Annotated in this window: 53 protein-coding genes (1 of these 53 cut by a window edge); 36 read left to right on the top strand and 17 right to left on the bottom strand. The window is 72.2% G+C overall.

Going from position 1 to position 56,365, the window contains the following annotated elements; all coding sequences use genetic code 11:
* Nucleotides 1–1,534: 1,534 nt before the first annotated feature.
* Nucleotides 1,535–4,507: a hypothetical protein gene (locus ASC54_RS03105; RefSeq protein ID WP_156376706.1), complete on the top strand. Its 2,973-nt coding sequence runs from the start codon at nt 1,535–1,537 to the stop codon at nt 4,505–4,507.
* Nucleotides 4,495–4,911 carry a hypothetical protein gene (locus ASC54_RS03110; protein ID WP_055896598.1) on the top strand — a complete coding sequence of 139 codons (417 nt, stop codon included), beginning with the start codon at nt 4,495–4,497 and terminating at the stop codon, nt 4,909–4,911. The genes ASC54_RS03105 and ASC54_RS03110 overlap by 13 nt, the downstream gene beginning before the upstream one ends.
* Nucleotides 4,912–5,313: 402 nt before the next feature.
* Here the strand turns inward: ASC54_RS03110 and ASC54_RS12750 are convergent, their stop codons facing one another.
* On the bottom strand, nt 5,314–5,457 hold the full coding sequence (locus ASC54_RS12750; protein WP_156376707.1) for a hypothetical protein: 144 nt from the start codon (nt 5,455–5,457) through the stop codon (nt 5,314–5,316).
* Between the two features lie 90 nt (nt 5,458–5,547).
* Nucleotides 5,548–5,790, bottom strand: a complete 243-nt coding sequence (locus ASC54_RS03115; RefSeq protein ID WP_162242488.1) for a hypothetical protein — start codon at nt 5,788–5,790, stop codon at nt 5,548–5,550.
* A gap of 605 nt (nt 5,791–6,395) precedes the next feature.
* On the opposite strand from ASC54_RS03115, the gene ASC54_RS03120 reads away from it, so the two are divergent.
* The gene (locus ASC54_RS03120; protein ID WP_055857605.1) at nt 6,396–6,806 is read left to right on the top strand and encodes a hypothetical protein; all 411 of its coding nucleotides are present in this window, start codon (nt 6,396–6,398) and stop codon (nt 6,804–6,806) included.
* Between the two features lie 21 nt (nt 6,807–6,827).
* On the opposite strand, the gene ASC54_RS03125 is transcribed toward ASC54_RS03120, so the two are convergent.
* Nucleotides 6,828–8,156 carry a glutamyl-tRNA reductase gene (locus ASC54_RS03125; protein ID WP_082514810.1) on the bottom strand — a complete coding sequence of 443 codons (1,329 nt, stop codon included), beginning with the start codon at nt 8,154–8,156 and terminating at the stop codon, nt 6,828–6,830.
* A gap of 116 nt (nt 8,157–8,272) precedes the next feature.
* Between ASC54_RS03125 and hemE the strand changes: the two genes are divergently transcribed.
* The 11 genes from hemE (at nt 8,273) to ASC54_RS03180 (ending at nt 18,356) form a co-directional block, all read left to right on the top strand.
* Complete coding sequence (gene hemE, locus ASC54_RS03130; protein ID WP_055857603.1) at nt 8,273–9,337, top strand: uroporphyrinogen decarboxylase; 1,065 nt, start codon at nt 8,273–8,275, stop codon at nt 9,335–9,337.
* On the top strand, nt 9,337–10,704 hold the full coding sequence (locus ASC54_RS03135; RefSeq protein ID WP_055896603.1) for an NAD(P)/FAD-dependent oxidoreductase: 1,368 nt from the start codon (nt 9,337–9,339) through the stop codon (nt 10,702–10,704). The genes hemE and ASC54_RS03135 overlap by 1 nt, the downstream gene beginning before the upstream one ends.
* On the top strand, nt 10,701–11,366 hold the full coding sequence (gene hemQ, locus ASC54_RS03140) for a hydrogen peroxide-dependent heme synthase (protein ID WP_369813314.1): 666 nt from the start codon (nt 10,701–10,703) through the stop codon (nt 11,364–11,366). Before ASC54_RS03135 ends, hemQ begins: the two co-directional genes overlap by 4 nt.
* Nucleotides 11,363–12,625, top strand: a complete 1,263-nt coding sequence (locus ASC54_RS03145; protein WP_082514811.1) for a ferrochelatase — start codon at nt 11,363–11,365, stop codon at nt 12,623–12,625. Before hemQ ends, ASC54_RS03145 begins: the two co-directional genes overlap by 4 nt.
* A complete protein-coding gene (gene hemC, locus ASC54_RS03150) occupies nt 12,622–13,593 on the top strand; it encodes a hydroxymethylbilane synthase (protein WP_200932264.1) in 972 nt (323 codons plus the stop codon). The genes ASC54_RS03145 and hemC overlap by 4 nt, the downstream gene beginning before the upstream one ends.
* A complete protein-coding gene (hemB, locus tag ASC54_RS03155) occupies nt 13,590–14,576 on the top strand; it encodes a porphobilinogen synthase (protein WP_082514812.1) in 987 nt (328 codons plus the stop codon). The genes hemC and hemB overlap by 4 nt, the downstream gene beginning before the upstream one ends.
* Nucleotides 14,573–15,940, top strand: coding sequence for a glutamate-1-semialdehyde 2,1-aminomutase (locus tag ASC54_RS03160; protein ID WP_055896611.1), 1,368 nt, complete (start codon nt 14,573–14,575; stop codon nt 15,938–15,940). The genes hemB and ASC54_RS03160 overlap by 4 nt, the downstream gene beginning before the upstream one ends.
* Nucleotides 15,941–16,346: 406 nt before the next feature.
* The gene (locus ASC54_RS03165; RefSeq protein ID WP_055857595.1) at nt 16,347–16,703 is read left to right on the top strand and encodes a hypothetical protein; all 357 of its coding nucleotides are present in this window, start codon (nt 16,347–16,349) and stop codon (nt 16,701–16,703) included.
* A gap of 19 nt (nt 16,704–16,722) precedes the next feature.
* On the top strand, nt 16,723–17,139 hold the full coding sequence (locus ASC54_RS03170) for a phage holin family protein (RefSeq protein WP_055857593.1): 417 nt from the start codon (nt 16,723–16,725) through the stop codon (nt 17,137–17,139).
* 9 nt (nt 17,140–17,148) lie between these two features.
* Nucleotides 17,149–17,466 carry a DUF3618 domain-containing protein gene (locus ASC54_RS03175; RefSeq protein ID WP_156376708.1) on the top strand — a complete coding sequence of 106 codons (318 nt, stop codon included), beginning with the start codon at nt 17,149–17,151 and terminating at the stop codon, nt 17,464–17,466.
* Between the two features lie 53 nt (nt 17,467–17,519).
* Nucleotides 17,520–18,356 (top strand): uroporphyrinogen-III synthase, encoded by an 837-nt coding sequence (locus tag ASC54_RS03180; RefSeq protein WP_082514813.1) that lies wholly within the window; start codon nt 17,520–17,522, stop codon nt 18,354–18,356.
* 21 nt (nt 18,357–18,377) lie between these two features.
* On the opposite strand, the gene ASC54_RS03185 is transcribed toward ASC54_RS03180, so the two are convergent.
* The 3 genes from ASC54_RS03185 to ASC54_RS03195 all read right to left on the bottom strand — a co-directional run bounded on the left by ASC54_RS03185 (nt 18,378) and on the right by ASC54_RS03195 (nt 21,533).
* Nucleotides 18,378–18,776 carry a DUF1304 domain-containing protein gene (locus tag ASC54_RS03185; protein WP_055857591.1) on the bottom strand — a complete coding sequence of 133 codons (399 nt, stop codon included), beginning with the start codon at nt 18,774–18,776 and terminating at the stop codon, nt 18,378–18,380.
* 105 nt (nt 18,777–18,881) lie between these two features.
* Nucleotides 18,882–20,390, bottom strand: a complete 1,509-nt coding sequence (gene putP, locus ASC54_RS03190) for a sodium/proline symporter PutP (protein WP_055857589.1) — start codon at nt 20,388–20,390, stop codon at nt 18,882–18,884.
* A 117-nt stretch (nt 20,391–20,507) separates the two neighbouring features.
* Nucleotides 20,508–21,533 (bottom strand): 6-phosphofructokinase, encoded by a 1,026-nt coding sequence (locus ASC54_RS03195; protein WP_055857587.1) that lies wholly within the window; start codon nt 21,531–21,533, stop codon nt 20,508–20,510.
* 148 nt (nt 21,534–21,681) lie between these two features.
* On the opposite strand from ASC54_RS03195, the gene ASC54_RS03200 reads away from it, so the two are divergent.
* From ASC54_RS03200 to ASC54_RS03225, 6 genes are all read left to right on the top strand, one after another.
* The gene (locus tag ASC54_RS03200; RefSeq protein ID WP_055857585.1) at nt 21,682–22,104 is read left to right on the top strand and encodes a DUF4190 domain-containing protein; all 423 of its coding nucleotides are present in this window, start codon (nt 21,682–21,684) and stop codon (nt 22,102–22,104) included.
* A gap of 68 nt (nt 22,105–22,172) precedes the next feature.
* The gene (locus tag ASC54_RS03205; RefSeq protein ID WP_055857583.1) at nt 22,173–22,571 is read left to right on the top strand and encodes a PPOX class F420-dependent oxidoreductase; all 399 of its coding nucleotides are present in this window, start codon (nt 22,173–22,175) and stop codon (nt 22,569–22,571) included.
* Nucleotides 22,568–23,623: a DNA-3-methyladenine glycosylase gene (locus tag ASC54_RS03210; protein WP_055896614.1), complete on the top strand. Its 1,056-nt coding sequence runs from the start codon at nt 22,568–22,570 to the stop codon at nt 23,621–23,623. The genes ASC54_RS03205 and ASC54_RS03210 overlap by 4 nt, the downstream gene beginning before the upstream one ends.
* Nucleotides 23,624–23,700: 77 nt before the next feature.
* Nucleotides 23,701–24,243 carry a thioesterase family protein gene (locus ASC54_RS03215; RefSeq protein ID WP_055897926.1) on the top strand — a complete coding sequence of 181 codons (543 nt, stop codon included), beginning with the start codon at nt 23,701–23,703 and terminating at the stop codon, nt 24,241–24,243.
* Between the two features lie 55 nt (nt 24,244–24,298).
* Nucleotides 24,299–24,715: a YidH family protein gene (locus ASC54_RS03220; protein ID WP_055857579.1), complete on the top strand. Its 417-nt coding sequence runs from the start codon at nt 24,299–24,301 to the stop codon at nt 24,713–24,715.
* Nucleotides 24,715–25,107 carry a hypothetical protein gene (locus tag ASC54_RS03225; protein WP_055857576.1) on the top strand — a complete coding sequence of 131 codons (393 nt, stop codon included), beginning with the start codon at nt 24,715–24,717 and terminating at the stop codon, nt 25,105–25,107. The genes ASC54_RS03220 and ASC54_RS03225 overlap by 1 nt, the downstream gene beginning before the upstream one ends.
* Before the next feature lie 48 nt (nt 25,108–25,155).
* Here the strand turns inward: ASC54_RS03225 and ASC54_RS03230 are convergent, their stop codons facing one another.
* The gene (locus tag ASC54_RS03230; protein WP_055896617.1) at nt 25,156–26,766 is read right to left on the bottom strand and encodes an NAD(P)/FAD-dependent oxidoreductase; all 1,611 of its coding nucleotides are present in this window, start codon (nt 26,764–26,766) and stop codon (nt 25,156–25,158) included.
* A gap of 84 nt (nt 26,767–26,850) precedes the next feature.
* Nucleotides 26,851–27,747, bottom strand: a complete 897-nt coding sequence (locus ASC54_RS03235) for a LysR family transcriptional regulator (RefSeq protein ID WP_055896619.1) — start codon at nt 27,745–27,747, stop codon at nt 26,851–26,853.
* Nucleotides 27,748–27,912: 165 nt separating this feature from the next.
* On the opposite strand from ASC54_RS03235, the gene ASC54_RS03240 reads away from it, so the two are divergent.
* A complete protein-coding gene (locus ASC54_RS03240) occupies nt 27,913–31,557 on the top strand; it encodes a proline dehydrogenase family protein (protein WP_235451370.1) in 3,645 nt (1,214 codons plus the stop codon).
* A gap of 326 nt (nt 31,558–31,883) precedes the next feature.
* Here the strand turns inward: ASC54_RS03240 and ASC54_RS03245 are convergent, their stop codons facing one another.
* Nucleotides 31,884–32,240, bottom strand: coding sequence for a GntR family transcriptional regulator (locus ASC54_RS03245; protein ID WP_055896624.1), 357 nt, complete (start codon nt 32,238–32,240; stop codon nt 31,884–31,886).
* Nucleotides 32,241–32,370: 130 nt separating this feature from the next.
* Nucleotides 32,371–33,837 carry a helix-turn-helix domain-containing protein gene (locus ASC54_RS03250; RefSeq protein ID WP_055896627.1) on the bottom strand — a complete coding sequence of 489 codons (1,467 nt, stop codon included), beginning with the start codon at nt 33,835–33,837 and terminating at the stop codon, nt 32,371–32,373.
* Nucleotides 33,838–34,008: 171 nt separating this feature from the next.
* On the opposite strand from ASC54_RS03250, the gene aceA reads away from it, so the two are divergent.
* Together aceA and aceB are read left to right on the top strand one after the other, a co-directional pair.
* Nucleotides 34,009–35,319 carry an isocitrate lyase gene (gene aceA / locus ASC54_RS03255; RefSeq protein ID WP_055857568.1) on the top strand — a complete coding sequence of 437 codons (1,311 nt, stop codon included), beginning with the start codon at nt 34,009–34,011 and terminating at the stop codon, nt 35,317–35,319.
* A gap of 57 nt (nt 35,320–35,376) precedes the next feature.
* Nucleotides 35,377–37,062 (top strand): malate synthase A, encoded by a 1,686-nt coding sequence (gene aceB / locus ASC54_RS03260; protein WP_055896630.1) that lies wholly within the window; start codon nt 35,377–35,379, stop codon nt 37,060–37,062.
* Nucleotides 37,063–37,085: 23 nt separating this feature from the next.
* Here the strand turns inward: aceB and ASC54_RS03265 are convergent, their stop codons facing one another.
* Nucleotides 37,086–37,523 carry an Lrp/AsnC family transcriptional regulator gene (locus ASC54_RS03265; protein WP_055857564.1) on the bottom strand — a complete coding sequence of 146 codons (438 nt, stop codon included), beginning with the start codon at nt 37,521–37,523 and terminating at the stop codon, nt 37,086–37,088.
* A 173-nt stretch (nt 37,524–37,696) separates the two neighbouring features.
* Here ASC54_RS03265 and ASC54_RS03270 point away from each other — a divergent pair, with 173 nt between their 5' ends.
* The 5 genes from ASC54_RS03270 to ASC54_RS03290 all read left to right on the top strand — a co-directional run bounded on the left by ASC54_RS03270 (nt 37,697) and on the right by ASC54_RS03290 (nt 44,083).
* Nucleotides 37,697–38,716, top strand: coding sequence for an iron ABC transporter substrate-binding protein (locus ASC54_RS03270; RefSeq protein ID WP_055896632.1), 1,020 nt, complete (start codon nt 37,697–37,699; stop codon nt 38,714–38,716).
* A 70-nt stretch (nt 38,717–38,786) separates the two neighbouring features.
* Entirely contained in the window at nt 38,787–40,394 is a 1,608-nt protein-coding gene (locus tag ASC54_RS03275; RefSeq protein WP_200932265.1) for an iron ABC transporter permease, read from the top strand.
* A complete protein-coding gene (locus ASC54_RS03280; RefSeq protein ID WP_055896636.1) occupies nt 40,391–41,470 on the top strand; it encodes an ABC transporter ATP-binding protein in 1,080 nt (359 codons plus the stop codon). The genes ASC54_RS03275 and ASC54_RS03280 overlap by 4 nt, the downstream gene beginning before the upstream one ends.
* Nucleotides 41,471–41,493: 23 nt before the next feature.
* On the top strand, nt 41,494–42,729 hold the full coding sequence (locus tag ASC54_RS03285) for a kynureninase (RefSeq protein WP_055896639.1): 1,236 nt from the start codon (nt 41,494–41,496) through the stop codon (nt 42,727–42,729).
* A 142-nt stretch (nt 42,730–42,871) separates the two neighbouring features.
* Nucleotides 42,872–44,083, top strand: a complete 1,212-nt coding sequence (locus ASC54_RS03290) for a hypothetical protein (protein WP_055896642.1) — start codon at nt 42,872–42,874, stop codon at nt 44,081–44,083.
* 9 nt (nt 44,084–44,092) lie between these two features.
* On the opposite strand, the gene ASC54_RS03295 is transcribed toward ASC54_RS03290, so the two are convergent.
* Nucleotides 44,093–44,980 carry an ABC transporter permease gene (locus ASC54_RS03295; protein WP_082514814.1) on the bottom strand — a complete coding sequence of 296 codons (888 nt, stop codon included), beginning with the start codon at nt 44,978–44,980 and terminating at the stop codon, nt 44,093–44,095.
* Nucleotides 44,977–45,960: an ATP-binding cassette domain-containing protein gene (locus ASC54_RS03300; protein ID WP_055896645.1), complete on the bottom strand. Its 984-nt coding sequence runs from the start codon at nt 45,958–45,960 to the stop codon at nt 44,977–44,979. The genes ASC54_RS03295 and ASC54_RS03300 overlap by 4 nt, the downstream gene beginning before the upstream one ends.
* A 96-nt stretch (nt 45,961–46,056) precedes the next feature.
* Here ASC54_RS03300 and ASC54_RS03305 point away from each other — a divergent pair, with 96 nt between their 5' ends.
* From ASC54_RS03305 to ASC54_RS03325, 5 genes are all read left to right on the top strand, one after another.
* Nucleotides 46,057–47,238, top strand: a complete 1,182-nt coding sequence (locus tag ASC54_RS03305; RefSeq protein ID WP_055896648.1) for an acyl-CoA dehydrogenase family protein — start codon at nt 46,057–46,059, stop codon at nt 47,236–47,238.
* A complete protein-coding gene (locus tag ASC54_RS03310) occupies nt 47,235–47,768 on the top strand; it encodes an NUDIX domain-containing protein (RefSeq protein WP_156376709.1) in 534 nt (177 codons plus the stop codon). The genes ASC54_RS03305 and ASC54_RS03310 overlap by 4 nt, the downstream gene beginning before the upstream one ends.
* Before the next feature lie 14 nt (nt 47,769–47,782).
* Nucleotides 47,783–48,667 carry an alpha/beta fold hydrolase gene (locus tag ASC54_RS03315; RefSeq protein WP_055896651.1) on the top strand — a complete coding sequence of 295 codons (885 nt, stop codon included), beginning with the start codon at nt 47,783–47,785 and terminating at the stop codon, nt 48,665–48,667.
* A gap of 15 nt (nt 48,668–48,682) precedes the next feature.
* Nucleotides 48,683–49,009: a DUF2703 domain-containing protein gene (locus ASC54_RS03320; RefSeq protein WP_235451371.1), complete on the top strand. Its 327-nt coding sequence runs from the start codon at nt 48,683–48,685 to the stop codon at nt 49,007–49,009.
* Nucleotides 49,010–49,166: 157 nt separating this feature from the next.
* The gene (locus ASC54_RS03325) at nt 49,167–50,039 is read left to right on the top strand and encodes a hypothetical protein (protein ID WP_055896654.1); all 873 of its coding nucleotides are present in this window, start codon (nt 49,167–49,169) and stop codon (nt 50,037–50,039) included.
* Here the strand turns inward: ASC54_RS03325 and ASC54_RS03330 are convergent.
* Genes ASC54_RS03330 through ASC54_RS03345 form a run of 4 tightly spaced genes read right to left on the bottom strand, consistent with a single transcriptional unit; the run spans nt 50,036 to nt 53,789 of the window.
* Nucleotides 50,036–50,701 carry an alpha/beta hydrolase gene (locus tag ASC54_RS03330; protein WP_055896656.1) on the bottom strand — a complete coding sequence of 222 codons (666 nt, stop codon included), beginning with the start codon at nt 50,699–50,701 and terminating at the stop codon, nt 50,036–50,038. The genes ASC54_RS03325 and ASC54_RS03330 overlap by 4 nt on opposite strands.
* The gene (locus ASC54_RS03335) at nt 50,698–51,687 is read right to left on the bottom strand and encodes a serine hydrolase (RefSeq protein WP_055896659.1); all 990 of its coding nucleotides are present in this window, start codon (nt 51,685–51,687) and stop codon (nt 50,698–50,700) included. Before ASC54_RS03335 ends, ASC54_RS03330 begins: the two co-directional genes overlap by 4 nt.
* Before the next feature lie 27 nt (nt 51,688–51,714).
* Complete coding sequence (locus ASC54_RS03340; protein WP_055896661.1) at nt 51,715–52,638, bottom strand: LLM class F420-dependent oxidoreductase; 924 nt, start codon at nt 52,636–52,638, stop codon at nt 51,715–51,717.
* A 35-nt stretch (nt 52,639–52,673) separates the two neighbouring features.
* A complete protein-coding gene (locus ASC54_RS03345; RefSeq protein WP_055896665.1) occupies nt 52,674–53,789 on the bottom strand; it encodes a Fic family protein in 1,116 nt (371 codons plus the stop codon).
* 148 nt (nt 53,790–53,937) lie between these two features.
* Here ASC54_RS03345 and ASC54_RS03350 point away from each other — a divergent pair, with 148 nt between their 5' ends.
* The 3 genes in view from ASC54_RS03350 to ASC54_RS03360 are tightly spaced (at most 54 nt apart) and all read left to right on the top strand, a layout consistent with a single transcriptional unit that may run on beyond the window.
* The gene (locus ASC54_RS03350; RefSeq protein ID WP_055896667.1) at nt 53,938–54,630 is read left to right on the top strand and encodes an aspartate/glutamate racemase family protein; all 693 of its coding nucleotides are present in this window, start codon (nt 53,938–53,940) and stop codon (nt 54,628–54,630) included.
* 54 nt (nt 54,631–54,684) lie between these two features.
* Entirely contained in the window at nt 54,685–55,767 is a 1,083-nt protein-coding gene (locus ASC54_RS03355) for an acyl-CoA dehydrogenase (RefSeq protein WP_235451372.1), read from the top strand.
* Nucleotides 55,761–56,365: the 5' portion of a bifunctional PIG-L family deacetylase/class I SAM-dependent methyltransferase gene (locus ASC54_RS03360; RefSeq protein WP_055896671.1), read on the top strand. 781 nt of this gene lie beyond the right edge of the window; only the first 605 of its 1,386 coding nucleotides appear in the window; it begins with the start codon at nt 55,761–55,763; its stop codon lies beyond the right edge, outside the window. Before ASC54_RS03355 ends, ASC54_RS03360 begins: the two co-directional genes overlap by 7 nt.

Consider the following 56,365-nt stretch of genomic DNA (forward strand, 5'->3'; position numbering starts at 1 on the left):
GCGGTGAGACCGAGCTGAGCTTCACCGGAACGCTCGCCGGCCCGAGCGACGACCCGTCCTGCGAGGAGCAGCCCGGTGTCGCGACGGCGTCGATCGCCCTAACCGACCCCGACTGCTTCTTCGGCGAGACCCTCGACGAGGGCGGCTTCGGCGGCGACAACAGCACCTACGTGATCGTCGACGACGGCTCGGAGGACGGCACCTACGAAGTCGTCTTCACGGCGGAGGACGGCTTCGAGTTCGCGGGCGGGGAGACCGAGCTGACCTTCACCGGGACGCTCGACGGCCCCAACGAGGGCGACGAGTGCGTGCTGCCCATCACCGACGCGTTCCTCTCCTTCATCGACCCGACCTGCGACGCCCCCCAGCGGCTCGACCCGGACAACTTCACCTACGACCCGGAGCTCGCGGAGCTGACGATCGTCGAGGTCGAGGAGAACGGTGACTTCCTGGTGGTCTTCGAGGCCCTCGGGGAGGAGACGCAGTTCTTCCAGAGCGGCGAGCCGGTCGAGGGTCGCACCGTGGAGGAGGGCGGCAAGGTCCTCGTATTCGAGGGAATCCTCGCCGGACCGAACACGGAGCTCTGCGAGGACGAGGCCGTCGTCGTGCCTCCGGTCGTCGTGGTCGATGACTGCTTCGAGCAGTCGTACACGATCACCGATGTCGAGGGCGTGACGTACACCCGGACGGTCAACGGGCTGGAGCTCCCCGTGAGCTTCGGCGAGGGCGACTCGGTCACCTACGAGGCCGCGCCGTTCGACGCGATCACGGTCACCGCGACCCCCGATGAGGGTTACCTCCTCGCTGAGGGCTATGAGCCGTTTGAGTACACCTACGTGTACGACGAGGAGTGCCTGCCCACGGCTCCCGTCACGACGGCGTCGGTGACGTGGACGCAGGCCGACTGCCTCGGCAACCCCGGCAGCTACACGCTGACGAACGAGCCCGGAGTGATCTGGACCGTCGATGGTGTGGTTGTCGAGGGCAACACGAAGTACACGGCGGCGATCGGGTCGACTCCGACCATCACGGCGAGCCTGGAGCCCGCCAGCGAGGAGTTCCCGACCGGTTTCGGCTGGAGCGATCCTGAGCAGCAGACCCTGTGGAACCTCGTCTTCGAGGCTGCGGAGGACTGCCTGCCGACCCTGGCGATCACCGGTGCGTCCAACGCGCTGGGTGGTCTGGGGGTCATCGCGATCCTGATCATGATGGCCGGTACCGGTCTCGTGGTCGCTCGTCGCCGGGAGGCTGTGCTAGTACCCGGCCCTGCGGGGCCGGGGCGGCGATGCGACCCGAAAACGCGTCGTCGCCCCGGTCTCGCTCCTTCTCTTTCCATCACACCGACGAACCACCCGAAGAACCCGGATCACCCGAAGAACCCGAACCACCGATCACCCGACGGTCACCGTTTCCCGACGACGACCGAACGCACGTCCGAGATATCCCCGAGCTCGGTCATGCGACCTCTGATTACCCGAACACTGAGCGGTACCAGTCCGCTGGTTCGCTCGGCTCCGACCCCCAGGAGCACACCATGTTGCGCACGCGCATTCTTGCCGCGGCGACCGCCACCCTCCTCGCACTCGGCATGGCCGCGGGCGGGGCGAGCGCGGCCACTGCGGCCCCCCCTCAGGAAGACACCAAGGTCTGGGTCTGCAAGTACTCCGGCACCCCCGGTGTCAACGAGAAGTACAAGGAGGGGAAGAACCCCATCGAGGTGAGTGTCAGCACCATCGACAGCAGCAGCGGGTTCGACCCCGTGACCGGCACCGGGTACTTCGCGGACAGCCAGGGCCGCTCGTACTCTCTCGGCTACACCGCGACCTTCCCGGTCCCTCCGACCCTTCAGGACTGTCCGCGTCCGCAGCTCCCCATCCCGGGGTACACGGTCACGGATCAGACGTGCGAAAGCGGCGGATCCATCACTCTTGCCACCTCGCAGTGGATCATCTACGTCGTCACGAACTCCTCGGGGGTGGTCATCCCGAACGACCAGCTGACCAACCTGCCTCCCGGCACGTACACGGTGACACCGACCGCCGTCTCACCGGCGATCCTCGATGACGAGTTCTACGATCCGGTGGCCGTCATCGACCCCGTCGATCCGGTGCTCTGCGCCGACCTCGCGACCGCATCCATCGCCTTCACCGACGCCACGTGCCTCACGGGCCAGCAGCTGAACACCGACGGATTCGCGGCGACCGGCGCGACACTGACGTCGTCGACCGTCGTCGACGGCGTGTACACCGTGGTCTTCACCGCGGAGTCGGGCTATCTGTTCGCCGCCGGTACCGGCGTCTCGGACGACCGCACGACGCTGACCTTCACCGGCACGCTGGACGGGGTTGATCTGACCAAGTGCGCGGTCGCCACGGCCTCCATCGACTTCACCGCTCCGACCTGCACCACGAGTGAGCAGCTGAACGAAAGCGGCTACCAGATGACCGGTGCGACCCTGACGTCCTCGGGCGTCGTCGACGGCGTCTACACCGTGGTGTTCACGGCGACCCCTGGTTCGCTGTTCGCCGCCGGTGAGAACGTGTCGCTGGATCGCACGACACTGACCTATACAGGAACGCTCGACCCGCCGGACCTGACTCTCTGCCCGGTCGCGACCGCGTCGATCGCGTTCATCGACCCCACCTGCAACGACGACGAGCAGCTCGACGAGGGTGCCTTCCAGACCGTCAACGCGACGCTGACCTCGGCCGACGTCGTGGGCAACGAGTACACGGTCGTCTTCACCGCGGTCGGCGACGCGCTCTTCGCCGTCGGCGACGGCGTCTCGACCGACCGGAAGACGCTGACCTACACCGGCACGCTCGACCCCAACGACGAGCGCCTGTGCCTCGTGGTCACAGCCACCTTCACCCTCCCGCCCGCCACGTGCGAGGTCGGCGAGGACTGGGCCAACCCGATCATCGTCGCCGACGCCGGCGTCGTTCCTGGCGCGCCCATGTACGACGAGGCGACCGGAACGGTCTCGATCACGTTCCTCGCGACCGGCGCGAACATCTTCGTCATCGACGTGGATGGCGAGCCGACCTTCTCGAAGACGCTGACGGTGACGCTGGACGTCGCCGACCGCGACCCGAGCCTCTGCGAGGAGGCGACGGTCGAGGTGCCGATCAACCCCGCCACCTGCGAGCTCGGCGAGAGCCTCGACGAGGGCGGCATCGACGTGATCGGCGCGACCTTCGAGGTCATCGATGATGGCTCCGTCTCGGGCACGTACGAGGTCGAGTTCACGGCGGACGAGGGCTACCGGTTCCCCGGTGACCAGCTGACGCTGACGGTCTCGGGCGAGCTGGCCGATCGTGACCCGCTGCTCTGCGAGGAGGCGACCGGCACGGTTCCGCTGATCGACCCGACGTGCGAGCTCGGTGCGAGCGTGGACCTGGAGAACATCTCCGGCGTCAACGCGACCTTCGAGGTCATCGACGACGGCTCCGTCTCGGGTACGTACGAGGTCGAGTTCACGGCGCTGGAGGGCTTCCGGTTCGCCGGCGACMAGACGACGCTGACGRTCTCGGGCGAGCTCGCTGACCGCGACCCGCTGCTGTGCCTTGAGGCGACGGGCTCGGTCCCGATCATCGACCCGACCTGCGAGCAGGGGGCGAGCGTCGACCTGGAGAACATCGCCGGTACGAACGCCACCTTCGAGGTCATCGACGATGGCTCGACGGACGGCACGTACGAGGTGCTGTTCACGGCGAACGACGGCTACCGGTTCACCGGTGACCAGAAGACGCTGACCGTGACCGGAACGCTCGACCCCAAGGACCAGCGCCTGTGCATCGTCGTCGAGGCCTCCTTCACCCTCCCGCCCGCCACGTGCGAGGTCGGCGAGGACTGGGAGAACCCGATCATCGTCGCCGATGCCGGCGTTCTGTGGGGCGAGCCGATGTTCGACCCGGAGACCCAGACCGTCTCGATCGAGTTCCTCGCGACCGGCGCGACCGTGTTCGTGATCGAGGTCGACGGGGAGATGACGTTCTCCAAGACGCTCACCGTGACGCTCGATGTCGCCGACCGCGACCCCGAGCTGTGCCTCGAGCCGACCTACGTGGTTCCCGTCATCGACCCGACCTGCGAGCTCGGCGCGAGCCTGGATGTCGCGGGTATCGACGCGGAGAACGCCACGTTCGTGGTCGTCGATGACGGCACGGAGTCGGGCAGCTACGAGGTCGAGTTCACGGCGCTGGAGGGTTACCGGTTCCCCGGTGACCAGCTGACGCTGACGGTCTCGGGCGAGCTGGCCGATCGTGACCCGCTGCTCTGCGAGGAGGCGTCGGCGAGCGTTCCGCTCATCGACCCGACCTGCGAGCTGGGGGCGAGCGTGGACCTGGAGAACATCTCCGGCGTCAACGCGACCTTCGAGGTCATCGACGACGGATCTGAGTCGGGCAGCTACGAGGTCGAGTTCACGGCGCTGGAGGGCTTCCGGTTCGCCTCGCTGACCGCGACCCCGAGCTGTGCCTCGAGCCGACCTACGTGGCTCCTCTGATCGACGCCACCTGCGAGCTGGGCGAGAGCCTGGACGTCGAGGGCATCGATGCGGAGAACGCCACCTGGGTCGTTGTCGATGACGGTTCTGAGTCGGGCACGTACGAGGTGCTGTTCACGGCGGATGAGGGTTACCGGTTCGCCGATGACCAGACGACGCTGACGGTCTCGGGCGAGCTGGCCGATCGTGACCCGCTGCTCTGTGAGGAGGCGTCGGGGAGCGTTCCGCTGATCGACCCGACGTGCGAGCTCGGTGCGAGCGTGGACCTGGAGAAGATCTCCGGCGTCAACGCGACCTTCGAGGTCATCGACGACGGATCTGAGTCGGGCAGCTACGAGGTCGAGTTCACGGCGCTGGAGGGCTTCCGGTTCGCTCACGATCTCGGGCGATCTCGCCGACCGTGACCCCGAGCTCTGCCTCGAGGCGACCTACGTCGCACCGGTCATCGACGCCACCTGCGAGCTGGGCGAGAGCCTGGACGTGGAGGGCATCGACGCCGAGAACGCGACGTTCGAGGTCATCGACGATGGCTCGGAGTCGGGCACGTACGAGATCGAGTTCACCGCGAACGAGGGCTACCGGTTCGCCGGTGACCAGCAGTCCCTGACCGTGACCGGCGACCTCGCCGGCCCGAACACGGAGCTGTGCCTCGAGGCTGTCGCGGCGATCGCCGTGACCGACGCGGACTGCTTCTTCGACTCGACGCTCGATGAGGACGGATTCACGTCGGAGAACGCCGAATACGAGATCACGGTCTACAACGCCGAGACCCGCGAGTACGAGGTCGTCTTCACGGCCGACTACGGCTACCGCTTCGACACGTCGCTCGACGGCGTCAGCGAGGACGGCACGACGAGGACGTTCTCCGGAACGCTCGACGCCGCCGACCCCAATGGCGACGGCTGCGTGCTGCCGATCACGGATGCCTCGATCGCGTTCATCGACGCCACGTGCCTCGACCCGCAGTCGCTCGACGAGGAGAGCTTCGTGTTCGACTCCGAGCTCGCGGCGCTCGACAGCGTGACGTACGACGGGCTCGACTACGAGGTCGTGTTCGTCACGATCGGGGAGGACACCAAGTTCTTCCAGACGGACGAGCCGGTCGAGGGCCGCACGGTATCCGAGGACGGGACAGTGCTGACCTTCACGGGAACGCTCGACGGCCCGAACGAGGCGCTGTGCCCCGAGGTCATCGTGCCGCCGATCGTCGTGGTGGATGACTGCTTCGAGCAGTCGTACACGATCACCGACGTCGAGGGCGTGACGTACACGCGAACGGTCAACGGACTGGAGCTCCCCGTGAGCTTCGGCGAGGGCGACTCAGTCACCTACGAGGCGTCGCCGTTCGACACGATCACGGTCACCGCGACCCCCGACGAGGGATACCTCCTCGATGAGGGCTACGAGCCGTTCGAGTACACCTACGCGTTCGACGAGGACTGCCTGCCCACGGCGCCCGTGACGACCGCGTCGGTGACGTGGACGCAGGCCGACTGCCTCGGCAACCCCGGCAGCTACACGCTGACGAACGAGCCCGGAGTGATCTGGACCGTCGACGGCGTCGTGGTGGCCGGCAACACGAAGTACACGGCGGCCGTCGGGTCGACTCCGAGCATCGTTGCGAGCCTCGAGCCCGCCAGCGAGGAGTTCCCGACCGGCTTCGGCTGGAGCAACCCGGCGCAGCAGACCCTCTGGAACCTCGTCTTCGAGGCTGCGGATGACTGCCTGCCGACCCTGGCTCTGACCGGTGCGTCCAACGCGCTGGGTGGTCTGGGGGTCATCGCGATCCTGATCATGATGGCCGGTACCGGTCTCGTGGTCGCTCGTCGCCGGGAGGCTGTCGGGTGCCGCTCAGGCGGCACCCGGTTCTGCGTGTCAGCATCACCGCGTGATCAGCACCTCCCTCGCCCGCCTGCTGCGCGACGCGGGCCTGCGCTGGAAGCCCGCCTCCGGCGACCGCTTCCAGATCGACCGCTCCGAGTTCGACGCGGAGGTCTTCACCGTCAGCGACCTCACTATCGAGCCCCACGAGTACGCCACCGGCACCGTCCTCGGCTTCAACGGCACGACCGAGTGGGCGCTCGACTCCGTGGCGCTCGACGACGCGCTGTGGCTGCCCCGCGAGGACCAGCTGCGCGACCTGCTCCGCGGAGCGTTCGTGCGCCTCGAGCGCGAGGGCGACGAGTATCGCGTGGTGCTCCGAGACGGGGATGGCGCAGAGTCGGCGTTCGCGAGCGTGTCGGCGCCCGAGGCCTACGGGCTCGCGCTGCTCTCGATGCTCGAGCGCGTCACCGCCTGAACCTCGGCCGATCGGGCCGGGCTACGCCGTCGCGGCCGACCCGAGGTCGTGGTGCTGCGCCGGCGAGGCGATCGGCGCGGCGACCGCGGGCGCGACGGGCGACGCGAGCGAGCCCGCGGCCGTCGCCGGTCGCGCGACCGGGATCCCGAAGAGGGTCTCGATCGCGGCGGCCACATCCACTCCGCGACCCGCGACCGCGTGCCGGCGCGCGAGCGTCGAGGGTGTGTGCAGGAAGACGCTCGTGAGGTGGCGCAGGGCCTCCTCGACGCGGCCGTCGGCATCGCCGCGGCGGCGGGCCCGCTCGATCTCCTCGTCGACGAGCCCGAGGACGTGCTGACGAAGCGCGACGATCGACGGCTCCACGGCGGCGGCGGTGACGAAGGCGTGGGCCGACTCGGCGACGACGCTGCGCGCCTCCTCCTCCGCCGACCAATGCACGAGGGGCGCGTGGAGACGGATCGTCTCGAGGTCGAGGAGCGTGACGCCGTCGATCTCGCCGACCGCGGCGTCGACGTTGCGGGGCAGCCCGAGGTCGACGACGTACGCGGGCGCCTCGGCGGGGACGTCCGCCGCGGAGAGGCTCAGCCGCGTCGTGCACGTGATGACGACATCCGCCCCGCTCATCGCGGTCGTGAGGTCGCTCGTCCAGTCGAGGCCGTGGCGCGTGCCGAACACCTGCGCGCGACCGCTCGGCGAGTAGACGGTGATGCGCTCAGCCCCGCGGTCGCGCAGCGCCGCGACCGTCGTGGCGGCGTAGCGGCCGGTGCCGACGAGCACGACCCGCGCCGAGCTCCAGTCGGCGAGGCGGCTGCCGACGAGGTCGAGTGCGAGGCGGGCGAGGCTGCGGCCCGTGCGGCTCGCATCGCCCTGCGCGCGCGCGGCCCGGGCGGTGCGGATCGCCTCCTGGAAGACGCGATCGAGGCGACCGGTGGATGCTCCGCTCGCGCGCGCCGCCTGAGCGGCTCGACGCACCTGCCCGGCGATCTCCTCCTCGCCCACGGCGACCGACTCGAGCCCGGCCGAGACGGCGAAGAGGTGGTGCACGGCGGCGGGGGAGTCGAGGACCTCGGCGGTCGCGGAGACCTCGTGGGGGGCATCCTCGCCGAGAGAGCGAAGGGCGCGCGAGACGGAGTCGCGGGCGATCGCGTGGGCGTCCTCCGGCGTCGCGTCGGCGGGGGCGTCGACGTCGAGGTAGACCTCGAGGCGGTTGCAGGTCGCGACGGTGATCGCCCCGCGGACGGCGGGGTCGGAACCGCGGACGGCCCCTGTGAGCGCCTGGGCGTCGACCGCGAGCCGCTCGAGGACCTCGAACGGCGTGTTGCGATGGTTGGCGGTGACGCACAGGAGCACGACCCGATTCTACGGCGCGTCGGCTGGGTGAACCGCCGGGGCGGGGGCGCCGCCCGTCGGCGCCGACCGCGCCTCCGCCCGGAGGACTCTCGGATTCCAGCGCCTATCCTTGACGGGTGCCGTTGAGCCCCTCCCATCCTCTTGTCGACGGTCGCACGGCGAACGCTCCGCTCATCCGCGCGTACCGCGGCGACCGCCCCGAGCGCACCCCCGTCTGGTTCATGCGCCAGGCCGGCCGCTCCCTGCCGGAGTACCGCGAGCTGCGGGCCGGCGGCGACATGCTGCAGGCCTGCCTGACGCCCGCGATGGCGAGCGAGATCACCCTGCAGCCGGTGCGGCGCCACGGCGTCGACGCGGGCATCTTCTTCAGCGACATCGTCGTTCCCGTGCTGCTCGCGGGCGTCGACGTGCGCATCGTCGGCGGTCGCGGCCCCGTGATCGACGAGCCCGTCCGCACCGCGAGCGACGTGCTCAAGCTCCGCCCGATCGACCCCGCCTCGCTCGACCCCGTGCGCGAGGCGGTCGCGCTGACGGTCGAGCAGCTCGGCTCGACGCCGCTCATCGGCTTCGCCGGCGCCCCCTTCACGCTCGCGGCCTACCTCGTCGAGGGCGGGCCGTCGAAGGACCAGATGCGGGCGCGGGCCCTCATGCACAGCGACCCGCACACGTGGGCGGCGCTCCTCAACTGGTGCGCCGACGTCACGGGCGAGTTCCTGCGCGCCCAGGTCGAGGCGGGCGCGAGCGCCGCGCAGCTCTTCGACTCGTGGATCGGCTCGGTGTCGCAGAACGACTACCTGCGTCGCGTCGCCCCGCACTCCAAGCGCGCGCTCGACCACCTGCGCGGCCTCGACGTGCCGCAGGTGCACTTCGGCCTCGGCACCGACCGGATCCTCCGCGAGATCCGCGGCCTCGGCGTCGACGCGATCGGCATCGACTGGCGCCTGCCGCTCGACGAGGCCTCCGAGATCCTCGGCGGCGACGTCCCGCTGCAGGGCAACATCGACCCGGCCCTCCTCGGCGCACCCTGGCCGACGCTGCGCGCGCACGTCGACTCCGTCCTCGACCGCGGCCGCTCGGCCCCCGCGCACGTCGTCAACCTCGGCCACGGCGTCCCGCCCGAGACCGACCCCGACGTGCTCACGCGCCTCGTGCGCTACATCCACGGAGAGCAGTCCGACTGATGCGCGAGACCCTCGTCGTCGGCGCCGGCATCGCGGGCCTCGTGGTGGCGCGCGAGCTCGTGCTGCAGGGACACCGCGTGCGCGTGCTCGAGGCGGACGACCGCGCGGGCGGCCAGCTCCTGCGGAAGACGATCGCGGGCATCCCGCTCGACGCGGGGGCCGAGGCGTTCGCGACGCGCGGCGGCACCGTGCGCACCTACCTCGAGCGCCTCGGCATCGCCGATCGAGTCGTCGCTCCGCTCGACGCCCCCGCGTGGCTGCACGCCCGCACGGGCACGACGGTGCCGCTGCCCGCGGTGAGCCTCCTGGGCATCCCGTCGGCGCCGCTCGCCGAGGACGTCGTCGCGGTCGTCGGCCGCCGGGCGGCCTGGCGCGGCATGACGGATGCCCTGCTCCCCGGCCCCGTCGGCGCGAAGTCGGCCACGCTCGGCGAGCTCGTGCGGCGGCGCATGGGCGACGGAATTCTCGAGCAGCTCGTCGCGCCCGTCGTCGAGGGGATCCACTCCAAGCACCCCGACGAGCTCCCCGTGAGCGTCGCCCCCGGGCTCGTGCACCACCTGCTGCGCGAGAACTCGCTCGCCCGCGCCGTCGCGCGACTGCGCACCGACGCCCCCGCCGGATCGCTCGTCGCGGGCCTCGACGGCGGCATGGGGATGCTCGTGGACGCCCTGCTCGCCGAGCTCGACCGCTACGGCGTGACCGTCGAGTACGGCGTCCGCGTTGCCGAGGTCCACCCTGACCGCGTCGTGCTCGCGGTCGACCCGGACGAAGCGGCCGCCGATCCCGACGCCGAGCCGGAGGGCGAGATCCGCGAGGGCCTCGTCGTCGTCGCCGCCCCCGGCCTCGTGACTCCCGCCGACGGCCGCGCCGCGACCCGCACGGCGACGCACCTCATGACCCTCGTGATCGAGGCGGGCACCGACGCCGCGCGCGCCCTCGCCGCGAACCCGCGCGGCACCGGCGTGCTCGTCGCCCGCGGCACCGACGTCACCGCCCGCGCCCTCACGCACGTGAGCGCCAAGTGGGCGTGGGTGCGCGAGGCGGCCGCCGGGCGCGAGGTCGTGCGGCTCAGCTACGAGAGCCCGCCGACGGCCGACCGCGCGCGGCGCGACGCCGAGCTGCTGCTCGGCGTGAGGATCCCCGAGATCGCGGTCGTCGCGGCCGAGGCGACCACCTGGCTGCGCGCCGGCCGCTTCGAGGCCGCGCCGGGCATCCCCATCACCGGCGAGCAGGTGTCGGGCACGGGGCTCGCGAGCGTCATCGACCACGCCCACCGTCTCGCCGAGATCATCGGCCCGCCCGCCCCCGAGGCGGCGGCCGGCAGCAGCACCGACCCCGCAGCATCCACTGAAAGGACCGCATCGTGAGCGATCAGCTCGCCTACACCGTCTACGTCGTGCTGCGGCGCGACCCGCACCGCCCCGCGAGCGGCGGCGGCGTGCAGGAGGCCGTCGCCGCGGTCACCGCGGACGGCGTCACCGTGCGCGGCGTCTACGACGTGAGCGGGCTGCGCTCCGACGCCGACATCATGCTCTGGCTTCACGGGCCCGACCCCGAGCGGATCCAGGCCGCCGTGCGCACCCTGCGTCGCGCCGAGCTGCTGTCGACGCTGCTGCCGACATGGAACGCGATGGGCGTGCACGTGCAGGCCGAGTTCAGCCGCAGCCACGCGCCCGCGTTCATGTACGGCAAGGAGCCCAAGGGCTGGCTCTGCGTCTATCCCTTCGTGCGCTCGTACGAGTGGTACCTGCTGCCGGAGGAGGAGCGCCGCGACATGCTCGCCGAGCACGGGCGCAAGGGCAGCGCGTTCACGGGCGTGCTCGCCAACACGGTCGCGAGCTTCGCGCTCGGCGACTACGAGTGGCTGCTCGGCCTCGAGAGCGACGAGCTGCTCGACCTCGTCGACATGATGCGCGACCTGCGCTACACCGAGGCGCGCCGCCACGTGCGCGAGGAGGTCCCCTTCTACACCGGCCGTCGCCTCGACGACGCCGAGCTCGACGCCCAGATCATGGAGGTAGTGCGATGACCATCACGAACGGACTCGGCCCCGACGGCCTCGCCGTCGTCGTCGACCTGACCGACGGCCGCTACGAGGGCGAGCAGTTCGCCCGCGCGGCGACCGACACCGCGCAGAAGTACGCCGTGCCCGGCCACGTCGAGGAGGGCGTCGCCTACGACGCCGTCATCCTCGCCGGCTTCGGCGGCCCCGAGGGCCAGGACGACGTCATCCCGTTCCTGCGCAACGTCACGCGCGGCCGCGGGATCCCCGACGAGCGCCTCGAGGAGGTCGCGCACCACTACCGCCACTTCGGCGGCGTGAGCCCGATCAACGAGCAGAACCGTCAGCTGCAGGCGGCGCTGCAGGCCGAGGCCGACCGCCGCGGCCTGGGGATCCCGATCTACTGGGGCAACCGCAACTGGGATCCCTACCTCCCCGAGGCCCTCCAGCAGGCCTTCGACGACGGCCACCGCACGATCCTCGGCCTCGCGACGAGCGCCTACTCGAGCTTCTCGAGCTGCCGCCAGTACCGCGAGGACTTCGCGAAGGCCCTCGACGCGACGGGCCTCTGGGGCCAGGTGCGCATCGACAAGGTCGGCCAGTTCTTCGACGCGCCCGGCTTCGTCGCCCCGTTCGTGACCGGTGTCGTGGATGCCCTGCGCACGCTCCTCGCGGAGGGCGCCGACCTCGCGACGACCCGCGTCCTGTTCGCGACCCACAGCATCCCGACCTCCGACGCCGAGCGCAGCGGCCCGCGCGACGTGGACTGGGGCGAGGGCGGAGCCTACGCCGCGCAGCACCTCGCGGTGAGCGAGGTCATCATGCGCAAGGCGCTCGCCGAGCTGCGCGCGGAGGGCGCCGACATCCCCGACGTCGACTGGCAGCTCGTCTACCAGAGCCGATCGGGCCCCCCGACGCAGCCGTGGCTCGAGCCCGACATCAACGACGCGATTCTCCACCACGCCGCCGCCGGCGCGACCGCGATCGTCATGGTGCCGGTCGGGTTCGTGAGCGACCACATGGAGGTCATGTGGGATCTCGACACCGAGGCGATGGAGACGTGCGAGGAGCAGGGGCTGCGCGCCCTCCGCGTGCCGACCCCCGGCGTCGATCCCGTCTACGTGAGTGGACTCATCGACCTCGTCGAGGAGCGCCTGCGCGGCGCCGCGAAGAACGAGCGCGTGCGCGAGACGACCCTCGGCCCCTGGTACGACGTGTGCCGCCCCGGCTGCTGCGAGAACGTGCGCGCGGGCTTCAAGCCCGCCATCTCGGGCCTGCAGCCGTGATCCGGCTCGGCACGCGCGGCAGCGCACTCGCGCTCGCGCAGTCGCAGCGCGTCGCCGACTCGATCGCGGCCCGCACGGGGGAGGAGGTCGAGCTCGTGCGCATCACGACGCACGGCGACGTCTCGACGGCGCCGCTCGCATCGATGGGCGGGGTGGGCGTGTTCGTCGCCGCCGTGCGCGAGTCGCTCCTCGCCGAGGAGTGCGACGTCGTCGTGCACTCGCTCAAGGACCTCCCGACGACACCGCACCCGGGGCTCATGGTCGCGGCGATGCCGAAGCGGGCCGACGCGCGCGACGCGGCGATCGTGCGGGACGGCATCGCACTCGCCGACCTGCCCGCGGGCTCGAAGGTCGGCACGGGCTCGCCCCGCCGCCAGGCCCAGCTGCGCCGCCGGTTCCCCGACCTCGAGGTCGTCGAGCTGCGCGGCAACGTCGACACTCGACTCGCGCGCGTCCTGGGCCGCGAGGCCGGAGCCGCCGCCGACGGCTCGCCGATCGAGGCCATGACGGCCGACCTCGACGCGGTCATCCTCGCCGCCGCGGGGCTCGAGCGCCTCGGGCACCTCGACGTCGTCACCGAATATCTGGGCATCGACGGATGGCCGACCGCGCCCGGTCAGGGAGCCCTCGCTGTCGAGACCCGTCGCGATCTCAGCGGCCCGCTCAAGAAGGCCCTCCTCGCTCTCGATCACCGCTCGACGCGGCTCGCGGTCGAGGCGGAGCGCGCGGTGCTCCGCCGCCTCGAGGCCGGCTGCTCAGCGCCGCTCGGCGCCCACGCGTTCATCGACGGCGACATGATGTTCCTCGCCTCGCGCGTCTACTCGCCCGAGGGCGACCAGGTCTCGAGCGCGCACGCGCTCTACATCGACGACGCCGACGACCCCGCCGAGGATCTCGCCGCGCGCGTCGCCGACGAGCTGCTCGCGAACGGGGCAGCGGAACTCGCCCCTCTCGGAGGCGACAAGTGAGCGATCTCGGCCCGAGCATCCGCCCCCGCCGTCTGCGGCAGAGCGCGGCGATGCGGCGGCTCGTGAGCGAGACCGATCTGCGGCCCCGTCACCTCGTGCTGCCGCTCTTCGTGCGCGAGGGCGCGACGGACGCGCAGCCCATCGCCTCGATGCCCGGCGTCGAGCAGCACTCGCTCGACAGCCTGCGCGCGATCGCCGTGCGCGCGGCAGAGGCCGGGCTCGGCGGCGTCATGCTGTTCGGCGTTCCCGCCGTGCGCGACGCGATCGGGTCGGGCGCGACCGACCCCGACGGCATCCTCAACGTCGCCGCGCGCGCGCTCGCCGCCGAGGTCGGCGACGCCCTCGTCGTGCAGACCGATCTCTGCCTCGACGAGTTCACCGACCACGGTCACTGCGGGGTCCTGGATGCCCGTGGCCGCGTCGACAACGACGCCACGCTCGAGCGCTACGCCGACATGGCCGTCGCGCAGGCGCAGGCGGGCGCTCAGGTGCTGGGCTTGAGCGGCATGATGGACGGCCAGACCGCCGTCGCCCGCGCCGCGCTCGATGAGGCGGGCTTCACCGACGTCGCCCTGCTCGCCTACTCGGCGAAGTACGCCTCGGCGTTCTACGGGCCGTTCCGCGACGCGGTCGAGTCGCAGCTGCAGGGCGACCGCCGCACGTACCAGCTCGACCCCGCCAACGGGCGCGAGGGGCTTCGCGAGGCGCTGCTCGACCTCGACGAGGGCGCCGACATCGTCATGGTGAAGCCCGCCCTCGCCTACCTGGACGTGCTGAGGCAGGTCGCGGACGTCTCGACCGTGCCCGTCTGGGCGTACATGGTGTCGGGCGAGTACGCGATGATCGCCGCCGCCGCGCAGAACGGCTGGATCGAGGGCGACCGCGCGCAGCTCGAGGCACTCACCTCGATCCGCCGGGCGGGCGCCGACGCCGTGCTCAGCTACGCGGCGCTCGATCTCGCCGAGAAGGGACTCATCTCATGACCCACTTCATCTCGGGCCGCACCCCCACCACCAACGCCGAGGCCTTCGAGCGCGCGCTCGTCGTGACGCCGGGCGGCGTGAACTCGCCCGTGCGCGCGTTCCGCTCCGTCGGCGGCACGCCCGTCTTCCTCGCGAGCGGCCACGGGCCCTACGTGACCGATGTGGAGGGCACCGAGTACGTCGACCTCGTGGGGCAGTGGGGTCCGGCGCTGCTCGGCCACGCGCATCCCGACGTCATCGCCGCCGCGCACGCGGCCGTCGACCGGGGTCTCGGATTCGGCGCCGCGTCGACCGGCGAGGTCGAGCTCGCCGAGCTCGTGCTCGACCGGCTGACGCTCACCCCGGCCGACGGCCCCGAGCGCCGCGGCATCGAGAAGCTGCGCCTCGTCTCGACCGGCACCGAGGCGACCATGACGGCGATCCGACTCGCACGCGGAGCGACCGGCCGACCGCTGCTCGTGAAGTTCGCGGGGCACTATCACGGGCACTCCGACTCGCTGCTGTCGGAGGCGGGCTCCGGCATCGCGACGCTCGGCATCCCCGGCTCCGCGGGCATCACCCCCGAGACGGCCGCCCAGACGATCGTCATCCCCTACAACGACGAGGATGCCCTGGCCGAGGTGTTCGCCGCACACGGCGATCGCATCGCCGCGGTCATCACCGAAGCCGCCGCCGCCAACATGGGGGTCGTGCCGCCGAAGCCCGGCTTCAACAGGCTGCTCGCCGACACCGCGCACGCGCACGGCGCGCTGCTCATCGCCGACGAGGTCATGACGGGCTTCCGGTCGACGGCCGCCGGCTGGTGGGGGCTCGAGGAGGCCGAGGGCACGCCCTACGACGCCGACCTCACGACGTTCGGCAAGATCATCGGCGGAGGCCTGCCGCTCGCGGGCCTCGGCGGTCGCGCCGAGATCCTCGACCTGCTCGCGCCGCTCGGGCCCGTGTACCAGGCGGGCACGCTGAGCGGGAACCCGGTCGCTGTCGCGACGGGCGCCGCGATGCTGCGCGGCGCGGGCCCCGAGGTGTACGAGCACCTGCCGCGCGTCGCCCGCACGATCGCCGACGGGCTGTCGAGCGCCCTGTCGGCGGAGGGCGTCGCCCACACCGTCGCCTGGGCGGGCTCGCAGTTCTCGATCTTCTTCCGCGACACCGCCCCCCAGAACTACGCCGAGGCGCAGGCGCAGGACACCTGGCGGTTCGGACCGTTCTTCCACGCGATGCTCGAGCACGGCGTCTCGCTGCCGCCGAGCGTCTACGAGGCATGGTTCGTCTCGGCGGCGCACGACGACGCGGCGGTCGAGCGCGTGCTCGCGGCGGCGACGCCGGCGGCGCGCGCGGCCGCGGCCGCGACGCCCGCGCTGTAGCGCGGCCCGGCCTGCGCTGTCGCGCGCGACCGTGCGACCAGCGGCGCTCGCGTCGCCGATGCGCAACTCAGGAACGGGCGAGGCGGGGGCCGTCAGGCAGCCGGCGATCACGGCGTCGTCGGGCCGACGTTCCTGAGTTGCGCATCGCGCCCGACTGCCCGCGGGCCGCGGCGCGCGCGGCGGCGCCGCCGGCGCGCGCGGCCGCCGCGGCCCGGCCCGCGCTCCAGCGCGCTCGGGCGACCGCGCGACCAGCGTCGGGGGCAGCGTCGGGGGCTGCGGCGCGAGACGGCGTCTGGGAATGGGCTCCATGTCTCCTTCACGCCCCGACCGCGCCCGACTACTCTGGGGAGGTCCCGCGGGCCCCGAATCCGGCCCGCAGGCCCAGTGGAGAAAGAGGAGTACGACTATGCGCGGAAAGATCCTGTTCCTGACCGGCCTCGGTGTCGGCTACGTGTTCGGAACCAAGGCGGGGCGCGAGAAGTACGAGCAGATCTCCCGCACCGCCGCGAAGTTCTGGAACGACCCTCGCGTGCAGGAGCGCGTCGACCAGGTCGAGGACTTCGTCAAGGAGAAGGCCCCCGAGGTCGCCGAGTTCGTCAGCGGCAACGCCAAGAAGGCCGCCTCGACCGTCACCGGCCGCAAGAGCTCCACCGCGAGCAGGAGCGGCGCGACCACGGCGAAGAGCGGCTCGGCCGCCTCGAAGAGCGGCTCGTCGTCGACCGGCTCGACCAGCTCGAGCTCGGGCTCGTCGAGCTCGTCCTGACCCCGGCGGAGGTGCGCCCATGACGACCCCCCGCACGACTCCGTCCCCCGCCGCCGAGCGCCGCGGGCTGTTCGCGCTGATCGCTGACGTCCCCCGGCTCATCGGCGACCTCGTGCGCGCGGAGATCGCGTCGCTCAAGGCCGAGATCGCGGGCAAGCTCAAGGCCGCCGGCATCGGCGCGGGCCTGCTGGTCGGTGCGGGCGTCGTCGCGTTCTTCGCGGCGCTCGTGCTCATCGCCGCCGGAGTGCTCGCGCTCTCGCTCGTGCTGCCCCCGTGGGCCGCGGCCCTCATCATCGGCGTCGTGCTGCTCATCATCGCCGCCATCGTCGCCGCAGCCGGCATCCGCAGTCTCAAACGGGGCATGCCCCCGACCCCCACCGACACCATCGAGAGTGTCAAGGATGACGTCCGCGCGGTGCGCGGACAGAGGAAGTAGAGGAGCATCATGACTGATTCCACGAACCCCACCACCGCCACCCCGTACACCACGCCGGCGAGCGCGGCTCCGGTCGGCTCCGACCCGAGTGCGCTCGAGAATGCGAAGGCAGCCGTGACCGACTCCGTGGAGGCGACCCGCCTCAAGCTCGAGCAGACCCTCGACGCGATCGAGGACAAGTTCGACGTCAAGAAGCGCACGGACGAGGTCGCCGAGCGCGTGCAGCGCTCGTACGAGGAGAACCCCGTGCCGTGGATCATCGGCGCGACCGCGGTCGCCGTCGGCGTCATCGGCCTCGTCGCGTGGGCGATCTTCTCGGACGACTGAGCGTCGCGATGGTCGATTAGGTCGCATCGCGGGTTGGGGTGACAATGAAAGAGATGTCCTCCTCAGCCCGAGATGCGACCATCATCGACCGCACCCCCACCGGTGCGCTGCCGGTGATCAAACCCCTGCTCGGTTGGCGCGTGCTCGTGCCCCGCGGGGGCAAATGGGGCGACGGCATCTCCGCCGGGCTTCGCGCCCTCGGTGCCGCGCCGGTCATCGCGCCGCTCATCAACTTCGCCGGCACCGAGGACCCCGACGAGCTGGCCGCCGAGCTGGACCGCCTCCGCGAGGGCGGCTACGCGTGGCTCGTCGTGACGAGCGCCACGACGGTCGACGTGCTCATGAGCCAGGGAGTCCGTCTGCCCGAGACCACGCGCGTCGCCGCGGTCGGGGAGACGACGGCCAACGCGCTGCAGCTCGCCGGGTACCCCGTGCACTTCGTGCCGAGCGACCACTCGGCGCGCGGTCTCGTCAAGGAGTGGCCGGGCGAGGCGACCGACGGCGAGGTGCTTGTGCCGCAGTCCGAGATCGCCGAGCCGACTCTCGTCAGCGGACTGCGCGAGCGCGGGGTCGTGGCGCGGTTCGTGAGCGCGTACCGCACCGTCGGGGTCTCGGCCCCGGCATCCGTCGTGGAGGACGTCGCCGAGGGGCGCATCCGCGCGCTCCTCGTGAGCTCGGGCAGCGTCGCGCGTCAGATCGCCGACCAGTTCGCCCCGCTGCCGGAGTCGACGGTCGTCGTCTGCATCGGGCCGCGCACCGCGTTCGATGCGCGCGCGGCGGGCCTGCGCGTCGACCGCATCGCCGAGGAGCGCTCCGCGCAGGCGCTCATCCGGGCGCTCGCCGAGTTCGCGATGGACCCGGACGACCGCCGACCGCCCGTCATCCCGTAGCGTCCGCGACGCGGAGCCCGCTCAGGCAGGCAGCAGCGTGAGGATGCCCGCGAGACCCACCGCGGCGGGCGCGCCCTGGATGACGGCCCCGGCCCACAATCGCGGCGCCGAGATCGCGAGCGCGAGAGCCGCGACGACCATGACGGCGAGCGCGCTCGCCGCGATGCCGACGCCGAGCGCGAGGTCGCCGTTCCAGGCGGTGCCGACGCCGACGACCGCCGCCGCCGCGAGCGCGAGGTTGTAGACGCCCTGATTCGCGGCGAAGAGCCGCAACGGGCGGGAGTCGTCCTCGACCCGCACGCCGAACATCCGCCGGACCCTCGGGCGAGAGAACGCGAGCGACTCGAGCACGAAGAATCCGATGTGCAGGGCGGCGGCGAGCACGGCCGCGATGAGGCCGATGGCGCTGAACGGGGTCATGCCCGCGAGGCTAGCCGACGAGGCGCTCGGCCCCTCGTCGCGCGAGACCTCGCGACGAGGGGCCGAGCGCGCGGCGCGCGCCCGGCCCCCGACGCTCGATGCGGCCTACCGCTGGCCGGCCCTGACGGTCGGCACCGACGCGGTCATCGCGACCGCGTCGTCGAACTCCTCGATGACTTCCGCGTTCGAGCGGAAGGTGGCGAGGCTGACGGCGACGGTGACCACGAGGCTCGCGATGAAGCCCGGGATGATCTCGTAGAGCTCGAAGCCCAGGGCGTCCCAGATGAACACCGTGGCGGCGCCGACGATCATGCCGCTCAGCGCACCCCAGTTGGTGAGCTTGCGCCAGAAGAGCGAGAGCAGCACGAGCGGGCCGAACGCGGCGCCGAAGCCGGCCCACGCGAAGCCGACCAGCTCGAGAATCGTCCCCTCCGGGTCGAGCGCGATCACGAGTCCGATGGCCGCGACGAGGAGCACGCACACGCGGCCCATCATGACCAGGAACCGAGACGAGGGCTCGGTCTTCGCGACGACCTTGTAGAGGTCTTCGACGAGCACCGACGAGCACACGATGAGCTGGCTCGACACCGTGCTCATGATCGCGGCGAGCACGGCGGCGAGCACGAGGCCCGCGACGAGGGGGTGCAGCAGGGTCTGGGCCAGGATCAGCACCACCGTCTCGGGATCGTCGATTACGGTTCCGCGGCTCGAGAAGAAGGCGAGGCCCGCGAGACCGCCGGCCACGGCGCCGACCAGGGAGAGGATCATCCAGCTCATGCCGATGCGGCGAGCGGGCGTGACGGCTGCCACGTCCTTCAGCGCCATGAAGCGCACGATGATGTGCGGCTGGCCGAAGTAGCCCAGACCCCAGGACAGCGACGAGACGAGAGCGATCACGGTGGCGCCGGTGAGCGCTGAGCCACCGAGAAGCGACAGGTGATCGGGGGCGACGCGAGTCAGCTCGTCGACGGTCGGCCCGAGCCCGCCCATCGTCACCACCGCCATGACGGGCAGCAGGATCAGCGCGATCAGCATGATCAGGCCCTGCGCGACGTCGGTCAGCGACGCGCCGAGGAACCCGCCGAACAGCGTGTAGGCGAGGGTGACGCCGGCGACGATCATCATGCCGGTGAGGTAGGTCGATCCGAACGACTGCTCGAAGAAGACGCCGCCGGCGACCATCATCGACGCCACGTAGAACGTGAAGAAGACGAGGATCACGAGACCTGACGCGATCCGGAGCACGCGGCTCGTATCGCGCAGGCGGTTCTCGAAGAAGCTCGGCACCGTGATCGAGTTGCGCGAGCGCTCGGTGTAGGCGCGCAGACGCGGGGCGACGAACTTCCAGTTCAGGTACGCGCCGATCGTGAGGCCCACGGCGATCCAGCCCTCGATGAGACCGACGGCGAAGATCGCGCCGGGGAGGCCGAGCATGATCCACCCCGACATGTCGGAAGCGCCCGCGCTGAGCGCCGCGGCCCAGGGCGGAAGCTTCCGACCGGCCAGCAGGTAATCCTCGTGGGATTCGGTCTTCCTGTACGCGTAGTAACCGATAGCAAGCATCACCGCGAAATAGATGACGATCGCGCCGATCTGATAAATCTCGTCGGACATGACGTTTCTCCTTGGTTGTTGGCGCACGCACACGATTGCGCACACGAACGATCAGCCTAACAAAGGCCGAGAATGCCGACGGAGGAATTCTCGCTTTCGATACCGCGAGGAGGGCGTCTAGCCGAAGAGCAGCGCGGCCTCGTCGTAGCGCGACTGCGGCACCGTCTTGAGGGTCCCGAGCGCCTCCTCGAACGGCACAGGAACGATCTCGGTGCCGCGGAGGGCGACCATGCGACCCCACTGGTGCTCGTTGACGACCGTGATCGCGGCCATGCCGAGGCGCGTGGCGAGCACGCGGTCGAACGCGCTCGGGGTGCCGCCGCGCTGGATGTGCCCGAGCGTCGTCGCACGCGTCTCGATGCCCGTGCGCTCCTCGATGAGCGGGGCGATGCGCTCGCCGATGCCGCCGAGGCGAGGGCGGCCGAACGCGTCGAGTCCGCGCTCGGAGTGCGGCTCGTCGTCCTCCGGCAGCGTGAAGCCCTCGGCGACGACGACGAGCGGCGCGCGCCCGCGGTCGTAGGCGCTCTGCACCCACTCGGCCACCTGGTCGAGGCTCGTCTTCTGCTCGGGGATGAGGATCGCGTGCGCGCCGGCGGCCATGCCCGAATGCAGGGCGATCCAGCCCACGTGGCGGCCCATGACCTCGGCGACCATGCAGCGGTTGTGGGCGTCGCCCGTGGTGCGCAGGCGGTCCATCGCCTCGGTCGCGATGCCGACGGCCGTGTCGAAGCCGAAGGTGTAGTCGGTGGCGTCGAGGTCGTTGTCGACCGTCTTGGGCACGCCCACGATCCTGACCCCCGCATCCGTCAGCCGCTTGGCGGCCGCGAGGGTCCCCTCGCCGCCGATCGCGATGAGCGCATCGAGGCCGTTCTCGGCCATGACCTCGTTGATGCGCTCGACCCCGCCACGGCCCTCGAAGGGGTTCGTGCGGCTCGTACCGAGGATCGTGCCGCCCTGCTTGCTGATGCCCTTGACCTCGTGGCGCGACAGCGGGAGAGTGTCGTTCTCGACGAGGCCCTTCCAGCCGTCCTTGAAGCCGACGAACTCGTGCGTGTGGACGGTCGTGCCGACGAGCACGGCTCCGCGGATGACGGCGTTGAGGCCGGGAGCGTCGCCGCCGGAGGTGAGCATTCCAATACGCATGAGCTCTATCTAAGTGCGTCAGCGGGCCCGGTGCGAAAACGAGCAGTGACCGACAGTCCCCGTCGCAGGGGGCGGATGCCCGCTAGGGTTCGCGCTGAGGGAGCCTCAGCGCTCCTGCCCGCCACCCCGCCTGCGACAGGAGACGCGCATGACCGACCCCACGACCCCCGGCACCCCCGACTCGACCGGCCCCGGTTCGAGCAATCCCGCGACGTATCCGCCGGCTCCGCCCGCGCCCGCCGCGGCTCCCTACCCGGCGCCCGGCGCCGCGAGCGGCGAGGACCCGGGGCGCACGCTCGGCATCGTCGCGCTCATCCTCGCCTTCTTCGTGTCGATCGCAGGCCTCGTCGTCGGCATCATCGCGCGCAACAAGTCGAAGGCGGCCGGATACTCCAACGGCTTCGCGACCGCCGCGATCTGGCTGAGCATCGTGTTCATGATTCTCGGCATCATCCTCGCGATCGTCCTCATCGCGGGCGGCTTCGCTCTCGTGGGCGGCCTCGCTGAGGCCTGCAACGGGCTCGGCTCCGGCACGTTCGAGGTCGACGGCGTCACCTACGACTGCCCGTAGGCTCCATCGACCCCGCGGGGGCGGCCGTGCGCACCGTGCGCTCAGCCGCCCCCGCTAGTTTTCGCCCCATGACCGACGCCGCGTCCTTCCTCTCCCTCGCCGACGAGCAGTACGTCCTGCTCACGACGACGCGCCGGTCGGGCGTCGACGTCGCCACCCCGGTCTGGGTGGGCCGCGATGGCGACGCGCTCATCGTCACGACGGCGGCGTCCGCCGGGAAGACCAAGCGCATCCGTCACACGCCCCGCGTCACGCTGCAGGCGTGCGACCGCGTCGGCGCGCCGACCCCCGGTGCTCCCGTCGTCGAGGGGCGCGCGATCGTCGACGAGAGCGCGGAGGCCCGCGAGCGGCTCGACCGCGCGTACCGCGAGAAGTACGGCGCCGCGTACGCCGCGATCCGCGCGCTGCAGAAGGTCAGGGGCCGCTCGGCCGGATCCTCGGTCGTGCTGCGCATCACGCAGGGATGACTCTCGCCCCCGACGCGACCGGCCTCTACGCGCCGGGTCGCCCGGTCGACCCGCGGCAGACGCTCTTCCCCCTGCGCCGCGGGCACGCCGACCCGACCCTCCAGTGGACGCCCGACGGCGCCGCGTGGCGCACCCAGCGCACTCCCGAGGGCATCGCCCTGGTGCGGATGCTCGCCCGCCGTTCGGCCGCGCCCGACTCCGGCGCCGGCGGGGCGGGGGCGGCGGCCGCCGGGAGCATCGCGGCCACCGAGGTCGAGCTCGCGGCGTGGGGCCCCGGCGCCGCGTGGTCCCTCCGGCAGGCGCCGGAGCTGCTCGGGGAGGGCGACGACTGGAGCGCGCTCGACGCCCTGCTGGAGCCGGGAGCGCTCGCCGGCCGCGCGGGCGCGGATGCCGGCGCGAGCCCGATCGGTCCCGAGGTCGTGGCCGGGCTCGCGCGCGTGCGGCGTCGTCACCCGGGGCTGCGGCTGCTGCGCACGGGCATCGTGCTCGACTCGGCCGTCGCGGCCGTGCTCGAGCAGAAGGTCACGGGGGTCGAGGCCCGACGCGCGTGGCGCACGCTCATCCGGCAGCACGGCGAGGCGGCGCCGGGGCCCGCGCCGGAGGGCATGCGGGTCATACCGGGCCCCGAGCGGTGGCGGAGCATCCCGGACCACGACTGGCACTCCGCGGGGGTCGGCCCGCAGCGGATGCGCACCATCCGCCGCGTGGCGGCCGTGGCTCCCGCGCTCGAGCGCACCCTCGCCCTCGGCCGCGGCGGGCCCGCGGTCGCCGCGGCGCTCACGTCGATCCCGGGCGTGGGGGAGTGGACCGCCGCCGAGATCACCCAGCGCGCCCACGGCGACGCCGATGCGATCAGCGTCGGCGACTTCCACCTCGCCGGTCTCGTCGGGTACGCGCTCACCGGCGAGCGCACCGACGATGCCGGCATGGTGCGGCTGCTCGCCCCGTTCTCCGGTCACCGGCAGCGGATCGTGCGGCTCATCGCGACGCTCGGCTCGACGGCACCCCGGCAGGGGGCGCGCATGACGATTCAGGACCACCGCCGGCACTGAGCGCGGGCCCGGGCTGTGGAGGTGCCACAGCCCGCGCGACACCCGGCCGCGCGAGGTCTAGCGTCAGCCGGGTGAACATGATCGTCCGCCTGCTCCTGCTGAGCATCCGCTCGCGATTCGGGCCCCGGCTCGCCCCCACCGATGTCGCGCGCACGGCCTTCCGCGTGCTGCCCACCGACCTCGACGTGCTCAACCACATGAACAACGGCGTGTACCTGTCGATCATGGATCTCGGCCGCATCGACCTCATGGCGCGGTCGGGCGTGTGGCCCGAGCTGCGCCGCCGCGGGTATTACCCCGTCGTTGTGAGCTCGACGATCACGTATCGCCGCTCGCTCGAGCCGTGGCAGCGGTTCACGGTCGAGAGCCGCATCGTCGGCCTCGACGACGTCGCCGGCTACGTCGAGCAGCGCTTCGTGCGCGACGGCGAGGTGTGCGCGCGCGGCGTCATCAAGGCGCGCTTCCTCAAGAGGTCCGGCGGCATCGTGCCCATCCCCGAGCTCGCCGAGCTCTTCGGCCTCGACCCCGACGACCACCCGCTGCCCGAGTGGCTCGCGCACTGGAGCGCCGCCGCGAGCCTGCCGCCGCGCCGCGAGCCGACGCCGAGCGTCTGGGACTGAGAGCCCGCCCGGCGAGGGGGTGGCTCGGGCGCCGCCCGATCGCTACGGTTCGAGGGTGAGCCAACCCGAGAAGAGCGCCCCGCGCAGCAGCGAGCCCGACGACCGGAAGCCGCGCTCCGTCTACGGCGTCGGCGCCGAGCCCGACGTGCAGGCGAGCCTCGCCAACGAGCGCACCGCCCTGTCGTGGATCCGCACGGGCCTCGCGCTCGTCGCGGGCGGCGTGGCGCTCGCGACGCTCGCGAGCTTCGGCGACCTGCCCGTCGTCATCGTCGCGATCGCGGGCCTCGCGAGCCTCGGCGGCGGCCTCCTCGCCGTGTGGTCGCTCGTCGGCTGGCGTCGCACCGAGCGAGCGCTGCGGCTCCAGGAGCCGCTTCCGCCGCCCTCCGCGCTGCCGTGGCTCGTCGGCGCCGTCGTCGCGGTCGCGATCTTCCTCGCCGGATTCGCGGCGTACCAGGCGCTCACGGGCGTCTGATGACGGCGGCGGATGCCCGGCGCGAGCCCGATCCCGCCGACGACGCGCAGCGCGCCGTCGCGCGCGAGCCCTCGACGGACACGGGCTTCGTGCGCCGCGCGAGCCCGGCCAATCGCACCTCGCTGTCGTGGCAGCGCACGTCGGCGGCCGCCGCGCTCGTCGCGATGTTCGCGGCCTTCACCGCCTTCCGGCTCGGAGAGCCGGGCGTCGCGATCGCGGCCGGCGTCGTCGCGCTCGTCGGGCTGCTGGTCGGCGCGACGACTCCGCGTGTCTCCCGCCATCGCCCGGGGGACCGCCACCCCTACGCCTACATCGTGCGGGGCGCCATCGTGCTCGGCATGACCGGGCTGCTCGGGGTCGCGCTCGCCGCCTACGCGCTCGTCGACGGGTAGGGCGTCGCAGCCGGCGTCGGCGCGCGGGCCGCGCCGGGCATCCGACCGCTACCGGCTCTCGAGGACCGCCATCGCCGCGTTGTGGCCGCCGATCGCGGAGACCGCGCCGCCGCGCTGGGCGGCCGACCCGCAGAAGAGGATGCCCGGCAGGCCCGTGTCGACGCCCCAGCGCAGCGCCGGGGTCGAGAGGTCGGCGCCGTCCTCCGCGAACGGCCACGACAGGTCGCCGTGGAAGATGCTGCCGGCGGGCAGGCGCAGCGCGTGCTCGAGGTCGCGCGTCGTCTTCGTCTCGAGGCACGGGTTGCCGTCACCGTCGGTCATGAGCAGCGGCTCGATGGGCTCGGCGAGAACCGAGTTCAGCGAGTCGAGCACGCCGCGCTCGAACCGCGAGCGCATGTCGTCGTTCGTGCGCTCGGTCAGGAGCCGGTCGGGGGTGTGCAGGGCGAAGACGGTGAGGGTCTGGGCTCCCGCGGCCTGGAGCTCGGGCGACAGGATCGACGGGTCGGTGAGCGAGTGGCAGTAGATCTCGGCGGGGATTGGGTCGGGTATTGAGCCGCCCGCCGCCGCATCGTAGGCCGCCTGCAGCTGCGACCACGTCTCGTTGATGTGGAAGGTGCCGCCGAACGCCGCCGCCGGGTCGATCCTCGCGTCGCGCAGGCGCGGCAGGCGGGTCAGGAGCATGTTCACCTTGACCTGGGCGCCCTCGGCGTCGGGCGCGGCCGCCCCGAACTCGTCGTCGGCGCCGCCCGCGGCGAGCAGGCGCGCGAGCTCCTGCGGCGAGCAGCCGACGAGGACGTGGTCGGCGGCGATGCTGCGCTCGTGCTGGTCGCCGCCGCTGCCGCCGACCCCGCCCTGCCGCACCGTCACGATGCGATCGGGGCTCAGCGCGGTCACGTCGGCGTTCGTGGTGAGGATGCTCCCGGCCAGTCGCGCGGCCCGGGCGAGCTCGCCGCTCACGGCGCCCATGCCGCCGACGGGGACGTTCCAGTCGCCCGTGCCCCCGCCGATCACGTGGTAGAGGAAGCAGCGGTTGGCGTTGAGGGTGGCATCCACGTTCGGGGCGAAGGTGCCGATGAGCGCGTCGGTGGAGACGACCCCGCGTACGAGATCGTCTGCGAAGGTGCGCTCGATCGTCTCGCCCACGGGGCGCTCGATGAGGGCATCCCATGCCGCTCTGTCGGCGACGGCCGCGCGCGCCTCGCTGCGCGTCAGCAGCGGGTCGGTCACCGTCGGGAAGAGTGCGCGGGCGAGGCGCTGCGTGCCCTCGTAGAAGCGGCCCCACGCCTCGGCGTCGGCGGTCGCCTCGAGGGCGGCGAAGGATGCGGCGGTCGCGGTGGCGTCGTGGTTGTCGACGAGGAGGCCGCGGTCGGTTCCGGGCAGCGGCGTGTAGGACGAGTAGCGACGCGGCGCGAGGCGGATGCTCAGCCCGAGGTCGTCGATGATGCGCTGGGGGAGCATGCTCACGAGGTACGAGTAGCGGCTGAGCCGGGCATCCACGCCGGGGAAGGCCTGGGCCGAGACAGCGGCGCCGCCGAGCACGTCGAGGCGCTCGAGCACCTCGACCTCAAGGCCGGCGCGGCTCAGGTAGGCGGCGGCGGCGAGGGCGTTGTGGCCTCCGCCGATGATGACGACGTCGCGGCGCTCGGTGGGCGGGGTCACGGGCTCGGGCTCCTTCGCGGCGGTGCGGACCCGCGGCGTCGCGGGTCGGGTCTCGTCAGCCTACGACGGCGAGGGCGGGCGCGCTCAGGGCGCGACCGCGCGCGCGAGCACCTCGCGCACCGCGACGATCGCGGGCCGCGAGGCGGCCGAGCGGCGCGCGGCCGTGAACACCTCGCGCGAGGGCGCTCCCGGCAGGTCGACGAGCCGCACGGGCGCGCGGCCGCCCATCCACAGCAGGTCGGGCAGCAGCGCGACCGCGTGCCCGGCCTCGATGAGCCGCACGTGCGCCTGCAGGTCGGCGGTCTCGAAGCGCACGTCGGGCTCGAATCCGGCGAGCCGGCACTGCTGCTCGGCCCAGTGGCGCGACGCGGTGCCGCGCGGCTCCATGACCCAGGCGGCGTCGGCCGCGTCGGCGAGCGACGTGAGCAGAGCATCCGCTCGCACGCCCAGCCGCAGGGCGTCGCGATGCAGCGGCACGCGGTCGAGCTCGCGCCGCAGCGGGGCGGCGTGCGCGGGGTACTGCTCGCCGATGACGAGGTCGAACTCGCGCGCCCACACCTCGTCGAGCGCGCTCTCGGGCTCGCGCTGGGTCACCTCGACCCGCAGCGACGGATGCTCCGCCTCGAGCAGCGACAGCGCCCGGGGCACGATGCCGAGCGCCGCCGACTGGAACACCGCGAGCCGCACGGTGCCCCGCAGCGGCTCGTCCGCGGCGAGGGCGACGGATGCTCCGAGCGCCGATTCGAGGCGCTCCATCTCGTCGAGAACGCGGCCAGCACCCTCGGCGAGCAGCTCGCCCTGCGGCGTCAGCTGCACGCCGCGGCCGACGCGCTCGAGCAGGGGAACCCCCGCCTCGAGCTCGAGCTGCGCGAGCTGCTGCGAGATCGTCGACGGGCTGTACGAGAGGGCGCGCGCGACGGCGTGCAGACTGCCGCGGCGCTGCACCTCGCGCAGCAGGCTCAGGCGGCGCAGATCAAGCAAAGGGCCTCCTGTCAATCGTTCGAGTATGCCGAACAGTACCGTGCGCAAATGCTCGCTTTTCTCGACGCGCCGCCCGGCGCACACTGAGACTCAGCGGGCCCCGCGGCGCCGTGCGGTGTGCGCACGGCCAGGCCCCTCAGCACGGAGGCTGACAGGCTGATGACCATGAGCACCCCGATCGATCACCCGCTCGACAGCTCACGCGACGGCGCCGACGACGGCACCCACAGCGGCACCGACACTGGCGCCGGTATGACGCGGCCCGACGCCCCCGTGCAGAGCGCCGTGCACGACGTCGACCGCGACCTCGACGCCCTCACTCCACTCGCCGACGAGGCCGTCGCGCTCGTGCGCCGCTGGCTCGACGAGGCCGGCGACGCCAAGCCCGACGCCGCGGCCGCGCGCCTCGCCGGCCTGCTGAAAGACCCCGACGGCCTGCACTTCGCGATCGGCTTCGTCGACCGCGTGGCGCGGCCCGAAGACCTGCGTGTCGCAGCCCGCAACCTCGAAGAGCTCAGCGAGCGCATCCCGAAGTTTCTGCCTGCCCCGCTGCGCGGCCTCATCGCCGTCGGCGGCGGGTTCGCGCGCTTCCTGCCGAACCCGATCATCCCGATCTCGCGCCGCGTGCTGCGCAGCATGGTCGGCCACCTCATCGTCGACGCGACGCCCGAGAAGCTCGGCGCGACGCTCGCGAACCTGCGCGAGAACGGCGACCGACTCAACATCAACCTGCTCGGCGAGGCGGTGCTGGGCGACGCCGAGGCAGACAAGCGCCTGGCGGGCATCCACGCCCTCGTCGCTCGCGACGACGTCGACTACGTGTCGGTCAAGGTCTCGTCGATCGTCAGCCAGCTGTCGATGTGGGCGTTCGACGAGACGGTCGCGCGCGTCGTCGAGCGGCTCGTGCCGCTCTACGAGGAGGCGGCCCGCAGCGGCACGTTCCTCAACCTCGACATGGAGGAGTTCCGCGACCTCGACCTCACGATCGCCGTCTTCGAGCGCCTGCTCGACCGGCCCTCGCTGCAGCAGTACGAGGCCGGCATCGTGCTGCAGGCCTACCTGCCCGAGGCGGTGCCGGCGCTCGAGCGGCTCACCGCGTGGGCGCAGCGCCGCCGGGCCCTGGGCGGTGCGGGCATCAAGGTGCGCGTCGTGAAGGGCGCGAACCTCGCGATGGAGCGGGTCGACGCCGCCGTGCACGGCTGGCCCGTCGCGGTGCTGCCGAGCAAGCAGGCGAGCGACGCCAACTACAAGCGCGTGCTCGAGCTCGCCCTGCGCCCCGACCGCGTCGACGCCGTGCGCATCGGCGTCGCGGGCCACAACCTCTTCGACATCGCCTGGGCGCACCTGCTCGCCGGCTCGCGCGGCGTCTCGAATCGCGTCGAGTTCGAGATGCTGCTTGGCATGGCGCCCGACCAGACCGAGGCGGTGCGCCGCACGGTCGGCTCGCTGCTGCTCTACACGCCTGTGGTGCACACCGAGGACTTCGAGTCGGCCATCAGCTACCTGATCCGCCGCCTGGAGGAGAACGCGAGCACCGAGAACTTCCTCTCCGGAGCCTTCGAGCTCGCGAACTCGCACCAGATCTTCGCGCGCGAGCAGAGCCGCTTCCTCGCCTCGCTCGCCGACCTCATCGACCACCCGGGCGCGCCCGAACCGCACCGCGTGCAGAACCGGCTGACGGGGGCGGATGCTGCGCGCGAGCTGCCCCTCGGCGCAACTGCTGCCAGCGTGGGTGTGCGCGACAACTTCGACAACGAGCCCGACACCGACCCGGCGCTGCCCGCCAACCGGGAGTGGGGCCGCGCGATCCTCGCGCGCGCCGCCGACTCGCAGCTGGGTGCCGACGCCGTGGCCGCCGCCGCGATCGCGACGCCCTCGGCCCTCGAGCGCGAGATCGCGGATGCCCGCACCGCAGCATCCGCCTGGGCCTCTCGCTCGGCCGACGACCGCGCCGACGTGCTGCACGCCGCGGGCCGCATGATGGCCGCGCGTCGCGCCGAGCTGCTTGAGGTCATGGTCGCCGAGGCCGGCAAGACGCTCGCCGAGGGCGACCCCGAGATCAGCGAGGCGATCGACTTCGCCCACTACTACGCCGAGAGCGCGCGCGAGCTGGCGCGCGTCGACGGGGCGCGGTTCGAGCCGGTGCGGCTGACGGTCGTCGTGCCGCCGTGGAACTTCCCCGTCGCGATCCCGGCCGGGGGAGTGCTCGCGGCGCTCGCCGCGGGCAGCGCCGTCATCATCAAGCCCGCGCCGCAGGTGCGCCGCTGCGCCGCGGTCATGGTGCAGGCGCTGTGGGATGCGGGCGTGCCGCACTCGGTTCTCAGGCTCGTCGACGTGCCCGAGAACGCGCTCGGCCAGCAGCTCATGAGCCACCCGGCCGTTGACCGCGTCGTGCTCACGGGAGCCTTCGAGACGGCGGCGCTGTTCCGCTCGTGGAGGGCCGACCTGCCGCTGCTCGCCGAGACGAGCGGCAAGAACGCGATCATCGTGACGCCCTCGGCCGATTTCGATCTCGCCGCCGCCGACCTCGCGCGCTCGGCGTTCGGCCACGCGGGGCAGAAGTGCTCGGCGGCGTCGCTCGGCATTCTCGTCGGGTCGGTCGCCGATTCGCCGGCGTTCCGCCGTCAGCTGGTGGATGCTGTGCGCACGCTGCGCGTCGGCTCTCCCCTCGACCCCACCACGGTCGTCGGCCCGCTCATCGAGCCCGCGTCGGGCAAGCTGCTGCGCGCCCTGACGGAGCTCGCGCCGGGCGAGGAGTGGCTCATCGAGCCGCAGCGTCTCGACGAGTCGGGTCGGCTCTGGTCGCCGGGGGTGCGGCTGGGCGTCGCGCCGGGCAGCGAGTTCCACACGACCGAGTACTTCGGCCCCGTTCTGGGGCTCATGCGCGCGCGCGACCTCGACGAGGCGCTCGAGCTGCAGAACACGACGCCGTTCGGGCTCACGGCGGGGCTGCACTCGCTCGACGTGTCTGAGGTCGACCACTGGGCCGAGCACGTCGAGGCCGGCAACCTCTACGTCAACCGCGGCATCACGGGCGCGATCGTGCGCCGCCAGCCGTTCGGAGGCTGGAAGCGCTCGAGCGTCGGCGGCTCGACGAAGGCCGGCGGGCCGTCGTACGTCGCGGGCTTCGGCACGTGGATGCCCGTCGCGCGCTCGCCGAAGCAGAACCTGAGCTTCCGAGGGCTGAGCGCGCCCGTGCGCCGCGTGCTCGAGGCGGCGCAGCCGGGGCTCGACTTCGCGGGGTTCGACTTTGCGCGCGCAGGGGCGCTCTCAGACGAGCGCGCGTGGGCCGACGAGTTCGGAGTCTCGCGCGACGTGAGCGACCTCGGGGTCGAGCGCAACGTGCTGCGCTATCGGGTGCCGACCGAGCCGGTCGTCGTACGGCTCGCGGCCGGCGGGTCGTCAGGTTCGCTCGTCCGCGTGCTGCTCGCCGCGGTGCGGGCGGGGGCGCCCGTCGCGGTGTCGACGCCGATCGCGCTGCCGTCGGCGCTGCTGTCGCTCGCGGAGGAGTTCGACTCGCCGCTCGCCGCGGCCTCGTTCGTGATCGAGAGCGATGCGGCGTTCACGGAGCGCGTCGTCGCCGAGCGGCCGGCGCGCATCCGCCTCATCGGTGGTGACGGCGGTGCGGCCGATCAGGCGCGCGAGCTGTTCGCCGCCCTCGACGGAGACCCCGACGTCGCGATCTGGTCGGGCCCCATCACGGCCGCGGGTCGGGTCGAGCTGCTGCCGTTCGTGCGCGAGCAGTCGGTGAGCGTCACGGCGCACCGCTTCGGCAACCCGTACCCCGCGCTCGCCGAGCTGCCGCTGTAGGGCGGTCGCGCGCACGGCCGCGCCGCGGTCGACGACGCCTCGCGTCGTTTGCCGCGCCCGCTTCGTTGCGAGCAGGTCCTTCCGCCCGGTGCGTGTGCACTGACTCCGGCGATCGGGGGCCGCGCCCCCGCCGTTCTGTGGCGGTGCGGGCCTCGCAAGCCGGAACTCCGGAGTTGGTGCACGCGCCCTTCCAGAAGTGCGGATGGGGTGAATCGCGGTCGGCCGCTCCGCACTGTCAGAAGTCTGCAGCGCAGAGGGCCGGCACCCCCGCCGCGAGCGCCTGGGCGCGAGGTCGAGGGCGCTGAGCGAAGCGAAGGCGCGGCGGCTCAGGCTCGCAGCGCGGCGCGCACGAGAGCCAGTGCGGCGTCGTCAGGCAGGCCGAGGCGGCGGATGCGGTCGGCGAACTGGCGCGCAGCATCCTGAGCCTGGCGCTCGGTCGGGTCGCCCTGCAGCGCGACGAACGAGCCGGCGCGACCGCGAGTCTCGATGATGCCGTCGGCCTCGAGCTCGCGGTAGGCGCGCGCGACGGTGTTGACGGCGAGGCCGAGCTCCTCGGCGAGGGCGCGCACCGTCGGCAGCTTCGCGCCGCCCGCCAGCGCCCCCGACGCGACCGCGTCGCGCACCTGCACGCGCAGCTGCTCGAACGGCGGGGTCGCCGAGCGCGGATCGATCGTGACGATCATGAGCCGAGGCTACCCGCGCGGCATTCCGCGGTTGAGCCGAAATGTGGCGAGTGAGCTAGAACATTTCGGCCCAACCGCCACATTCCGGCTCAAGCGCGAGGACGGGAGGACATGGCAGGGCCCGCCGCGCCTACACTCCCGCGTGCCGCTCGAGGAACCCGTACACCTCGGTGCGGTCGACCCCCGGGAAGCTCTCGCGCGGGAGCGCGGCGAGCAGCGACGAGTTGATGCGCGCCTGCGGGCGGGCCGCACCGGCCCAGCGGGCGGCGAGCTCCGGCGGAGCATCCTGGCAGCAGGCGGGGTCGGGGCAGGTCGACTCGCCGCGCCGCGTCGTCTCGCGCCCGCGGAACCACTTCACGTGCGCGAAGGGGGTTCCGACCGAGATCGAGAACTCGCCGGCCGACCCCGACTCGATGCGCGACGTGCACCAGTACGTGCCCGTCGGCTTGTCGGTGTACTGGTGGAACGGGCTGAAGCGGTCCGGCTCCTCGAACACCTGCCGCGCCGACCACTTGCGGCACACCGACTGGCCTTCGACGGCGCCGAGCGCGTCGGTCGGGAAGCGCACCGAGTCGTTCTCGTACGCCTTCGACAGCACGCCCGACGCCGACACCTTCAGGAAGTGGACCGGGATTCCCAGATGCTCGGTCGCGAGGTTCGTGAACCGGTGCGCGGCGGTCTCGTACGACACCGCGAACCGGTCGCGCAGATCCTCCACGGCGAGCTCGCGCTTCGCCTTCGCCGCTTGCAGGAACGCCACCGCGTCGCCCTCGGGCACGAGCAGCGCCGCCGCGAGGTAGTTCGACTCGACGCGCTGCCGCAGGAACTCGGCGTACGACGTCGGCTCGGGCCGCTGCAGCACGTGCGCCGCGAGCGCCTGCAGCAGGTTCGTGCGCGGGTCGCGCCCCGGCGCGTTCTGCACCGGCAGATAGATGCGCCCGTTCTCGAGGTCGGTGACCGACCGCGTCGACGGCGGCAGGTCCGTGACGTAGTGCAGCGTGAAGCCGAGGTGCGCGGCGAGCTCGGCGGCGAGGCGCTGCGAGAGCGGACCGCCCGCGTGCCCAATGGCCTTCAGCAGGTCGGCCGCGGTCTGCTCGAGCTCGCCGAAGTAGTTGCCGCGCGCCCGCATCTCGCCGCGCAGCGCTGCGTTCGCGCGTCGCGCCTCCTCCGGCGTCGCCGCGCGCTCGCGGTGCACCCGCTCGAGCTCGGCATGCAGGGCGAGAATCGTGCGAATCGCATCGTCCGAGAGCGACTTGCGCACCGGCAATGACGGGATGCCCAGGGCCGCGAACAGCGGACCCTCCTGTACCCGGGTCAGCGCGATCTCGAGCGCCGCCCGCCCCGTGGGAGCCTCGGAGCTCAGCAGCCTCTCGAGGCTCACGTCGAGCGCCCGCGCGATCGCCTGCAGCTCGCCGAGCTTCGCCTCGCGCTTGCCGTTCTCGAGCACCGAGACGTGCGAGGTCGCGACGCCGATCCGCTCGCCGAGCTCGGCGAGGGTCAGCCCGGCGTCGGAGCGGAGCTGGCGGATGCGGCGGCCGAGCGTGAGGGGATCGAGCACCTCTTCAGCGTGGCCGGGGGTCTGAGCGCGGTCGAGCATGCGACGAGCATCCCACGCCCCGCTTTTCGGGCCAACCGAAAAAGCAGGAAATTTCAGTCGATCTTTCGGGGCTCGAGGGCCCGTTCTTCGGCGAGCGTGGACTCACGGCGGCAGACAGCCCGCCCCGACCAGCCCCGCACGACACGCGGGCACACCGAAGGAGCAGCCCCGATGAGCACCCAGCACCGCACCGGCGACCAGACGCAGACCGCCGCCGAGCTCGAGACCGCGTGGAAGACCGAGGCCCGCTGGTCGGGCGTGCAGCGCGACTACTCCGCTGAGGACGTCATCGCGCTGCGCGGCACCGTACAGGTCGAGCACACGCTCGCCCGACGCGGCGCCGAGAACCTGTGGAACCTGATCCACACCGAGAACTACGTCAACGCCCTCGGCGCCCTCACCGGCAACCAGGCAGTGCAGCAGATCCGCGCTGGCCTCAAGGCGATCTACCTCAGCGGCTGGCAGGTCGCCGCGGACGCCAACCTCTCGGGCCAGACCTACCCCGACCAGAGCCTCTACCCGGCCAACTCGGTGCCCGCCGTCGTCAAGCGCATCAACAACGCCCTGCGCCGCGCCGACCAGATCGCCGCCGCCGAGGGCACCTCGTCGGGTGCGGATGGCGGCATCGACTGGCTGGCCCCGATCGTGGCGGACGCCGAGGCAGGCTTCGGCGGACCCCTCAACGCCTACGAGCTCATGACCTCGATGATCGAGGCGGGCGCCGCGGGCGTGCACTGGGAGGACCAGCTCGCGAGCGAGAAGAAGTGCGGCCACATGGGCGGCAAGGTGCTCATTCCCACCCAGCAGCACATCCGCACCCTCAACGCCGCGCGCCTCGCGGCCGACGTCGCGGGGGTGCCGAGCATCATCGTCGCGCGCACCGACTCGCTCGCCGCCGACCTCGTCACGAGCGACATCGACGAGCGCGACCGCCCGTTCCTCACGGGCGAGCGCACCGAGGAGGGCTTCTTCCGCACCCGGCCCGGCATCGAGACCGTGCTCGCCCGCGGCCACGCCTACGCCCCCTACGCCGACCTGCTGTGGGTCGAGTCGAGCGAGCCCGACCTCGAGCTCGCGCGCACCTTCGCCGAGAGCATCCACAAGGAGTTCCCCGGCAAGAAGCTCGCGTACAACTGCTCGCCGTCGTTCAACTGGAAGCGCCACCTCGACGACGACACCATCGCCAGGTTCCAGAACGAGCTCGGCGCGATGGGCTACGCGTTCCAGTTCATCACCCTCGCCGGGTTCCACTCGCTCAACCACTCGATGTTCGAGCTCGCGCGCGGCTACAAGGAGCGCCAGATGAGCGCCTACGTCGAGCTGCAGGAGGCCGAGTTCGCCTCCGAGGCAGGCGGCTACACGGCGACCAAGCACCAGCGCGAAGTCGGCACCGGCTACTTCGACCGCATCGCGACGGCGCTCAACCCCGAGAGCGCGACGCTCGCGCTCGTCGGCTCGACAGAGGCGCAGCAGTTCCACTAGGCCTGCGCCGGGCATCCCCTTCTTTCACCGACACGACTCATCTGAGACGAGACGATCATGACCACGTCCACCATCGCCGACCACCAGCTGACCATCGCGGGCCCCATGCGCCCCCGCTACGACGAGATCCTCACCCCCGAGGCGCTCGCGTTCGTCGCCGAGCTGCACCGCCGCTTCGCGGGCACGCGGCACGAGCGGCTCGCCGACCGCATGCGCGCCCGGTACGACCTGGGCAACGGGCGCGACCTGCGCTTCCTGCCTGAGACGGCGGATGTCCGTGAGCACGACTCCTGGCGCGTCGCGGGAGCAGGCCCCGGCCTGGAGGACCGGCGCATCGAGATCACGGGCCCGACCGACCCGAAGATGACGATCAATGCCCTCAACTCGGGCGCGAACGTCTGGCTCGCCGACCTCGAGGACGCCACGAGCCCGACGTGGGGCAACATCGTGGAAGGGCAGCTGTCGCTGTTCGACGCGATCCGCGAGCGGCTCGAGTTCACCGCCCCCGGCGTCGACGGCGCCCCCGGCAAGGAGTACCGCGTCACCGCCGAGCGCACGCCCACGATCGTGATGCGCCCGCGCGGCTGGCACCTCGTCGAGAAGCACATCGAGTACACCGACCGCTCGGGGCTGCGCCTCGCCGCGAGCGCGAGCCTCGTCGACTTCGGGCTCTACGCCTTCCACAACGCGGCCGAGCTCGTCGCCCGCGGCCGAGGCCCGTACTTCTACCTGCCGAAGCTCGAGAACCACCGCGAGGCCCGGCTCTGGAACGACGTCTTCACCTTCACCGAGCAGCGCCTCGGGCTCGACCACGGCACCATCCGCGCGACGGTGCTCATCGAGACCTTCCCCGCGGCGTTCCAGATGGAGGAGATCCTGTTCGAGCTCCGCGACCACTGCGCGGGCCTCAACGCCGGCCGCTGGGACTACGTCTTCTCGATCATCAAGAACTACCGGGGTCGGGGCCAGTGGTTCGTGCTGCCCGACCGCGACCGCATCCTCATGACCCTGCCGTTCATGCGGGCGTACACCGAGCTGCTCGTCAAGACGTGCCACAAGCGCGGCGCTCACGCGATCGGCGGGATGAGCGCGTTCATCCCGAACCGCCGCGACCCGGAGGTCACGGAGCGCGCGCTCGAGCGCGTCGCCGCCGACAAGCGCCGCGAGGCCGGCGACGGCTTCGACGGCTCGTGGGTCGCGCACCCCGACCTCATCCCCGTCGCGCGGGCCGAGTTCGACGCCGTCCTCGGCGACCGCCCGAACCAGCTCGACCGGCAGCGCGACGACGTGCACGTCACGGCGCGCGACCTGCTCGACGTGCGCTCGGCCGGGGGCGAGGTCACCCTCGCTGGCGTGCGCGCGAACATCGCGATCACCATCCGGTACCTCGACTCGTGGCTGCGCGGCATCGGCGCCGCCGCGATCGACAACCTCATGGAGGACGCCGCGACCGCGGAGATCAGCCGCTCGCAGCTGTGGCAGTGGATCCACCAGGATCACGTCACCGTCGAGGGCGAGACGATCACGCGCGGCCTCGTCGAGGGGATGCTCGCCGAGGTGCTCGCCTCGCTGCCGCACGCGCCGGGCAGCCGCCTGGCCGAGGCGGAGGAGCTCTTCCGCACCGTGACCCTCCACGAGGACTTCCCGACCTTCCTCACGGTGCCGGGCTACACGCGGTACCTGGTCGAGCCGGCCGAGGCCGCGCCGGCGAGCCATGAGCAGCAGGAGGCGCGCGCCGCGTAGGACCCCGTCGACCGCGCGTACGACTACTCGTGCGCGCGGTCGACGAGCCGCGAGAACACGATCGCCGACCGCGTGTGGTCGACGTTGGGCGCCGACCGCACGCGCTCGAGCGCTTCCTCCATGCTCGGGATGTCGCGCGACCGCAGCCGCACGATCGCGTCGGCGTCGCCCGTGACGGTGCCGGCCTCCACGACCTCGGGCACGGCGAGCAGGATGCGCCGCAGCTCCTCCGGCGCGACCGTGCCGCGGCAGAACAGCTCGACGTACGCCTCGACGGCGAGGCCCTCGACGGCCGGGTCGACCTGCACGGTGAAACCGCGGATCACGCGCTCGGCGACGAGCTTGTCGACGCGGCGCTTGACGGCCGAGGCGGAGAGTCCGACGACGTCGCCGATGTCGCCGTAGCCGGCGCGGGCGTTCTGACGCAGCTGATCGATGATGCGCGAATCGATGGCGTCCATGGGCTAACGGTAGGCGACTCGGCGGCGCGGCGGGGCATCCGCACGCACGAATGCTGCGCCGCCGTGAGTTCGCCGGCGCGGGTGGCGTTTCCCGATTGGTAAGGCTAGCCTTACCTGTGGCAGCGTCGCCGTGTCCTGCACCTCCTCCCCTCCCTCTCCTCCGGAGTCCTTCCATGCGCTCGTCCCGCCCACTCGCCCTGCTCGCCCTGCCCGTCGCCGGCCTGCTGCTCGCCGGCTGCGCCGCGACCCCCGCCGAGGAGGAGGCGGCGTTCACGCTGTACTCCGGCCGCGATGAGGACCTCGTGCAGCCGCTCATCGACGCGTTCACCGAGGAGACCGGCATCCAGGTGGACGTGCGCTACGGCAACACCCCGGAGATGGCCGCGCTGCTGCTGGAGGAGGGCGACGCGACTCCCGCCGACGTCTTCCTCTCGCAGGACGCCGGCGCGCTCGGCGCCTTGAGCGACGCCGAGCTGTTCGCGACGCTCCCGGACGACATCACGGGCGCCGTGACCCCCGAGTTCAGCTCGACCGACGGCAGCTGGGTGGGCGTCACGGGTCGCGCGCGCGTCGTCGTGTACGACGGCGAGCGCCTGAGCGCCGACGAGCTGCCCGACTCGATCGACGGCTACGTCACCGATGAGTGGCGGGGCCGACTGGGCGTCGCGCCGACGAACGCGAGCTTCCAGTCGTTCATCACCGCGCTGCGCGTCATCGAGGGGGAGGACGCCGCCGAGCAGTGGGCCGAGGCGCTCTCGAACAACGACCCGCAGATCTTCGAGTCGAACGTGCCGATCCTCACCGCGGTCAACGACGGAGCGCTCGAGGCGGGCCTCATCAACCACTACTACTGGTTCCGTCAGGCGGCCGAGGTCGGCGCCGACAACATGCGCGCGCAGCTGAAGTTCCTCACCCCGGGCGATGCGGGCTCGATCGTCAACGTCACGGGCGCTGGCCTCCTGAGCGGCGCGGCCGAGAACGAGGACGCCCGTGCCTTCATCGAGTACCTCGTGTCGCAGGCGGGCCAGGGGTACTTCGTGAACGAGACCTTCGAGTACCCGCTCGTGCCCGGCATCGAGGCCGCCGAGGGTCTGCCCGCTCTCGAGTCGCTCGTCACGCCCGACTTCGACCTCAGCGACCTCGACTCGCTCCAGCAGTCGCAGGAGCTGCTGTCGCGCGTCGGCCTCATCTAGCCCCTCGAACCGGCCGCCGCGGGGCTTTCGACCCTGCCGGCTCCCACCCACCGAATGGTCGAATAGCCCCATGACGCTCGCGCCGCAGACCGCGGCGGCCCCCGATCCGGCGGCCACCGCGGCGCCGCCGCACCCGAGGGCGGATGCCCGAGACGCGTCGAGCGCGACTCGGCCGCCGCTCTGGCTCGAGGTGCTCGCGTCGCTCGCCGCCCTCGCCGCGAGCATCCCCCTCGTCTATCTGGTGGTGCGCGGGGGCGAGTCGGGCTTCGACCGCATCGTCGAGACCCTGACCCGCGGGCGCGTGCTGGAGTACGCCGCGAACTCGCTCGGCCTCGCGGCGGCGACGACGGCGACCGCGCTCGTGCTCGGCACGGCGGTCGCGTTCACGCTGTCGCGGCTGCGGGTGCCGTTCCCGAGGCTGTGGCTGCTGGCCTCGGCGCTGCCGCTCGCGGTGCCGTCGTTCCTCGCCGGCTACGGGTGGCTCGTGCTGGCGCCGAGCATGCAGGGGTTCGTGCCGAGCTGGCTGCTGCTGTCGGCGGTGACGATGCCGTACGTGACGCTGCCGGTCGCTGCCGCCCTGCGCGGGGCATCCGGCGACCTCGAGGGCGTCGCGCGCACGCTCGGCCGCGGGCCGCTCTCGGCGTTCTTCGTCGCGACGTGGCCGCAGGTGCGGCCGGCGGCGATCGCGGGCGGGCTGCTCGTCGCGCTCTACGCGCTGAGCGACTTCGGTCTCGTGGCGATGATGCGCTTCCCGACCCTGACGTGGGGCATCAATGCCGCGTACTCGGCGAGCTTCGACCGGGCGCAGGCGGCCATCCTCGCCCTGCTGCTCGTCGTGCTCGCGCTGCTCGTCGTGCTCGGTGAGCGCACGGCTCGCGGCCGGGTGCCGCGCGCGGCGGCCCGCGCCGTCGCCCCCCGGACGATCGGGCGGGGGATGCTCCTGTCGCTGCTCCCCGTCGTCGCCGCCGCTCCCGTCGTGGGCGTCGCGATCCCGCTCCTGGGTCTCGCGACGCGACTGGTGCAGGCCGAGACGCTACGCGAGCTCGACGTGCCGCGCCTGCTCGCGGCGGTCGGCTCGACGGTGGGGGTCGCGCTCGCGGCTGCCGCGCTCGCGGTCGTCCTCGCGCTGCCCATCGCGGCGCTCGCCGCCCGCTTCCGCGGCCGGCTCGTCTCGGCCATTGAGTCGGTGGGCTATCTCGGCCACGCGCTGCCCGGCATCGTGGTCGGCCTGTCGCTCGTGTTCTTCTCGCTCGCGGTGCTGCCCGCGCTCTACCAGAGCGTCGCGGTGCTCGTCTTCGCGTACGCGGTGCTGTTCATGCCGAAGGCGATCGGCACGATGCGGTCGGGGCTGGCCGACGTGCCGGTGGCGCTCGTGTCGGTGGCGCGCACGCTCGGCGATTCGCCGCTGCGGGCGTGGTGGCGCGTGACGGTGCCGCTCGCGCTGCCGAGCGTGGGCATCGGCGCCCTGCTCGTGGCGATCGCGACCATGAAAGAATTGCCGGCGACGCTGCTGCTGCGGCCGACGGGAATCCAGACGCTCGCCACCGAGTTGTGGAACAGGACGGTCGTGTTCGAGTTCGGCGCCGCCGCCCCCTACGCCGCGGTGCTCGTCCTGATCGCGGCGGTCCCCGCCATGGTGCTCTCGGGCATCCGCAGCACCGCCAAGGAGGAGTTGTGAGCGACCTCGTCGTGTCCGGCGCGAGCGTGACCCACGGGTCGACGCTCGCCGTCGACGACGTGTCGATGACGATCCGCTCGGGCGAGCTCGTCGCCGTGCTCGGCCCGTCGGGCTGCGGCAAGACCTCCCTGCTGCTCGCGATCGCCGGCCTGCTTCCCCTCCGCGACGGGTCGATCGCGATCGGCTCGCGCGAGCTGTCGCGCCCGGGCCGCACGGTGCCGCCCGAGAAGCGCGGCATCGGCTGGGTGCCGCAGGAGGCCTCGCTCTTCCCGCACCTCACGGTCGGCGAGAACATCGGGTTCGCCGTTCCGGGCGGCCGCGGCGGCGCCGGTGCTCGCGGGCGCGCCCGCGCCGAGCGCATCGCCGAGCTCGCGTCGCTCGTCGGCCTCGGCGCCCTCACGAACCGCGCCCCCAACCAGCTCTCGGGCGGGCAGGCGCAGCGCGTCGCCCTCGCCCGCGCCCTCGCCCCGCGGCCCGACGTCCTCCTGCTCGACGAGCCGTTCGCCGCGCTCGACACCCAGCTGCGCACGGTCCTGCGCCGAGAGGTCGCCGAGCTGCTGCGCGCCCAGGGCACGACCTCGATCCTCGTGACGCACGACCAGGAGGAGGCGCTGACCCTCGCCGACCGCGTCGCGGTGCTGCGCGACGGGCACCTGGAGCAGTTCGGCACGCCGGAGGAGATCTACCAGCAGCCGGCGAGCGACTGGGTCGCCCGATTCGTCGGCGACGTCGTCGAGCTCGACGGAGCCTGGCGCGGCGGCCGCGTGACCTGCGCACTCGGCAACGTCGAGGCGGCGGCGGTCGGCTTCACGCCCGCCGACGGCGACACCGTGCGGCTCATGCTGCGCCCCGAGTGGATCGTCCCGCGCCCCGACCTGCTCGCGCACGCCGCTGCGGGGGCGGATGCCCGGGTCGCCTCGATCTCGTACGCCGGCCACGACGCGATGCTGAGCTGCGATCTCACCGCGGGTCTCACGGTGCGCATGCGCATGGCGGCCGTCGACCTGCCGCAGGTGGGGGAGGACCTCCGCCTCGCCGTGCAGCGGCCGGGGCTCGCGTTCCCCGTGCCGGCGTAGTCGCGCGAGCCTAGGCTGACCGGGTGACTGACGCCGCGCCCCTCCCGAACCCGGCCGCGCCCCTGCCCGACCCCGCCGCGCTCGACGCCGCCGACCCGCTCGCCGCGGTCGTCGACCGCTTCGTGCCGGGCGACGACCTCGTCGCCTACCTCGACGGCAACTCGCTCGGGAGGCCGCTGCGGGCGACGCTCGACGCGCTGCCCGACTTCGTGCGCACGCAGTGGGCCGGGCGACTGATCCGCGGCTGGGACGAGGGCTGGCTGTCGCTGGGCGAGCGCCTCGGCGACCGCATCGGCGCCGCGTGCCTGGGCGCCGCATCCGGTCAGACGATCGTCGCCGATTCGACCACGGTGCTCATCTTCAAGCTGCTGCGCGCCGCGATCGCCGCGCGCCCCGGGAGGACGGAGCTCGTGATCGCGCGCGACGAGTTCCCGACCGACCGATTCATCGTCGAGCGTCTCGCCGACGACCACGGGCTCACGGTGCGCTGGGTCGACACCGCGCACGACGGTGGCATCACCCCCGAGCTCGCGGCCGAGGTCGTGAGCGAGCGCACGATCGCGGCCCTCCTCGGCGGCGTCGCCTACCGCAGCGCGTGGTGGGCCGACATGGCCGCCGTCACGGGCGTCGTGCAGGCCCACGGCGCGCTCGTCATCTGGGACTGCTCGCACGCTGTCGGCTCGGTCCCGCTCGAGCTCGACGCGTGGGGCGTCGACATGGCGGTCGGATGCTCGTACAAGTACCTCAACGGAGGCCCGGGCGCCCCCGCCTGGGCCTACGTCGCCGCGCGGCACCAGGCGCAGCTGCGCAACCCGATCCCCGGGTGGCTGGGCGCGGCCGAGCCGTTCAGCATGACGGCCGGGTTCGAGCCCGCGCCGGGCATCCGTCGCCTCGTCAGCGGAACCCCGCCCATCATCGGCATGCAGCCGATCGCCCACATGCTCGACGAGATCGAGGCGGCCGGCATGCCCGCGGTCCGGGCGAAGTCGGTCTCGCTCACCGAGTACGCGATCGCGCTCGTCGACGCTCTGATCCCGGATGCCGTGGTCGCCTCGCCGCGCGATCCCGCGCGTCGCGGGGGCCACATCACGGTCGACCACCCCAACGCTCGGCGGGCCGTCGAGCGGCTCTGGGCCGAGGGCGTCATTCCCGATTTCCGGCACCCGAGCGGGGTGCGCGTCGGGCTGTCGCCGCTGAGTACGAGCTTCGCGGAGGTCGAGCGGGGCATCCGGGCGCTCGCGGCGGCGCTCGCCGACTGAGCCGCCCCGCGGGGTTGGAAATACAAGAAGTCCTCGTGCCGACTGCGATTGTCGGCGGTCACCAACAACAATGAGTGTCTATTCGGCGACGCGTCCCGGGCGGCAATAGGTTGCCCATCTCGGCCGAGAGCGAGGAACTCAAATGACTGACGTCGAGATCGTCCGACTCGAAACCGAGCTGCCCCCCGACGAGGCAGCAGGGGAAATCGCGAAAGCCGTTAGTGCTCGGCACTCGATCGCTCGTCGGTATGTCTTGCGGCTCAGGCGGCGCAATCCGGAGGCGACTCCCACTGAAGTGATCGCCATGCTGGAGCGTCACTACCGCACATCGATTAGTGCGGCGGGAGCGATGATCGCGGCCGGTGCGATCGCAGCCGATGTCGGAATTGCGCTCATCCCGGTGGCGGGCGCGGCGGCAGTAGGAGTGAAGAGTGCTGGCCAGCAGGCCGCGAAGAAGGCGGGGAAGGAAGCTGTGAAGGTCGCGGCGAAGAATTTGGCCCTCGGCGCCGCGAAGTCCGGTGCGAAACAGGCTGCGGCCCTGCTCCCAGCGGGGGACGAGCAACTCCAGTTCGAGATCACTGCTGTCTTCGCTCTTGGGCTCGCCGATATCCACGGGATGACGCTTGATCAGGATCAATCGCACGCTCTCGTCTACGGGCTCACCAATGGGCGGGTGAACAGTAATCAGATTGCTCAGATGGCCTCCGATGTCGCCGATTCCGGTACAACCGGGGTTATCGAGACGAGCCGTCGAATCAGCGCGGGAAAGGACGATTGGTCCCATTGGGCGAGCACGCTCGCCGACGCTCTTCCCGGCGGGGCGGCCCAAAACCTCGTTCGCACCATCCAGACGGGCGAGCTTCAGGGAGTGCAGGAGAACTTGTCCGGAAAGCAGAGAGCAGCTGTCGAATACGGAGTCTGGGCGCTCGCAGGGGGAGTGACGCGCTTCGTATTCGGTAGGGATGTCATCGAGGAGTCGAGGAGAGCATTCGCAGAGCCGCCGGAGGAATTTCCGGCGCATCTCGCCCTCGAGGCAGCCAAAGCCGTCGGCGATGACGACGGTGAAGGAAATCGAGCCATCGCTGCGCTCGAGGACGCCGCGCGAGCAACGGGCACTTGGTTCGTCGACGCAGCCGGGACGGTTCGAGTCGGAGTGTCGTCCGGCGTGGCGGCAGCAGGGGCGGGAATGGCCGTGGCCGCGGGCACTGTTTCTCGACCGTTCCGAAGCGTCGACCTGGACGGCGACGGAATCCCCGACGAACCGCAGGCGCTCTCAAAGATCAAGAGTGTCGCCAGTCTGCTGAAGCCGAGGAAGCGCAATTCCGGGGAGTTGCCGGACGAAATTCCCTCCTAGGCCGCGCCCCTACTTCTTCCCGAGCGCCGCGAACTTCGCGATCGACAGCGGCACGAACACGAGCAGCAGCACCGCGATGCCGATGAGCACGGTGAGGATGGGATTCTGGGCCGTCCACGCGTCGCCGACGGGCGTTCCCGCGGGCACGTTGCCGAACAGCTCGCGCGCCGACTGCACGAGCGCCGAGACGGGGTTCCACTCCGAGAAGATCCGCAGCGGGGTGGGGAGGTTCTCGGTGGGCACGAACGCGTTCGAGATGAACGTGAGAGGGAAGAGCACGAGGAACGACACGTTGTTGATGATCTCGGGGCTGCGCACGCTCATGCCGAGGAAGGCCATGAGCCATGAGAACGCGTAGGCGAACAGCAGCAGGAGCGCGACCCCGGCGAGGAACCCCCCGAGCGACGACTCGACGCGCCAGCCGACGATGAAGCCGGTGCCCATCATGACGAGCATCGACAGCCCGTTGATGACGAGGTCGCCGTTGGTGCGCCCGACGAGCACGGCCGCACCGCTCATCGGCAGGGTGCGGAAGCGGTCGATGATGCCGTCCTTGAGGTCCTGCGCCATCGCCGAGCCCGAGTAGGTCGAGCCGAACACGACGGTCTGGGCGAAGATGCCCGCCATGAGGAACGACGTGTACCCGCCGGGCACGTCGATCGCGGCGCCGAAGACGAAGGTGAACAGCAGTACGAACATGATCGGCTGCAGCAGCGTGAACACGAGGATGTCGGGCACCCGGATGATCTTCATGAGGTTGCGGCGCGTGGCGACCCACCCGTCGCTGAGGAACCTCCCGATCGCCGTCCCCGGCTCCGGTTGCAGGGTCGCGGATGCTCCGCGCGCGCCGAGCCCGCCCGTCGAGCCGGCCGTCCCGCTCGATCTCACGGTGCTCATGCCGCCCCCTTCCCGCCCTCGCCCGGATCCTCCGCCGCGTGCCCGGTGAGCTGAAGGAAGACGTCGTCGAGCGTGGGTCGTCGCATGCCCGCGTCGTGGAGGGCGATGCCCGCGGCGGTCACCTCGCCGACGATGCGGCTGAGGGCGGTCGGGCCGTCCTCGACGGGCACGACCCAGGTCTTGCCCTCGTTCGACGGCACCGCCTCGCCCGCGCCGTAGCGCTGGAGGATGCCGCGCACGACCTCCGTCTCGTCGGCCTCGACGAGCGTGAGCGCGACGCGCTGCCCGCCGACCGACGCCTTGAGCTCGTCGGCGGTGCCCTCGGCGATCACGCGGCCCTCGTCGATGACCGAGATCGAGTCGGCGAGACGATCGGCCTCCTCCAGGTACTGCGTGGTGAGGAGCACGGTCGTCCCGCCGCTCACGAGGCTCTCGATGACATCCCACAGCGCCAGTCGGCTGCGCGGGTCGAGGCCCGTGGTCGGCTCGTCGAGGAAGAGCACCGGCGGGTTGATGACGAGCGCGCCCGCGAGGTCGATGCGCCGGCGCATGCCGCCGGAGAAGCCCTTGACCACGCGGTTCTGCGCCTCGACGAGGTCGAAGAGCTCGATGAGCTCGCGCGCCCGCTGCTTCGCCCGCTTCGCGCCCAGGTGGTAGAGCCGGCCCACCATCTCGAGGTTCTCGAAGCCCGTGAGGTTCTCGTCGACGGCGGCGTACTGGCCGCTCGCGCCGATCATGCGCCGCACCCGCTCGGGGTCGGCGAGCACGTCGACGCCGTCGATGACCGCCGAGCCGGAGTCGGGGCTGATGAGCGTCGTGAGCACCTTGACGGTGGTCGTCTTGCCGGCGCCGTTGGGGCCGAGCAGGGCGGTGACGGTGCCCTGCGGCACCTGCAGCGACAGCCCGTCGAGCGCGCGCACGACCGGGGCGCCCTTCGGGGTGTAGGTCTTGACGAGGTCGCTCGCCTCGATGAACGGCATGCGCGGATGCTACTCCTGGCCGGCGACATCGTGAGGTCTCGTCGTTCTCCCCACCGCTCCCGGCCGACCGTCGGGAGTCGGGCGTAGCCTGGCCCGGTGAGCGAGCAGACCGTGCTGTCCCCCGAGCTCCTGCACGGCATCCGCGATCGCGCCCCCGACCACGACGCTCGCAACTCGTTCTTCTTCGACGACCTGACCGCGCTGCGCGAGGCCGGGTACCTCCGACCGCGCAGCCTCACGGCCGCGGCCCGCGACCAGCGGATGCTCGCCGCGCACGCTCCCGCGACGGCGCTCGGCATGACCATGCACCTGGTCTGGATGGGCGTCGCCCGCGACCTCGCCGCCGCCGGCGACGACAGCCTCGCGTGGGTCGCGCGCGACTGCGAGGCGGGCGAGCTCTTCGCCTTCGCGATCAGCGAGGCCGGCAACGACCGCGTCATGACCGACTCGGTGACGCGCGTCGACCGCGTGCCCGGTGCACCAGACGGCTCCGGCGCCGGCTGGTCGTTCACCGGCACGAAGATCATCACGAGCCTGAGCCCGGCGTGGACGAGGCTCGGCGTGCTCGGCCGTCACGACCCCGCCGACGCCGATCCCGCGATCGTCCACGGCTTCCTCCTGCGCGAATCCCCGGTCTCGACCCCCGACCGCCTCGAGCTGCACCCCGCACCCGGCATCGCGCTCACCCCCGACTGGGATTCGCTCGGCATGCGAGCGACCCAGAGCTGGACGACCCGGCTCGACGCGGCGTTCATCCCGGACGAGCGCGTGTCGCGCATCCTGCCCGTCGGCCCCACGCTCGACCCGTTCCTCCTCGCGATCTCGGCGAACTTCCTCACCCTCATGGCCGCCGTCTACGCCGGGCTCGCCGACCGCGCCCTCGAGCTCGCCGTCGAGTCCGCCCACCGGCGCACGAGCCTCAAGAACGGGGGAGCGCCCCAGTCGGCCGACCCCGACATCCGATGGCGGGTGGCGGATGCCGCGCTCGCGCTCGACGCGCTGGCCCCGCAGATCGAGGCCGTCTGCCGCGATCGCGACGCGGGTCTCGACCGGGGTGCGCGGTGGTTCCGCGACCTGGCGGGGCTCAAGCAGCGCGCCGTCGTCACCGCGCGCGAGGTCGTCGACCAGTGCATGCACATCGCCGGGGGTGGGGCCTATCGCGCGGGCGACGAGCTCAGCCGCCTGCAGCGCGACGTGCTCGCCGGCATCTACCACCCGAGCGACCCGGAGAGCGTGCACGCGACGGTCGCGGCCGACCTGCTGGGGCCGCTGCCGTGAGCGCCGCACCCTCTGATCGCGACGCGCCCGACGTCGAGCCCACCGACCTCCCCGCCGCGGCCCTCGCCGGCGTCGACCTGCGCGTCGGCTGCTACGGCATCGTCCACGACGAGCGCGGTGTGCTGCTCGCCCACTGGCGCGAGGGCGCCTACGGCGGTTGGACCCTCCCGGGCGGCGGCATGGAGCCGGGCGAGCACCCCGAGCAGACGGTCGTGCGCGAGGTGAAGGAGGAGACGGGCTTCGACGTGCGCGTCGACGGGATCCTCGGCGTCGGGTCGATCATCATCCCGGGCGCGAAGCGGATCCCCGGCCCCGGCCGCGACCTGCAGGGGCTGCGCATCGTCTACCGCTGCACGATCGTCGGTGGCGCGCTCGCCGTCGAGCAGGAGGGCACGACCGACGACGTGCGCTGGTTCGCCCTCGACGAGGTCGCCGGCCTCGAGCGCGTCGAGCTCGTCGACGACGGGCTTCGTTACGCGGGCCTCGCTCTGCCGACCGACGACGACGGCCGCGCGCCGGCCTGGTCGTAGACGGGAGTCTGAGCATGCGCGAGTTCGACGTGACGATCGGGGGCGGCGTCCTGCACGCATACGACTCCGGCACCGGCGGCGCGCACGCCCTGCCCGTCGTCTGGCACCACGGAACCCCGAACATCGGCACGCCGCCGCGGCCCCTCCTCGACCACGCCGACCGGCTGGGCCTGCGACTGGTCGGGTACGACCGGCCCGGCTACGGCGGCTCGACTCCGCGCCCCGATCGCACCGTAGCGAGCGCGGGGGCCGACACCGCGGACGTCGTCGACGCGCTCGATGCCCCCGACGCGGCCGGCGCGCGGCCGGGCCGCCCCTTCGCCGTCCTCGGCCACTCCGGCGGCGGCCCGCACGCCCTCGCCTGCGCCGCGCTCCTTCCCGATCGCGTCGTCGCGGCGGTCAGCATCTCCGGCCTCGCCCCCTACGACCCCACGCGCGACGCCGACTGGTTCGCCGGGTTCAGCGATCTCGGCGCCGCCTCGCTGCGCGCCGCCGTCGCGGGTCGCGCGGCGAAGGAGGAGTACGAGTCGGTCGAGCACGAGGGCGACATGGGCTTCATCGCCGCCGACGGCGCGGCCTTCGACGGCGAGTGGGGCTGGATCATGGAGGTCGTCCGCCCCGCCCTCGCCGCCGGCCCCGCCCCGCTCATCGACGACGACCTCGCGTACGTCCGCGACTTGGGCTTCGCGCCGAGCAGCATCCGCTCGCCCGTGCGGCTCGTGCACGGCGGCCTCGATCGGATGGTGCCGGCCGCGCACTCCGCGCAGCTCGCGCGGAGCATCCCGCACGCCGTCATCGATCTCACGCCCGACGACGGCCACATCTCGATCCTGCGTCGCGCGGCCGCCGCGCTCGAGTGGATCGCGGCGCAGAGAGACGAACGTCCGAATGAGTCGTGAGAGGGAGGAGCAGCCGTGACCGCTCAGATCACCATCGAGGTCGTGCACATCGACGAGTGCCCGAACTGGGCGGAGACCGCGGAGGACCTCCGCGCCGTGCTCTCCGAGCTGGGCCGCGCCGACCTCGCCGTCGTCGTGCGACGCGTGACGACCGGGAACGAGGCGCTCGCCGCGGGCTTCGCGGGCTCGCCGACGATCCTCCTCGATGGCGACGACCCGTTCCCGCACGGCGAACCGACGGGCGAGCTCGCGTGCCGCGTCTACCTGACCGAGGCGGGGCTCCGCGGCCGGCCGAGCCGCGAGCAGCTGCGCGCCCTGATGGCCGAGCGACTCGCCGGCTGACCTCAGTCCGACCCGCGATCCGACACCCCGACAGGGGTCGTGCGACCTGTGCGCCGCGGGTCTACCCTGGCCGTGCAACGACCGCGCGCCGGCGGAGCACGAAGCTCGTGCGAGGCGCGCGAGGCTCCCGTGCGGTCGTGGAGGAGGTCTCTGGACCGTGCGCACAGCATCCCTGACCGACACCGGATCGGTGTCGATCCCGCCCCGCACGACGCGCGGCACCGATGAGAAGCGGCGGATGCTCCTCCGCTCCCTCCTCGTCGTCCTCGCGGTCGGCCAGCCCGTGTCGTCGCTCGTGTTCGACTGGCTCTCACCGACGACGCTGCAGTCGGGGGCGGAGTTCTCTCCGCTCGTCCCGCCCGGGGCCTGGTTCGCGATCTGGGGCGTGATCATCCTGCTGAGCCTCGCCTACGCGCTCGCGCAGGCCCGGCCGTCGACGCTCACCGCGCTGCCGAGCATCCGCGACCGCGTCGCCGGGCCGCTGGGCGTCGTCTTCGCGTGCTTCGGCCTGTGGCTCGCGACCGCCGCGCTCGGGCAGGACAACCCGCTCGGCCTCGTCGTGTTCATCGTGATCATCAGCGCGCACGTCGTCGCCTGGACGCGCGTGGTTCGCGCCCGCGACGAGCTCGCCGCCTGGAACCCGCTCGAGCGCGGCCTGCTCTACGGCCTCCTCGGCACCTACTCGGGCTGGACGTCGATGGCGTTCTTCGTGCAGATCGGCACGGTCGTGCAGGGGTCGGGCGCGCCCGTCGACACCGCGTGGGGTCAGACCTGGCAGCTGCTCGTGCTGCTCGCCGCGAGCGGACTCGCGGTCGCGTTCGTGCTCGGATCGCGCGCGTCGATCGTCTACGCCGCGACCGTCACCTACGCGCTCGTCGGCGTCGGCATCAGCGCGGGCGCCGCGGGCCTCACGCTGCTGGTCATCGGGTGCGTCGTCGGCGTCGCGCTGGTGTGGGCATCCGTCATCGTCATCAGGGCGACGGATGCTCGGCACCCCGCCCCGACGGCGCCCGGGTCAGTGCGCCGCTAGTCGATCCAGCCGAGCTCGCGCAGCCACTCCGCGCAGTCGCGCGTCCAGTTCCGGGCGATCCCGGCCTCCTCCTCGCCGTCGATGCCGTCGACGAGCCCGAGCCCGTGCCGGCCGCGCGGGTAGACGTGCAGCGCGTGCGGCACGTCGTGCGCGGCGAGCGCCCGCCCGAGCAGGTAGCTGTGCTCGACGGGCACGGGCTCGTCGGCCGCGGTGTGCCAGATGAACATCGGCGGCGCTCCCCGCGTCACGAGCCGGTCGATCGACAGAGCGCGGCGCGCCCACGGCCAGGCGCGCAGGCCGATCAGCTGCTCGCGCGAGCCGCGGTGGGTCGGCAGCTGCATCGACACGACGGGGTAGCCGAGCACGGCCGCGTCGACGAGCCCGCTGACCGCGGCGTGCCCGGCGAGGTGCCCGCCGGCGGAGAACCCGACGACCCCGATGCGCTCCACACCGTGCGCCCGCAGCTCGCCGATGTGCCGCCGCACCGCGTGGAACGGCCCCGGGTGCCGCGTCCGCACCGGGTACTCGAGCACGCTCGCCTCGAGCCCGAGTCCGCGCAGCCACTCGGCGACGGGCTCGCCCTCGTGCGGGGCGAGGCGCGCATAGCCGCCGCCCGGCAGCACGACGACGTGCGTGCGCGGACCATCGGCTGAGGCGGTCATCGTGCGCTCATCACCGCGTTGAGCAGCTGGTCCCAGTCGACGCCGACCTCGGGCCGCCACGAGTCGAGGCGGTTGGTGAGCGCCACGACGCACAGGCCGGCGTCGCGCGACATCCAGAACTGCGTGCCCGTCCAGCCCGTGTGGCCGAACAGCGAGTGGTCGAGGAGCCCCGGTCGGTGCGGCAGGTTCCAGGAGAGACCGAAGTCCTCGAAGCGCTTGATCGGGTCCTCGTCGAGCACCGGCAGGCCCGAGGTGCGCGGCCGCAGCATCGCTCCGAGGGTGATGGGCGCCACCACGCGCCCGTCACCGGCGAGCAGCGACTGCCCGATCGCCAAGAGGTCGTGCACCGTTCCGACCGCGCCGGCCGCCGGGTGGCGGGCGGCGAACACGAGCGACGGGTCGTGGCCGGCGAGGTCGGCGTCGTGGATCTCGTGCGCGTCCGCCGGGTCGAACGAGAGCGTGCCGGCGCCGGCCGCATCCGCCATCTCGGTGAAGAGGTCGACGAACTCGGCGCCCGTCGCGTGCTCGAGGATGGCGACGGCGCCCTCGAAGGCGAGGTTGTTGTAGCGGCGCACTGTGCCCGGCACCGATTCGAGCAGCGCGGTCGCGAGCGCCTCCCGCAGCGACGCCGGCCCGCCCGAGCCGCCGCCGAGCTCGTGGTCGACGATGCCGGAGGTGTGGCTCAGCAGCCGGCCGAGGGTCGCGGCGCCCGCGGGGGCCTGCGGCAGGGCATCCCGCAGCGGGGTCTCGCTCGTCAGCAGACCGCGCTCGATCGCGCGCGCGATCGTGAGGCCCGTGAGCGGCTTCGTGACCGAGTAGAGGGCGTAGCGGTCGTCGACGGTCGCGGTGCGGCCGCCGTCGGAGCCGAACGCCTCGAGTGCGAGCACCCCGTCGGCCGAGCACACGCCGAGCACGCCCGTGGGCAGCTGGCCGGAGTCGACGCGGGCGCGCATCCAGTCGATGGCGTGGCCGAAGGTGCGGGTCATGGGCTGCTCCTGTGGTGACGGCGCCGGTCAGCGCACGCGCGCGATGACGTCGCGGGCGATGAGGTCGAGGTGGTCGAGGTCGGTCATGTCGACGGTCTGCAGGTAGATGCGGGATGCGCCCAGGCCCCGCAGCCGCTCGGTCTTCGCGGCGACCTCGTCGGGCGTGCCGACCAGACGGGCGTCGTGCGGCGACTCCGGGTCGATGCCGACGGCCTCGCAGCGCCGGCGGAGCGTCGCCGCGTCCTCCGCGACGATCGTCGGCAGCGCGACCGACAGCTCGAGCGTGTCGGGATCGCGCTCCTCCTCGAGGCACACCGAGCGCACGTTGGCGAACGTCGAGGCGACCGTCGCCTCGTCGACGAAGCCGATGTTGAACTCGGTCGCGTAGCGGGCGGCGAGCTGGGGGGTGCGGCGGGGGCCGCCGCCTCCCACGATGACGGGGATCTGTCGCTGCGCGGGCTTCGGCAGTGCGGGCGCGTCGAGCAGCGAGTAGTGGTCGCCCTCGAACGAGAACGTGGCGCCGTCGGGGGTGGCCCAGAGGCCCGTCACGATCGCGAGCTGCTCCTCGAGCATCCCGAATCGCTTCTCGGGGAAGGGGATGCCGTAGGCCGCGTGCTCCTTCGCGAACCAGCCGGTGCCGAGGCCGAGCTCGACGCGGCCGCCCGACATGCCATCGACCTGCGCGACCTGGATGGCGAGGATGCCAGGCACCCGGTACGTCGCCGACGACACGAGCGTGCCGAGCCGCACCCGGGAGGTCTCGCGCGCGAGGCCGGCTAGCGTCGTCCACGCGTCGGTCGGGCCGGGCAGCCCGTCGCCGTCGCCCATGACGTGGTAGTGGTCCGAGCGGAACCAGCCGTCGAAGCCGAGCGCCTCGGCGCGCTGCGCGTGGGCGAGCTGCGTCTCGTAGTCGGCGCCCTGCTGGGGCTCGGTGAACGCGCAGAACTGCATGGATGCTCCTCCTGGAGTGCGGCGGTACGTCGAGCCTAGAAGAGTGTGGGCGCGGGCTCCGGCGCTCGCTCAGCGCGAGTCAAAAGGGAGAAGAACGTGCGGTTGATGAAGACGAGGCTTCTGCCGGCCTTGACGGAGATGAGAACCTCGGCCTCGGTCAGGATCTTGAGCCACTTTGTCGCCGTCGGTCGCGTGACGTCGCATCTCTCCATGACCGTCGTGATCCGGCAGTAGGGCTGCTCGAACAGCACGTCCAGAAGGTCCGCGTTCGCTCCACTGGGGAGCACGGCCCGCAGTTCCCCCTGCATCTCGCGATAGAGCGCCTGGATATCGTCGATCTTCTCAATCGTCGAAAGAGCGGTCTGCCGAATACCTTCCAGCATGAACTCGACCCAGTCCTCCCATGCCGCCTCGGCGGTCACGGCGAGAAGCAGCCGGTAGTACTCCGCCTTGTTCTGGACGATGTAGCGAGAGAGGTACAGGATCGGCTCGCTCAGCAGCCCACGGTCGATGAGAAGAAGGATGTTGACAATCCGTCCAGTACGCCCGTTGCCGTCCGAGAACGGGTTGATTGCTTCGAATTGATAGTGAGCAAGCGCCATGACGACGAGCGGATCGAGGGCGGTCGAGGTGTGGACGAAGCGCGCCCACGCATCCAACCGCTCCATGAGGAGGCGCTGGCCATCGGGAGGTGTATAGATCGCCTCGCGGGTGGCCGGATTTCCGATGAACGTCCCCGGAAGGTCTCTCACCCTCATCTCGCGGGCCTGAAGGGTGGAGCAGATGGTGATCAACGTCGTCGCCGACAGTGGTCTATCACGAACTCTGCGAACTCCGTCGAGCAGCGCCACGCGGTATCGGAGCGCTTCCTTCGCCTCGGGTCGCGTCGAATCCTCGTCGAGCTGATCGGCCGCGAAGAGTTCGTCGGCGGTTGTGACGATGTTCTCGATCTCAGAGCTCGCCTGCGCTTCGAGAAGTGGAATGGAGTTGAGCAGAACCCTCGGGTTCGGGATGCGTCGAGCCGCCTGGTCGAGCGAGGCAAGAGCGGCTCTCGCCTCTGCGACCTGCTTGAGGATGCGCTTTGACTCGACATCGATCGGCGGAGGCAGATCCGGCAGATCGTTGTAGGGGCTGTTCGGCGTCCAGACCATAGTGAAAGATTAGATGCACGTCGTCAGTTCATGTAAAAAATCGCCCCAGATTTTGCAATAACTAGTGCAGGAAACAAGATCTTGCTCATAGCGACGCGGTTGCAGCCGCAGCCGTTCCGGCCCGTTGTGCCACTGCTAGCGTTCGCCCATGAAGACGATCGGCCTCATCGGCGGCATGAGCTGGGAGAGCTCGGCGCTCTCGTACCGGCTCATCAACGAGGAGGTGCGCGACCGTCTCGGCGGCTTCCACTCGGCACGCGCCGTCATGACCTCGGTCGATTTCGCCGAGATCGAGGCGCTGCAGGCTGCCGACGACTGGGATGCCGCGGGAGCGGTCCTCGCGCGGGAGGCGCAGGCGCTCGAACGGGCGGGCGCAGAGCTCATCATGCTGTGCACGAACACCATGCACCTGGTCGCCGACCGCATCGAGAGCGCCGTCGACGTGCCCTTCCTCCACATCGCCGACGTGACGGCTGACGCGATCCAGGCCGGCGGTCAGCGCGCCGTCGGGCTGCTCGGCACCCGATTCACTATGGAGAAGGCCTTCTACCGCGAGCGCCTGGAGGCGCGCGGCATCACCGTGATCGTGCCCGAGGAGGGCGATCGCTCCGTCGTGCACGACATCATCTACGGCGAGCTCGTGCACGGCGTCGTGCGTCAGGAGTCGCGGCAGGCGTACCGCGAGGTCGTCGAGCGCCTCGTCGAGCGCGGAGCCGAGGGCGTCGTCCTCGGCTGCACGGAGATCGAGCTGCTCGTCGGCGCCGACGATGTCGACGTCGCCGTCCACCCGACGACGCGCATCCAGGCCCGTGCGGCGGTCGCGGCGGCGCTCGCCGACTGAGAGGAGCCTGACCGGCGCCGCGCGTCACCCGCCTCCCTTGGCTACCGTCGGGGAATGCGTGTCCGCCTGGCCTCCGACCCCGCGTCCCGCGCGCCAGGGCCCCGCACGTTGCTCGCCGAGCGGCTCGCTCCGCGCTCGGTGCCCGACGCGATCGACACGGCGCGCGACCTCGGTGCGCTCGATGTCGGCGCGGATGCCCGCGAACGGTCAGCCGGTCCGGCGCCGGCCTCGGCGGGCGACGCGCTGCTCGACCGGTGGGAGGCGCTCGCGACGCTCGGGGCCGTCGACCTCGGCGCGGCGCGGGTCGTTGAGCCGCACCTCGATGCGCTGAGCATCCTCGCCGAGGCCAAGGCGACCGCGACCGCCGATGCCGGGTCCCTCGACCGCGACCCCGCCGCCGTCTGGGGCGTCTTCGCGGCGGAGGGCGGCGACGAGCCCCTGCGCGCGCGGCCGACCGCCCACGGCTGGAGGCTCGACGGGGTGAAGCCGTGGTGCTCGCTCGCGGGCATCCTCGATCGCGCCCTTGTGACCGCCCACCTCGACGACGCGGGCACCCGGCGCCTCTTCGCCGTCGACCTGCGCGCCCCCGGCGTCGCGGTCGCCGAGGGAGCCTGGGCGGCACGCGGGCTGAGCGAGATCCCGAGCGGGCCGGTGCGCTTCGCCGACGTCGCGGCCGAGCCCGTCGGCGCCGACGGCTGGTACCTGCAGCGGCCCGGCTTCGCGATCGGCGGCACGGGCGTCGCCGCGTGCTGGTTCGGCGGCGCGGTCGGTCTCGCCCGCTCCCTGCATTCGGCACTTGCCGCCCGCGCGGACGCTCACGGTCTTGCGCATCTCGGCGCGATCGACGAGCAGCTCGAGGCCGCCCGCCTCGTCCTCGCCGACGCGGCCCGCCGCGCCCCCGGAGCCGACCGCGCGACGGCGCGCATCCTCGCCAAGCGCGTGCGCGCGACCGTCGCCCGCACGTGCGACGACGTGCTCGCCCGCACTGCCCGCGCGCTCGGCCCCGCCCCGCTCGCCCTCGACGCCGAGCACGCCAAGCGCGTCGCCGACCTCCAGCTCTACGTGCGCCAGCACCACGCCGAGCGCGACCTCGCCTCCCTCGGCGAGGCGCTGACCGCGAGCGAGGCGCCATGGTGACGTTCGATGCGGCGGCCCCCGGCACGAGCGCGGCCGTGTGGGCGGCGGATGCCCGGACCCACGATCGTCCGCCCCTCGACCTCGACGGCGCGACCGCCCTCGTCGTCATCGCCGCGCACCCCGACGACGAGACGCTCGGCGCCGGCGGGCTCATCGCTACGTGCGCGGAGCGCGGCCTGCCCGTGACGGTCGTCGTCGTGACCGACGGCGCCGGGTCGCACCCCGACGACGCGCGCATCGGGCGTCGACGCGCGGGCGAGCTGCTCGTAGCGCTCGACCTGCTCGGGGTGACGACGGCGCCCGTGCTGCTGGGGTTCCCGGACGGGGGGACGCGCGAGCACCGCGAGGGGATCGCGGCGGCGCTCGCCGCGGTGCTCGAAGCGGTCGTCAGAGAGGAGCCCGACGGCACGACGGCCGGCGCGCCCGGCCGCATCCTCGTCGCCGCGCCCTGGACGGGCGACGGCCACCGCGACCACCGCGTCGTCGGCGAGATCGTGCGCGAGCTCGTCGCGCGCGACGCCGCCTGGCTGACGCTGCTCGCCTACCCGATCTGGATGCGCCACTGGGCCGACCCCGACCACGCCGCGGTGCCGTGGGA

Source organism: Yonghaparkia sp. Root332, assembly GCF_001425665.1.
In the GTDB taxonomy this organism is placed as follows: Bacteria; Actinomycetota; Actinomycetes; order Actinomycetales; family Microbacteriaceae; genus Microcella.

Bases quoted from the DNA above. Each gene is read 5' to 3' on its own strand.
- ASC54_RS03135 (WP_055896603.1), top strand. From the start codon at position 9,337: ATGCGCGAGACCCTCGTCGTCGGCGCCGGCATCGCGGGCCTCGTGGTG.
- ASC54_RS03145 (WP_082514811.1), top strand. From the start codon at position 11,363: ATGACCATCACGAACGGACTCGGCCCCGACGGCCTCGCCGTCGTCGTC.
- ASC54_RS03160 (WP_055896611.1), top strand. From the start codon at position 14,573: ATGACCCACTTCATCTCGGGCCGCACCCCCACCACCAACGCCGAGGCC.
- ASC54_RS03165 (WP_055857595.1), top strand. From the start codon at position 16,347: ATGCGCGGAAAGATCCTGTTCCTGACCGGCCTCGGTGTCGGCTACGTG.
- ASC54_RS03170 (WP_055857593.1), top strand. From the start codon at position 16,723: ATGACGACCCCCCGCACGACTCCGTCCCCCGCCGCCGAGCGCCGCGGG.
- ASC54_RS03175 (WP_156376708.1), top strand. From the start codon at position 17,149: ATGACTGATTCCACGAACCCCACCACCGCCACCCCGTACACCACGCCG.
- ASC54_RS03180 (WP_082514813.1), top strand. From the start codon at position 17,520: ATGTCCTCCTCAGCCCGAGATGCGACCATCATCGACCGCACCCCCACC.
- ASC54_RS03185 (WP_055857591.1), bottom strand. From the start codon at position 18,776: ATGACCCCGTTCAGCGCCATCGGCCTCATCGCGGCCGTGCTCGCCGCC.
- putP (WP_055857589.1), bottom strand. From the start codon at position 20,390: ATGTCCGACGAGATTTATCAGATCGGCGCGATCGTCATCTATTTCGCG.
- ASC54_RS03195 (WP_055857587.1), bottom strand. From the start codon at position 21,533: ATGCGTATTGGAATGCTCACCTCCGGCGGCGACGCTCCCGGCCTCAAC.
- ASC54_RS03200 (WP_055857585.1), top strand. From the start codon at position 21,682: ATGACCGACCCCACGACCCCCGGCACCCCCGACTCGACCGGCCCCGGT.
- ASC54_RS03205 (WP_055857583.1), top strand. From the start codon at position 22,173: ATGACCGACGCCGCGTCCTTCCTCTCCCTCGCCGACGAGCAGTACGTC.
- ASC54_RS03210 (WP_055896614.1), top strand. From the start codon at position 22,568: ATGACTCTCGCCCCCGACGCGACCGGCCTCTACGCGCCGGGTCGCCCG.
- ASC54_RS03215 (WP_055897926.1), top strand. From the start codon at position 23,701: ATGATCGTCCGCCTGCTCCTGCTGAGCATCCGCTCGCGATTCGGGCCC.
- ASC54_RS03225 (WP_055857576.1), top strand. From the start codon at position 24,715: ATGACGGCGGCGGATGCCCGGCGCGAGCCCGATCCCGCCGACGACGCG.
- ASC54_RS03240 (WP_235451370.1), top strand. From the start codon at position 27,913: ATGAGCACCCCGATCGATCACCCGCTCGACAGCTCACGCGACGGCGCC.
- ASC54_RS03245 (WP_055896624.1), bottom strand. From the start codon at position 32,240: ATGATCGTCACGATCGATCCGCGCTCGGCGACCCCGCCGTTCGAGCAG.
- ASC54_RS03250 (WP_055896627.1), bottom strand. From the start codon at position 33,837: ATGCTCGACCGCGCTCAGACCCCCGGCCACGCTGAAGAGGTGCTCGAT.
- aceA (WP_055857568.1), top strand. From the start codon at position 34,009: ATGAGCACCCAGCACCGCACCGGCGACCAGACGCAGACCGCCGCCGAG.
- aceB (WP_055896630.1), top strand. From the start codon at position 35,377: ATGACCACGTCCACCATCGCCGACCACCAGCTGACCATCGCGGGCCCC.
- ASC54_RS03265 (WP_055857564.1), bottom strand. From the start codon at position 37,523: ATGGACGCCATCGATTCGCGCATCATCGATCAGCTGCGTCAGAACGCC.
- ASC54_RS03270 (WP_055896632.1), top strand. From the start codon at position 37,697: ATGCGCTCGTCCCGCCCACTCGCCCTGCTCGCCCTGCCCGTCGCCGGC.
- ASC54_RS03275 (WP_200932265.1), top strand. From the start codon at position 38,787: ATGACGCTCGCGCCGCAGACCGCGGCGGCCCCCGATCCGGCGGCCACC.
- ASC54_RS03290 (WP_055896642.1), top strand. From the start codon at position 42,872: ATGACTGACGTCGAGATCGTCCGACTCGAAACCGAGCTGCCCCCCGAC.
- ASC54_RS03295 (WP_082514814.1), bottom strand. From the start codon at position 44,980: ATGAGCACCGTGAGATCGAGCGGGACGGCCGGCTCGACGGGCGGGCTC.
- ASC54_RS03300 (WP_055896645.1), bottom strand. From the start codon at position 45,960: ATGCCGTTCATCGAGGCGAGCGACCTCGTCAAGACCTACACCCCGAAG.
- ASC54_RS03315 (WP_055896651.1), top strand. From the start codon at position 47,783: ATGCGCGAGTTCGACGTGACGATCGGGGGCGGCGTCCTGCACGCATAC.
- ASC54_RS03330 (WP_055896656.1), bottom strand. From the start codon at position 50,701: ATGACCGCCTCAGCCGATGGTCCGCGCACGCACGTCGTCGTGCTGCCG.
- ASC54_RS03335 (WP_055896659.1), bottom strand. From the start codon at position 51,687: ATGACCCGCACCTTCGGCCACGCCATCGACTGGATGCGCGCCCGCGTC.
- ASC54_RS03340 (WP_055896661.1), bottom strand. From the start codon at position 52,638: ATGCAGTTCTGCGCGTTCACCGAGCCCCAGCAGGGCGCCGACTACGAG.
- ASC54_RS03345 (WP_055896665.1), bottom strand. From the start codon at position 53,789: ATGGTCTGGACGCCGAACAGCCCCTACAACGATCTGCCGGATCTGCCT.
- ASC54_RS03350 (WP_055896667.1), top strand. From the start codon at position 53,938: ATGAAGACGATCGGCCTCATCGGCGGCATGAGCTGGGAGAGCTCGGCG.
- ASC54_RS03355 (WP_235451372.1), top strand. From the start codon at position 54,685: ATGCGTGTCCGCCTGGCCTCCGACCCCGCGTCCCGCGCGCCAGGGCCC.